Source organism: Methylorubrum extorquens (assembly GCF_024169925.1).
GTDB lineage: Bacteria > Pseudomonadota > Alphaproteobacteria > Rhizobiales > Beijerinckiaceae > Methylobacterium > Methylobacterium extorquens_A.
Genome location: NZ_JALJXF010000001.1, coordinates 3,326,370 through 3,381,280, shown reverse-complemented (window position 1 = coordinate 3,381,280; position 54,911 = coordinate 3,326,370). Strand labels below are relative to the sequence as shown.

Below are 54,911 nucleotides of genomic sequence, written 5' to 3'. Positions count from 1 at the left end.
CTGCCTGATGCATCAGAAGGGCTGCGCCGAGCGCCTCGGCGTACCGCTGAAATACATCCACATCGCCCAGGTGCTGAACGGAGCCGCCGCATGAGCGCCGACGACCTGACCCCGCGCCAGACCGAGGATGTGCTCCACCCCGAGGTGCGCGCCCCCTCCGACGAGAGCGAGCGCGGGCCCGGCGGCGAGCGGCTCCAGCACGCGGAAGCCGCTTCCAAGCCGATCCGCGCCGACGCTCCCCGCGAGCCGCAACCGCGCGGCGCCAAGGTGCGCGGCAACCGGCCGATCGATCAGGCGGAGGCTGCCGAGCGCTTCCTCGCCGCGCCGATGCATCAGAAGGCTCATGACGAGCGCCTCTGGGACGTGCGCCGCAAGCGCGATGTCGCCGCCCACGGCATTCCCGAATGGGAAGAGCTTCGCGAGATCGCCTCGCAGATCAAGACGCACACGCTCACCCATCTCGACCACTACCTCGAACAGTTCGAGGCGGCTGCAAAGGCCAACGGCGTCCATGTCCACTGGGCCGAGGACGGGGCGGAGCACAACCGCATCGTCCTCGACATCCTGCGCAAGCATGGCGCCAAGTCGCTGGTGAAGTCGAAGTCGATGCTGACCGAGGAGTGCGGCTTCCGTCACTTCATGGCGGCCCACGACATCGACGTGATCGAGACCGATCTCGGCGAGCGCATCCAGCAGCTCGATGACGAGGAGCCGAGCCACGTCGTGATGCCGGCGGTTCACAAGACCCGCCTTGATGTCGCCGAGGTGTTCGCCCGGACGCTCGGCACCGATCCCGACAACGACGACGCCCACTACCTCGCCGAGAGCCAGCGCGAGACGACGCGCCCGCTGATCCTCAAGGCCGATGCCGGCCTCACCGGCTGCAACTTCGCCATCGCCGAGACCGGCACGGTGGTCACCTGCACCAACGAGGGCAATGCCGACCTCTCCGGCAACGTGCCGCCCTTGCAGATCCACTCCATCGGCATCGAGAAGATCATCCCGCGGGTCGAACATCTCGGCGTGTTCATCCGTCTGCTGTCGCGCTCGGCCCTCGGCTCGCCGATCACCCAATACACCTCGCATTTCCGCGGGCCGCGGCCGGGCACCGAGATGCACATGGTGCTGGTCGATAACGGCCGCTCCGAGCGGCTGGCGATGGAGGAGTTCTGGACCTCGCTCAAATGCATCCGCTGCGGCGCCTGTATGAACACCTGCCCGGTCTACCGGCGCAGCGGTGGCCTCTCCTACGGCGCCACCTATTCCGGGCCGATCGGGCTCATCATCGATCCGACCTTCAACAAGCGGAAATACTCGACCCTGCCGTTCTCCTCGACCATGAACGGCTCCTGCACCAACGTCTGCCCGGTGAAGATCAACATCCACGAGCAGATCTTCGCGTGGCGCAAGGTGCTGGCCGAGGAACACCAGATCCCGCTGCTGAAGCAGGGCATGATGAAGGCAGCGGGCGCCGTGCTGAGCCGTCCGGCCGCGTACCGCGCCGCGATCCAGACCGCCGATTCGGCCCTGCGCGTCCTGCCGCGCTTTGCCGTCTACAACCCGGCCAACACCTGGGGGAAGAAGCGCGAGATGCCCCATGCGCCGCGCCAGAGCTTCCACGCGTGGTACCGCCAGAACCGGATGAAGACGGGGGGCGACGCGTGAGCGCCCGCGAGGCCATCCTCGGCCGGCTCAAGGCCAACCGCCCGGCCGGCTCGTTTCCGTTGCCCGACGTGCCGACCTTCGCACCCCTGGTGGGGGACGATCTCGTCGCCGAGTTCGCCGAGCGTCTGGGCAGGATGGGCGGGCGTGTCGAGCGTGCGGGCAGCCCGTCCGATCCCTTCGCCCCGGTGCGGTCGCGCCTGGACGGGGCGGCGGTGATCGCCTCCGCCGTGCCGGAGTTCTCAGGGAACCGCGACCTCGCCGCTGTCGCTGGGCCGACCGAGGTCAACGATGTCGACGTGGCGGTGGTACGGGCCCGCTTCGGCGTCGCCGAGACCGGCTCGGTGTTGTTTACGCAAGACGACCTGATCGTGAACGCGGTCGCCTATCTCGCCCAGCACCTGATCGTGCTGCTCGACCCCGCCGACATCCTCGTGAACATCCAGGCCGCCTACAAGCGTCCGGACTTCGGACAGGCGGCCTATGCCGTGCTCCATACCGGCCCATCCGCCACCGCCGACATCGAGGGCGTGCTGATTCACGGGGCGCAAGGCGTGCGCTCGCTGACCGTGCTTCTGCTGCAGCGCAAAAAAAACAAGCAGACTGAAAGCGGAGCCGAACGGACCTCTGCGCGTTTGCGGCAAAACGCCTCGCTCGATCGGGGCGTCTTCTTGGAAAGTTCGGAGCCGTCCCCGTGCGATTCAAGCTCGGTTGCAGTCTTGCCTACGAGGTCAAGGCGCCTACCACCTTCATCTTCAACGTCGAAGTCGCGAAGCTGAAAAGCCTCGAAATCGCCAGCGAAAGCCTGACCCTGGCGCCGGACCCGGCACGGCGCGTCTACGTCACGCCGGACCTCAAGAACCGCTATCTCGGCGTCAACGTGCAGCCCGGACCGTTCTCGCTCGAGTACAATGCCGAGGTGGAACTGACCGTCGTGCGGGCCGACCCGGCGACGATCTCCGAGACGCCCGTCTCCGAACTCCCCCTCGACATCCTCCCCTTCCTCCTGCCGAGCCGCTTCGTCTCGTCGGACCGGCTCGCCGCCTTCGCCCAGGCCGAGTTCGGCGGCCTTCCGAAGGGCCATCAACGGGTCAATGCGATCTGCAACTGGATCCACGACAACATCGCCTACCGGCGCGGCGCGAGCGATGGCGAGACCACGGCCGACGAGAGCCTGCTGATGCGCGCCGGCGTGTGCCGCGACTTCGCCCATCTCGGCACCGCCTTCTGCCGCGGCCTCGGCATCCCGGCCCGGTTCGTGAGCTGCTATGCCTACGGCCTCGTGCCGGGCGACTTCCACGCCGTGTTCGAGGCCTATCTCGAAGGGCGCTGGTGGCTGTTCGACGCAACGCGCCAAGCCCATCTCGACGGTCTCGTGCGCATCGGGATCGGACGGGATGCGGCCGAAATCGCCTTCTCCACGCCCTACGGTGACATGCAGCCGACCGGTATGGAGATCCGCATCGATCGCGCCGACGGAGGTCCGGAGCCGATGGAGCGTACGGTCGAGGCGATTTCGACGGAGGAGCCGGCTCCGCATGCCGGCGCGGCCTGAACGAAACGCCTCATCATCGACGGCTTACCCGGCGAATCCGGTCGGCCGAGCGCGGTATGAAATTTATTTCGTGTGAGGCGGATTAAACGGCATTATCGATCGTCAAACATATGTTCCAGGCAAGCCTGGACGAATCTCCAAACTCCGCCCGCCCGGCTTCGTCCGCGGCGGGCTTTTTCGTTCTCGGCCGGGCGTCGACTGGCGAGTTGCGAAAGCCGTCACGGCAAACGACATGAGGTATCTTGATACCACAGCTGCAAAAGCCTTCTAGGGATTGCGTTTTTCTCCGCAGGGCGCTCACCGTCTGCCTTGACGCGAACACCGAATCCCCCTAGTGACCCGGCTGTACGCCGCTGCGTCCTCACCCGACGCGGCGGCGCCTTATTTCCAACGTCACCGGCACGGGAATCGGCCATGAAGACCACTTCGCTGAAGCCCGCCGACGTCGACAAGAAGTGGGTCGTGATCGACGCCGAGGGCCTCGTCGTGGGCCGTCTCGCTTCGATCGTGGCGATGCGTCTGCGCGGCAAGCATAAGCCCGCCTACACGCCCCACGTCGATTGCGGCGACCACGTCATCGTCATCAATGCGGACAAGGTGAAGTTCACCGGCCGCAAGTACGACCAGAAGGTCTACTACCACCACACGGGCTATCCGGGCGGCATCAAGGAGCGCTCGGCCAAGTTCATCCTCGAGGGCCGGTTCCCCGAGCGCGTGGTCGAGAAGGCCGTCGAGCGCATGCTGCCGCGCGGCCCGCTCTTCCGCCAGATCCTCGGCCACCTGCGCGTCTACAAGGGTGCCGCGCATCCCCACGAGGCCCAGCAGCCGCAGGCGCTCGACGTCGGCTCCCTCAACCGTAAGAACGTGAGCGCTTGATCATGGCGACCCTTCAGTCTCTCGCCGACCTCAATCGGGCGAACACCCAGACGAGCAACCCCGAGAACGAGGCGCCCGTCCACGTTCAGAAGCTGGACGCTCAGGGCCGCGCCTACGCGACCGGCAAGCGTAAGGACGCGGTCGCCCGCGTCTGGATCAAGCCCGGCAACGGCACCGTGGTCGTCAACGGCCGTCCGGTCGAGACCTACTTCGCCCGTCCCGTGCTGCGCATGATTCTGCGCCAGCCGCTGGAGATCGTGTCCCGTGTCGATCAGTACGACATCACCGTCACGGTGAAGGGTGGCGGTCTCTCCGGTCAGGCTGGCGCCGTGCGCCACGGGCTTTCCAAGGCTCTGACCTACTACGAGCCGGAGCTGCGCTCCTCGCTCAAGCGCGAAGGCTTCCTGACCCGCGACCCGCGCGTCGTCGAGCGCAAGAAGTACGGTCGCAAGAAGGCTCGCCGCAGCTTCCAGTTCTCGAAGCGTTAATCGCTCGATATCCAGCGCGAAAAAGAGGGTGGGGCCGCGAGGCTCCGCCCTTTTTCGTTTTCGGGACCAATGGGGGGCCGTCGCATGAAGAGGGCAGGGAGACCGAACCGTCCGAGCGATGCAGTGCCGCCAACGGATCGCCGCGCCGTCCTGACCGAGGCCTTGACCCGTCTCGCGCCGCGTCTTCCGGATTTCGAGGCGGAGGCGGTACTGGACCGGGCGTTGCGCAGCCCCGGTCTACGCGGTGCTGTGCCGGAAACCGCAGCGTGGCTCGCCCTGACGGCGTTCACCCGGCACACTTTCACCGAATACGACGACCTCCTCGACGAGGGCTACGACCATGATAGCGCCCGCCACTTCGTTCTCGACGACATGAACGCGAGGCTGGCCGAATGGGGTTGCCGTCGCCGCGTCTCCGACGAGGCTGACCCCGGCGAGAACGGCTTACCCGAAGCGTGAGGGGAGAGCGGATGGTCTCCGCTTGCCGGCCGGCTGCCGCTGGGGCAGGGAGGGCCATCTCAACAGCGGAGACACCCGTCGATGAAGCTCAGCGCGCGCAACGTCCTCAAGGGCAAGGTCGTGTCGGTCGAGAAGGGCTCGACCACGGCCCATGTGAAGATCGAGATCGCCAACGGTCAGGTCATCACCTCGGCCATCACCAACGAGTCGGTCGATTCGCTCGGGCTCAAGGTCGGCGGCGAAGCCTATGCCGTGATCAAGAGTTCCGACGTCATCATCGCCGTCGACTGAGCCGAGTCGGGGTCGACCTTACAGGCTCACCCCTCGATCGCCAGTGCGATCCCGTGCCGGGCGGTTGCGCCCGGCGCCAGCAGGCGCTGCGAATCGCGGTCCTCCAAGGCGCCTTCGAAGCCGGCCCAGTCGGCGTGTCCGGTCCAGGCTTCAAGCGACAGGAATGGCGCCGTCGGCTTGGTCCAGACCGCGAGATGGGGAAAGTCTTCCATCCGCATGGCGATGGCTCGCCCGCTCGGCGACACGAAGCGCATCGCCCGGCTCCGCGCGTTGAGGAAGACCAGGGCCTCGGTGAACAACTCCGGATCGAGGTCGAGGCGGGCGCCGTCCAGGGTCAGTTCCCGCTCGCTACGCACCAGCAGCCCGCCCGCGCCGACCTCCGGGACGAACGGTCGCTCCGCCTCCTCGAACAGAACCGCGTAGCCGCCATCGGCGCGACGCTCGCCCCCGGCGAAAGGCCAGGGAAAGGCGGGGTGGAAGCCGAGGCCATAGGGCAGGGCGGTCTCGCCCGGATTTTCGACCCGGATATCGAAGGCCAGCGTCTTGGCTGCGATGCGAGCGTCGATCGTCAGCTGGAACGGGAAGGGGTACTGCGCCCGCGTGGCCTCGCTGTCGGTCAGCCGCAGGGAAACCGCGTCCGCGCTTTGGCTGACGACCGCGAAAGGAAGATCGCGGGCAAAGCCGTGCTGGGCCATCGGGTAGCGCCGGCCATCCACCTGAACGCTGCCGTCGGCTGACGCACCGACGACGGGAAAGAGCCAGGGCGCATGCCGGTTCCAGTGTTCCGGATCGCCATTCCACAGATATTCGCGGCCTTCGACCTGCCAGGAGACCGGCTCGGCGCCGTGCAGCGCGATCCTTGCCGTACTGCCGTCATCCGTACGGATCTCGACCGTCCCGTCCATTGCCCTTGCCCCCCCCGCACGCGTCTGATTTGATTCAGAGCGATAGCCGGGCCGGGGCGGGACCGCTACCGGGCCGGCGCCACGACGGCGCTCTCGGGAGAGGGCGAAGCGCTCGGCTCCGCGATCACCTGCGAGGGCGGCCCCGAGGCGACGATCCGTCCGTCTTCGACGACGTGGACCGTATCGGCCCGGCGCAGCGAGGTCAGACGATGGGCAATCATGATGATCGTGCGTGTGCCGCCCAGCGCGCCGAGCGCCTCCATCACCGCGGCCTCGGTTTCGCCGTCGAGCGCGCTGGTCGCTTCGTCGAACACGATGACATCGGGGTCGTGGTACAGCGCGCGGGCGATGCCGATGCGTTGCCGCTGGCCGCCGCTGAGCCGGGCACCGCGCTCGCCGACACCGGTGTCGTAGCCCGCGGACAGGGCCGCGACGAAGTCGTGCGCGCCCGCGAGCCGTGCGGCGCGCTCCACGGCCGCTCGGTCGAGGCTGTCCGGCGGGATGCCGAGAGCGATGTTCTGCGCGATGCTGCCGTCGATGAGGAACACGTCCTGCGGCACGTAACCGATCCGGTTCTGCCACGCCGGTAGGCTGTCGGCATCGAGCGGACAGCCGTCGATTAGGATGTGTCCCCGCGTCGGCGTGAGGATGCCGAGGATCAGGCCCACCAGCGTCGACTTGCCCGAGCCGGTGCGACCGACCAGGCCGACGGTGGTGTTCGCGGCGATCGTCAGGTCGATGCCGCGCAGGGTCGGACGACCGGGCTCGTAGTCGAACGCGACATTCTCCAGACGGATCGCCTGCGCGAAGGGCAGGCGCTCGGCGGTGCGAAGCCTGCGCTCCCGCTCCCCCGCCAGCGCATCGACGATCAGGCGCACACCGGGCAGGTGAAAGCGCAACTGCGAGACGGATGTGAAGATGTTCTGGAATGCCGGCAGCATGCGGTAACCGGCGAAGGCGAACAGGCCGAGCAGCGGCAGCATGCCGGCGGTGTCGATCCCTTGCGTCAGCGCGAAGAGAACCACGGCGATTACACCGCCGAAGGCGAGCGATTCGATGACGAAGCGCGGCAATTGTCCGGTGACGAGGCTCGAGGCGAGGGCGTGGGCGTAGGAGCGCGCCGGTGCATCGAAGCTGCTCGTGAACGTCTCGGCCCGACCGTAAAGCTTGAGTTCGGTCAGCGCGCCGAAGGTCTCCTGCACCACCCGGTAGCGGCCCTCGTTGCCCGCCACCGCCCGGGTGCCGAGCCGCGAGAGACGAGCTCGCATCACGATATAGATCGCGATGTAGAGCCCGCCGAAGCCGCCGCCGAGAATCAGCGCGAGCCGGGGTTGATAGGCAATCAGGAAGATCACCACCGCGAGGGCCGACGCGCCGCGCGAGGCAATCACCATGGCCGGGGTGAGCACACCGAGGACGAGGCGGTCGGTCTCGCTCAGCACGTTCTTGGCGAGTTCGGCGCTGTTGGCATGCGCGAAGAACAGGCGCTCGCGATCGACGTAGCGGGCGAGTAGACGCCGAGCGAAACCGTAGCCGACGAGGTGGGCGAACAGGAGTTGCGCATAGGCGAAGGCGGCATTCACCGCGCTGGTCAGCAGGATCGCCGCGAGCGCGGCAAACCCGGTCGCGAGCAGGAAGGTGCGATCGTCGGCGAGGCCGAAGGCATCGCGGAGTTTGGCGAGATAAGGAATTCGCGCGGCGGCGCCGGGATCGCCGACCAGCGTGAGGAACGGCAGCACCGAGGCGACGCCGACCACTTCGAGCAAGGCGGCGAGCCCGAGCCCGAGCCCGAGCAGCAGGAGCCGCCGTCGGTCGTGCCGTCGCATCACCCGCAGGAGATCGAGGAGGGTCCTCAAACAGTCACCGGGGCGAGAGGGGCTGCGATCCGAAGGACCGACGCGCAATCGCGACGACGCCCGGATCGGTACGCTCCGAGCCGGATGCTTTCGGAGCGCTGCTTAAGTGATTGATCACAAACGGACCCTGGGTCCATCTGCGTCGAGCGCGGTCTCTAGCATGGCGGGCGGAGGGGGCGTCAAGCAAATGGAGTTCGAGGTGCCCGGGGGTGATGACCGGATCGAACCCCTGACTGAACGGTCGGGTTGGCGAGAGCGATTCGCAACGTTCCGCCAGGGTGCCTCCAGGCTCCGGGGCACTCGTCCGGGGAGCTTGGGAGATAGATGATTCGAATCTCGCGATGACAGGTTCGAGCGGCCGGAACCAGAACCTTGGCGGTACGTTTCGCAAGCATGGAACACTATAGATCCGTCTTCGCCACCACCGCCATCATGGTGTTCGGTCTTCTCGCGACCTCTCCTCTCATGAGAACGCAGAATTCGGCGCCGTCGCCATCGCGTGCCGAAAGCTTGATCATCAGCGGCGCCGAGGCGGCCGATGGATCCACCTGGGCTGATCCACCTCGATACGCTGTCCGTATGGCTGCGGAGCCCGGTGCAGCGAATCCGAGCACGGACGACCGCGGCGGCGTCCCGGCGCCGAAGCCCGCGACCTTCACTCTCTTGTCACCAAAGACGGTCGCGCTCTTGGCGGCCGACGACCTCGTGGGGATCGACACGACTCAGCGCGTGCAAGCCGTGCGGCGTCACCGTGCTGCAAAGGTCGCGACGCGCGTAAGGCCTGCTCCGGCTACCCAGAATTCTAACGCGTTGCCGCCCTCAAGCGCTGAGACGGCTGCAACACAGCCGCAGCAGGCTGCTCGCATCGATCCGATCGGTGACCTCCTGCGGGGGCTGGGGATCGGCCGGGATAGCTGAGAGCGACGTTCCGGCCCGGTTCCGGCCCAAATCCTTCTTTGGCACGCCAATCTGCCGCACGGCACACCCCACCGTTTCCACTCGTTGATTAACAGGACCTGCCTGAATCTGCGCCGTGGAGTAACCGTGATGTTTCTTGCTGCCGCTATCATGCTGATCGGCGCCCTTGGTGCGATCGCCATCACCGTCGCCGGACGGCCGAGCGCCGACCGCTTCCTGAAGTGGTGATGAATCTCTGTGGCACGCCCACGTGCCAGCCAAGACGGTGAAACTTCTCACGCCCATTTCGCGTTATGGCTGCGAAGAGATGACGCGGAGTTCGGGCTGTGGCGGCGATGGTGATGATGGCAGGCGTGATCGGCGCGGCAGGAACGCTCATCTGCCTGATGCCGCGGCTTGATTCGTTTTTCGAGTGGTAATGTACTCACCCGTTTGGGCCACAGTCGTCGTGGAGTTGATTAGGGTCCCACAATAGATATATCGGACGTGATTTCATATTCAACAAATCAATTAGGTTATACAAAATATATCTGTTAAAGCTTTTCGAAGTCAGATGCCTTCGTTTCTGACTGAGGTGATTGGTAATATTTTCCCGTTCTTTGTCTCGGCTCAATTCCGTCTCATCGCGTGGGCTTGCGCGTCAAGTTCGTTATGCCAATCCCGATGCGGGAGGGGGGTGAAATCGCCATCCTGTTTCTCGTTGGTGCAAGCAGGCATGGCAGGGAGTTTGAATACCGGCCCATGCCATCCGACCATAGTGCGGCTTCCAGCCGGGCGAGGTGAGTCATGTCCGGTCGCCCGACTTGGAACTCGCGGTTCACCTTTCCCTGTTTCGCATCGCTGAACGGTGGGGTTAGTCAGGGCATCTCGGCGGAACCCTACCAGGGCGTCCCAAAAATTGAGGTCGCGGTCATCAAGGAAGTCGGAAATTTCGGCCAGCAACTGGGCTGATCTGACCGGTATTTTGGGCTGTGCTCGTTGGGCGGCGACTGCATCGCCGCTGCCATGGGTAACCGGAAAGCCAGATCCCGGAAGGTGACGGGTGTGGTCGGTCGTTAGCCCAAGGATGTGTGAGTCCGGACACGATTGTAGGTGGTCTGCCGAAGACCGATCACGATCTGCGCCTCCTTCAGCGAGCCGAAGATCTCCTGCCTCAGGCACTCGTCACGCAGTTCTCCGTTGAGACTCTCACAAGATCCGTTCTCCCACGGTGAGACCGGGGCGATGTACTGGATCTGTGGACCCGTCTCGGCGACCCATTTGCGTAGTGCCTGCGCGATCATCTCAGGGCCGTCGTCGCAACGGATATGCTCCGGGATGCCCTTCAAGCACACCGCGTCGGCCGATGCCTTGATCACGCCCAGGCTGTTGATGCGCCGGGCCACCTTCAGCGCGAGGTAGGCCCGGCTGTGCTCGTCGATCAGCGTCAGGATGCGCAGACTTCGACCGTCCTTGATGTCACGCCGAGTCAGCGGGGCCGGACGCTCAATCCCCGGCGGTGATCGTCGTCCAGTATCCTTAGCCCCCAACTCCCCTTCTGTCCCGCTCCACACCATCGTCCTGCACACACCCGCAACACGTCGACTGGTTGCAAATGGGAATGGTGGGGTAGCAGTGAGGTCTAAGAGCTCAGTTGCCGGAACATTTTGGCTCGCCTCAGAGCCATCACATGTCCTTCAATTTCATTTCTTTAAAGGAGCTTAGCATCCGAAGCAGCGATTGCGACTCTATGGCTTTTCATTTCTGGCGCTGATCAAATTTCAGTAATTTATCGAATCTAACATAGATTTATTATTATTGTCTTGTGTATTTATACAAAATGCTTATTTATCTATTACCGTGATTCCTTTCGGCATTGCTGGAAATATGATGACGCTGTCGTTAGCCCTGTACAAAGATACGCTGCGCAACCCATGTCCATTTTGCGGAACCGTACATACACAGACAGGCAAGTGGTTTGCAACAGTCGCTAAGTATCAGTGCTATCAATGTGATACTACTGTGAAGTTAAGCTATCAGAGAAAAATCGAGATTTTCGCTTTGCACCAGGCGATAAAGGATAATTTAGGGACATAGATCAAATACTTATCGCAATGTTTGTTTGGTGTGTTGCTTTGATCGATTGGATTTCAGTACCGTACCCCATCTGGCGTTCGGCGAGGCGTTTGCGACTGAACTTCAGCTTGGAAAGCTGGGCCGCCGCCTTGCACCCTTTGCGGATGCCCCGTCTGCATCATGTCGCCCGCACCTCGTCGGCCCGCCGGCGGCCATGCGCATGGGAAATGCCAGCCCGCATTGGCTTAGCCCAGCTTTGACGTCGTCGCGCACCGGTCCTCACCTTGTGCAAGGCGGGAGGCCATCCAGGCGTTCCGGGCCGGCATCCCTTCCTCCACGAACGCGCGGGTCGCCGCGATCGGTACCGCCGGCGCAGCGCAGGGCCGATCGTTCTCGAATCGGTGGATGCGCAGACAGGTGTGCAGCGCCTTCGCGGAGCGGCCTGGGTGCGTGGCATCGGTGCCGGCTGCGCTCACGGCAAGGTCGCAATCGGCGTCTGAGAGGGCGGCGAATGATCCGTTCGGCCATGCTTCGGTCGGCGTCGAGGCGCCCGCCCTCGGGTAAGGCCGCCCAGAGCCAAGCGAATTGCTCGGCCGTCGCCGCTGTGAGCCGTCCCGGTGGCGATCGCCTGGCGAGGGGGATGCGCTCGGCCGGTGCCGCTGGGGGATGACCCCGGAATTGTTTTTGAACCGCGCCTCTCCCTGGGGGGATAGGGGGATTCTTTTCTGACGGATTCTCTATGGGGGTGACAACGCTGTCACCCTCTCCGGTGACAGCGTTGTCACCCGAGCGTACGGCGAGCGCCGCGCCGACGCATGTGTCCAGACGCTCCGCCGGGCGGTGGCCTGTGGCTGTGAGCTGCGACAACTCGCTTGCCTACGAGCTCCGCCTGCTGCCCGACGTGCGCCAACAGCTGGGCACCGCCCGCAGCGTCGGGTCGATCGTTCTCGACGAGCGCTCAGGCCTGCCGTGGAAGGCGAACCATTTCTCCCGGACTCTCCAGAAGATCGCGCGCAGCTGCGGCCGGCCGGGTGTCGTCTGTAATATTGACAGCCGAGCCGGAGCGATCACGGAGGGCTTTGCCGCCGGCGCCGAGCCGACCGACATGATGCCGACTGCCACGCAAACGCCGCTGCCGACCACGCTTCTCTACAACCGGGACTGGATCGGCCCCACCTCACTAGATCCACAAGCTGCGCGCGAAGAGCCGTCAGCGTCGTGGCGAGGACTGATGGAAGTGCTGAGGAGAGAACGTCACCGGCATGGGTACCGCAACACAGACCGTAACACGGTCAGAACGGCAGAGCTGCGGGTGAGGGGATAAGCCGATGGAGCGACTTAGGATTTTGATGGTGCCCAGGGACGGAGTCGAACCGCCGACACTGCGATTTTCAGTCGCATGCTCTACCAACTGAGCTACCTGGGCATCCGCCGCGTCGCGCTGCGTCGTCGGCTGGCGGGTGTATAGTGAAGGGTTTTGGGCCTGTCCAGCCTTCCAACAACCGAAGGCGAAGCTTTTTTGCCGGGTGCCGATCTCGATCTCAGTGCGAGCGATTCTCCTCATCCGAACGGGGTGGGTAGGATAGCTCATCCTCCTCCGGCCCTGGGATGACGTAGCGCTCGCCGAGCCAGCGTCCGAGGTCGATATCGGCGCAGCGGGCCGAGCAGAATGGCTTGGTTTCGGTCTGGGCCGGCTTGCCGCAGATCGGACAGGGAGCCAGTGCCTTGCCCGCCGTCGTCCTCTTTACCGGCCGATTCATGTCGCTGCCCCCCAGGCGGCCCGCACGGGAAAGCCCTCGCCTTCGAGCAGGCTCATCGTCTCGTACAACGGGAGGCCGACCACTCCGCTGTGCGAGCCGACGAGCTTCACCGCAAAGGCTGCCGCCAAGCCCTGGATGGCGTAGCCGCCGGCCTTGCCGCGCCACTCGCCCGAGGAAAGATAGCCCTCGATCTCGCGGTTCGAGAGGCGCTTGAAGCGCACGCGGGTCTCGACCATGCGCTCGCGGCGTCGATCCTTCGGGGACAGGATGCAAACGGCGGTGAAGACGCGATGCGCCCGCCCTGAGAGCAGCCGCAGGCAGTCGGCGGCCTCATCGAGCAGCTCGGCCTTGGGCAGCACGCGGCGACCGACGGCGACTACGGTGTCGGCGGAGACGAGATAGGCGTCGCGCAAGTCGTCCCGACGGCGCGCCGCAACCTGGGCCACCTCCAGCTTTTCCCGGGCGAGGCGACGAGCCAGGTCGCGGGGCGATTCGGATTTGCGGGGGGTCTCGTCGATATCGGCGGGCAGCAGTGCATCCGGCTCGATTCCGACTTGTTGCAGCAGGGCCAGCCGGCGCGGAGAGGCCGAGGCCAGCACGAGGGGCGGTCGTGCAGGCCCCCCGGAAACCTGTGGCTTCAGGGCGTCGGAGGTGAGAAGCTCGTTCATCGGCGAGGTCTTACGCCCAAGCCCGGTGGCACCGCAACGCGGTCTCGGCCAACAGACGGCATCCAAGAGCTTGCCAAGGGCAAGGCGTCCGTCTAAGACCCGGCACATTCCATCGGGCGTCGACGCGACGAGGCCGGATGCGAAGCCGCAATAGCTCAGCTGGTAGAGCACCTCATTCGTAATGAGGGGGTCGGGGGTTCGAATCCCTCTTGCGGCACCACTTTTTAGCTTTGCTCTGCTTGCCGAAACCCTGCTCCGGTAAGCACATAGTAAGCACCATGACTGAATCCCCCACCGTCCGCGAACTGTTCAAGGCCAAGGCCGTCACCGACGACGAGGTGAACGCGGCCGTCGATGCATATCTCGCTGAGTGCAGCACCACCGCCCACCCGATCGCCGACGGCTACAGCCTCGATCTCGCTTCGGCTTTCGCCGGGGATGGCTGGGCGAGCCAGGTCGTCGCCCACCCCGAGTCGAGCCCTGGCCTGAAGCGTGGCCTCACCCGCACGGCGATCCTGCTGGCGCGGGCACAAAAGGCTTGATCATGCGGAGCATCGTCGAGATCAGCAACGACAGTGCCGCGGCCATAAGCGACGGCGGCAAGGATCTGGCGGACCTGCTGGCCCGTGCGCTTATGACGGGAAGCGATGCGGCTTGGGACAGGCTGCGGCCGTATGGGATCAGCCTATTCGTCGACTGTCACCCAACCGAGCCAGCGACGGTCGTCGTTGGTGGACGCGAGATCGTGGTCCGGTAGGCCGATGACTGAGGCCGCGGACCAATTCGACGCTGTGCTGCGCGGTCCGCTCCAAATCGCGCAGTGCCTCAGTCTGGACGAGGCGACCGTACGGAAGATCTACAACGCCGTCGGACGCGAGGCCATGGCAACAAGCGCCAGCGATGACGACCGCATGGCCCAGGTGCGGAAACGGATGCTTGGGGCCGCTACGTGAACGATGGCGCTCCGTGTTGCGACAAGCAAAAGGAGCGAAGTCGCGATATCCTGGTAGGGCGCATGGCTCGCCAATCAATCTTAGTGCACTTCCCACTTAGATCCATTGCAAAAAAGTGGCGCTGCGATCGAGCCTCCACCGGAGAAATTCGTTTGCCGATAGGTAGGAGTAGCATCTAAGTCTGTCACGACAACAAAGCTTCCCTTCGTCTCTGGGTTGCATGAAAACAATTTTGTGACGATATACTGTGCAGGCTTGAATGAGCCAGCGGCAACTGAGAGACCATTTCCAACAGTGGCATGTCCCGCGATGTGCGAATTACCACTGATAGTCTCGCCAGATGATGTGATCTTCCCGACAGGATCTACGTTCCATCCTTGACCCTGAACCTGACTGTCCGAATAGCGACCCTCTAGCTGAAGTCCCACTCTGGACGAGCCGGTATGGCGGAACCCTATGTCAGCGCCTCCGTAGCTATTGAAGCTAATTGCTGACGCGGACCCATCGGTAAATGCGGAGCCGGGATGTGCTCCTTGGTTCATGTAGCCGTTGTGCGATTCTGTGAGGTCGAGGACTGTGTTGTCACGGGCAAGTGAAGCACAGCAGATTTCGATTCCATTCACTACCGAGGTGCTTCCAGCCAACGGTTGGTCGTACTGGCCAATACCAATCGCCTTAGAGGACCGATTTGGACCTCCCATGAAGATCTGGAGAGCCGTAGCCGTCGGACCGGCCGGATCACCCGCGTAGTCGCCCCAGTAGTTGTTAAGATCCAGCTCTAGTGTAAATGCAGTTTTCTTCGGACCACCGCTTGCTATCTGATGGGCGAAGGCTCCGGTCCAGGCGGCACCTGATTTAGCCTCCTGATAAGTCATCAGGGCAAGATTTGTCTTCCCCCCGTTGCCTGGACTATAACTAGGTTCGTAACGCCAGACTACACCGCCGTCGATTATGTTTTCTGATGTACCCACTGGACCGATTCCGACAGCGGCAGTCTTTCCGTAGTAAGACCTCGAGCTGCCTCGGGATTTGACGCGGTACATCTTGCCTCCGTCATTGAGGCAAGTTCCGCCCTCTGGATAAAACGTATTTCTTCTGCAAGCCTCAGGAAAGCCAGTCGCAAAACGAGCGTTCAAAAGGGTGCCATACTCACCCTTGTTGCTATCGCCAGTTGGCGAGAAGTAGCGCACCATCTGCGCCCGAGTTAAATCCTGATCAAGTCCGTGAAACGGGCCGAGGATCGGCTCGGCCTGGAGTGGTGCGTCGTCACCGGTCATGAAGATTCCATTGCTCGGAACGGAGGAGATGAGATCGAGCGGCTGCTCACTCCCGATCACTCTGAGAGATCGTTGAACGCCCGGCCCCATAGCTTCCGACTCGCCACGCGACGGGTCCTGAACCGGCGCTTTGGCAGGAGCGGCATCATCCGGGGTTAGCGAGCGCGGGGCACTGTCGTTCGCAGACCCACGATTTGGTTGTTGCTGAAGTGCAACACGAACCTGAGCAAGGGCGCTGGCGGTCAAAAGCAGCAGGACAAGGCTGGCTAACCGAAACGCCGATGCGAAGCCGTGGGATAGGTGCGACCTCATTTGCTCGCCTCTCCTTGCATGACGCGCCGGGATCCGTCGCTAAAGGTTTTCTGGATCTGCGATGTCGCCATTAGGAGCAACAGCGAGGCAGCCCGCAAAATGCGCCTGCAGCGTAGCGACCCTGGCGGGCAGAGTTAATTTCGACCATAAGGCAGGCGGCCAACCGCCGGGGGCAGAATGATCACCGACGAGCAAATCATTAATTTTTGCAACACCTTTCTCGCGTCAGGTCCCACCGAACGTCGCGAGATGATCAATGAAGTGATTGAGAGGGCGGATGAGCCTGATTTCGAGTATTTTGCTGCGCGGGTGATCTATTTATTGCGCCTACAACAGCGCCTGGATGATGCAGAGGTTATCGTTGGCCCTCTAATTCCCTGCCGGAAATATGAAGATCAAGCGCTTTGGGAGCTAGGATACGCCTTTGGCGTAGCAGGGCAGCCGGACCGCTCGATTGGTTATTTAAATAAGTCAGTCGCCGTTGATCCGCAGCCTCATCGTCTTTTGTGGCTCGCCGTTCAACTTGCGATTTCTAAGCAAGATGCTGAAGCACACGCCGTTCTGACGCGTGTACAGCGAGAGCACCCAGCAGTTGAGCGTGAGGTCGCGATCCATCGTCAGTTTTTTTCCTTGTTGAAGACGTACGACCGCTCGGAAGCGCAACGGCTCCTCCTAGAAGTGCGCGCCCGCTTCGCAAGTCGGTCGGTCTCCGACTTGGAGGCGGACATCCGTGCAGCGCTGGACGCGGGGCGACCATACTTGCTTCTGCGACTTGGGGACGGCGAAGGTGCTTGCATCCGCCTAGGCGCTGAAGACGAGGCAAACAACAGAGATTATTACCGAGCGAACCGCGATGAGTTTGCTGAGATTTGGTTCAAAGACACATCGGTGCTCGACCGCCCAGAATTCCTGGCGGCACTCGACAAATTTAATTCAGCCATAGGCCAAGCCGACGCGATCGGCGGAAGCATGTACGAGGCTGCTATACAGACCGAGTACAACTATGCCTCGCGTCGTGGCATTGCGTGGGTAGTGAACGTGATGCGAAAGCTCCTAGCATTCGCAGACCAAAAGCCGGACTGGGCTGAAAATGTTCCAGTCTACTCACTCACCATTCATTACGACTTGCTGCTGAGCGGCGCACTAGCTCGATTGCTGGAAAAGCGGCCACTCGTAGGAGTTATTTCATGCCAAGACGCTTTGCCATCGGCACTACAGAGAACTTACGGAATCGGTCGCGTTGATCTGATTAAGACGCCAGGCGAGCAAATCCACGCCGGTACACTGGGTGCAAGCGCTGTAGCAGGCCGCCACTGGCCTGACCGATTTAACGAAATAATAGAGAAGCTTAGCATTCCGACTGATCGAAAAGGTCAGTTATGGCTTGTTGCTGCAGGCATGCTCGGCAAAATTTACGCTGCAAAGCTAAAAGAACAAGGCGCTGTCGTTATCGATATCGGCGCTGTTGCGGATTTGTGGATGGGTAAAGTCACGCGCTCGTTTCCTGATTTACCTTCTGAAGTCAAGCTTAAATTGGAGCAGAGCATGCTAACATTGGTCGACGTGGGCGGGCTTGGTGGGCTTGGTGAAGAATGGCTACCGCATCTTAGCTCGGTCCGCGCAGTTCTCTTCGAGCCCAATCCATCTGAAGCAGCAATGGCACGAGCGAAGTTGGAGCCATGTCGCGACGGTATCGTTGTAGAGCGAGCGCTCGGCAATCGCGCTGAAAAGCGCACACTGCACGTCACCCGCAGCCTGGGCTGCACATCGCTTTTAGATCCAAACAACAAGCTGCTTCAGCCATATACAATTGCGCCAGCATTTCGCGTCATGCACGAAATCGAGGTTGAGTGCGAGCGGTACGATACGCTGATGGCTAATGGCGAAGTGCCACAACCTGATGCTATCAAGATCGATGTGCAGGGGTTCGAGTATCAAGTTCTGGAGGGCTTCGGAAATGCCCTTAATGAGTGCCTGGGGGTCAAAGTCGAGGCGCATTTCAGGCCGATCTATCATGGGCAAAAGCTGCTCCACGATATGGTCGATCTCCTTTCGCGGGCTGGTCTGAATCTTCGACGTCTTCAGCCTGTCGATCACTTCGATGGAGACATCGTCGAAGTTGACGCTTGGTTCACGTGCTCGCCTGAGAGAGCGGCGGCCCTATCGGAGGAGCGTGCAGCAAAGCTCGCATTCATCGAGAAGGTTTGGGAGATACCGCCCCGTCGACTTTCCTTCGGAGCCGATCAGTTTTCCTAGGCCGCGCTGGGGTGTGCCGAGAAGTCAGGCACGAAAAAAAGCCCCGAGGCCGAAGCCCCGGGGCGGTGTGTGGACAGGCGTGAATAGCAGGGATCACTCGGCCCGGAAGCCCGTGATCGCCTGGAGCATCTCTCGGCGAGTCGCGGCCATCTCCTCGCGCATCGAAGTCACGAGGTCGTCAATGCGGCGCTCCATTCGGGTGATGACGTCGCCGGTCACGTAGGTGCGCGCGACTTCGACCTTGAAGCTGTGCAAGGCCTCGTTCTACGCCGCGACTTGGATCTTCACTATCGCCATATCGGTGGTCAGCGGTGAAACGGCCGCCGAGGTCCCGCCCTCCACCCTGCTGGTGAGCTAATCGACGCCCTTCAGGAGCGTGACGGCGAACAGGGCGAATGGCCTGCTGCCGGTTTGGTGGACACCGTCCTAAGCTCATTGGGCTCGGTTCTCGAACTCGACAGGGCTGAGGTAGCCCAGGGTCGAGTGCCGCCGCGCCGGGTTGTAGAAGCGCTCGATGTCATCGAACACGTCGGCACGGGCTTCATCTCGTGTCCGGTAGGTCCGTCGGGCCGTGCGCTCGGTCTTCAGCGAGGAGAAGAAGCTCTCCATTGCCGCGTTGTCCCAGACGTTGCCGGACCGGCTCATCGAGCAGGTCACGCCGTGCTCGGCCATCAGGCGCTGGAAGGGTTCACTCGTATATTGCGAGCCCTGATCGGAGTGATGCAGCAAAGCATCCGGCTTGCCTCTGCGCCAGATCGCCATGACGAGCGCATCCGTGACGAGTTGAGCCGTCATGCTGGCCTGCATCGACCATCCCACGACACGGCGCGAGAACAGGTCGATGACGGCGGCAACGTAGAGCCAGCCCTCGGCCGTCCAGATATACGTGAAGTCGGCGATCCATTTCCGGTTCGGGGCGTCGGCCGCGAACCGCCGATCCAGAAGATTGGGCGAGGCGGTCGCCCGCTCTCCCTCGTCCTTCGGCAGACCACGTCGGCGTGGCCGTGCCCGTAGGGCGTTCTCGCGCATGATCCGTTCGATGCGGTGCAGCCCGCATGAGACGCCCTCGGCCAGCACGTCGCGCCAGACGCGCCTCGCGCCGTAGGTGCGGTCGCTGGCCACGAAGCTCGTGTGGGCCTTGCTCAGGATGGCTTCGTCGTCCCGCGCACGTTGGCTGGGTTGCCGGGTGAGCCACGCGTGGAAGCCGGAGCGCGACACGCCCAGCGCAGCGCACATCCACGCGACCGGCCAGACAGCGCGATGCTTTGCGATGAAGGCGAACTTCATATCGCGTCCCTCGCAAAGTATGCGGCGGCCTTTTTTAGGATATCACGCTCCGCCTTCAGAGTCCGTCCGATAAGTCACGAAGCGCGTCCGAGGCGTCGGACGAGGATCATGGCAGCGGCGGCGTAGAGGAAGGCTTGGGCCGAGGCGAGGGTGGCCTCCGGATCCTTCCAGAGGCGGCGATTGCGGCTGATCCAGGCGAAGAAGCGCTCGACGACCCAGCGGCGCGGGTGAACGGCGAAGCCGACCTGCCCGGGTGGCTTGCGCACGATCGCGACGGTGATGCTCGTGGCCGTGGCGGGTCGGTCTCCGGCATAGCCAGCATCGGCGAACGCCTTGGTGATGAACGGGAAGGTGCGACGCGACAAACGCAGCACCGGCACCGCTCCGTCGCGATCCTGTACGTCGGCGGGCTGCGGATCGAGGACGAGGGCACGCCCGTCCGTGTCGACCAGAGCTTGGCGCTTACGGCCCTTCACCTTCTTGCCGGCATCGTAGCCGCGCGGCCCGCCGCTCTCGGTGGTCTTGATGCTCTGGCTATCCAGAACCGCCGCCGACGGCGAAGCCTCGCGTCCGACCCGTTCACGGTCAGCCATGACGAGGTGGTGGTTGATCCGGCCGAACAGGCCGTCGTCGCGCCAGCGGCTGAAGTAGCCGTAGGTGGTCGAGCGGGGTGGCAGATCCTTGGGGATCAGCCGCCACGCGATCCCGCCGCGCAGCACGTAGAAGATCGCGTTCAGGATCTCCCGCATCGTCCAGACCGGCGGACGCCCGCACGGTGCAGGCTTGGGCATCAGCGGCTCGACCACAGCCCACTCGGCATCCGTCAGGTCGGTTTCGTAGCGCAGGCCCGAGCGGCTATGCTGCCGCCGGGTAGTCGGGGTCCACATGGCACTTCCAGGTCAGGCTTCAGCACCCTTCTGGAAGCATCGCCATCCCGGCCACTCAACCCCAAACTCAACCCTTATCGGACGGGTTCTCAGACGAGCGACCTCCTTGCGCAGGCGATCGATCTCGATCTGCTCAGGCTTCATCTGGCCCTGACCAGGGAAGGCATGGTGCGGATCGACCGCCGCCTGCTTCACCCACCGGTGCAGCATCGTCTCGTGAACATCGAGATCGCGCGCGGCCTGCGCAACACTGACACCACGTTCCCGAACCAGTCGAACTGCCTCGACCTTGAACTCACGTCCGAACTTGCGACGCTGCATGGAGCACCTCCGGCTTCACCATCACACCTAAACCGGGTGTCCGTAAAACCGGCAGCAGGCCACTCCGAAGTGTACGGCCGGCGGGATGCCGATACCGTAGATGGGCCCCTTGAAGGCGGGCGCGATCGCCGCCTTCGCCCGGTTCGCTGCGATCTCGGCCCGGACGACCTGCACCGCCACGTCGCGCTGCGTGTTTTGGCCGTTCTCCACCCCCTTGAGGACCGGCTGAAGCACCGAGTTGCCGAACACCTTGATCAGGCCGGAGCCGATGGCGCCGAGCGCCGACCTGATCGGATTGGACAGCCAGCCGAGGAAGTTCATCGCGGCGGCTCCCGAGCGGGAAGGGCCGCTAGCTTCGTGGCATAGGCGCGGGCCGCGAGCCGGGCGACGGCGAGGACGGTCGCCACCTTCGCACCCGGCAGCCACTCCGGCAGCAGCGGCGCGAGACCGATGCCGGGCATGGTATCTAGTGGTGCGAGTCTAACACTTGGTGCCCGCGCCTTGCGGCCTGGATGATGCGATCCGGGTCGGCGGTCCAGGTGAAGGGCTTGGGGTCGCCGTTGCTCTCGGCGATGAAGCGTTTGATGGCCGCCTGTACCTCGATCAGCGATCCGAACACGCCGCGTCGCAGGCGGCGTTTTGCGAGCTTGGCGAAGAAGCCCTCAACGGCGTTGAGCCACGAGGCTGAGGTCGGGGTGAAATGGAAGGTCCAGCGTGGGTGGCGATCGAGCCAGGCGCGGACCTTCGGGTGCTTGTGAACGGCATAGTTGTCCAGGATCGCGTGGACGATCTTGCCCGCCGGAACCGCCGCCTCGACCGCGTTGAGGAAACGGATGAACTCCTGATGCCGGTGGCGCTGCATGCAGCGGCCAATCACCTTGCCCTCCAGGATGTCCAGAGCGGCAAACAGGGTCGTCGTGCCGTGGCGCTTGTAGTCGTGGGTGCGCGTCGTCGGCTGGCCCGGCTTCATCGGCAACGGGGCCTGCGTGCGGGCGAGCGCTTGGATCTGGCTCTTCTCGTCGACCGAAAGCACGACGGCATGGGCGGGCGGATCGACGTAGAGCCCGACGACGTCACGCAATTTGGCAGCGAAGGCCGGGTCGGTAGAGAGCTTGAACTGCCGGACCCGGTGTGGCTGTAGGCCGTGCCTCCGCCAGATCCGCTGCACCGACGAAATGCTTATGGCTGTGACCTTGCTCATGGCGGCGGCCGTCCAATGCGTGGTCTCGCCGGGCGGATCTTCCTGCGTCAGAGCCACAACACGCGCCGCCACCTCCGGCCCCAGCGGCGGGATGCGCGCCGGCCGCGTCTTGTCTCGCAGGAGCCCTTCGACGCCCTCCTGCGCGAAGCGGTCCTGCCAGCGCCAGACCGCCGTCTTGGACACGGCCGCCTCACGCATGATCGCGTGCGTCCCGATCCCATCGGCGCTCAGCAGCACGATGCGAGCGCGCCAAACGTGCTTCTGCGGAGTGTTTCGATCCGCGACCAGGGCCTCTAGCCGAAGGCGATCCGAGGCGGAGAGCGTGAAAGAGATGTCACTGCGCATCCCACGAGACTCGCAGGACGGACTTCAAACCGGAACCCCGGACGGACTCAACCGTCAGGGCTGAACCACTAGGACGTCCGGCAGCGCCATGACGCTCGCGAGCAGGTAGACGCGCCAGCCCGAGGCCGCACGCCAGCAGCAGCGCAGTCCCAGATGGACCCGCGCGAGGAGAGGAAGGCGTGCCATGGTCAGACCTTCCGGAACGCGGTGTGGATGAGGGCGTAGAGCTCGGCGAGGCCGGAGCGGACCGCGCCGCCGGTTCGCCTGGACCCCAGAATGAAGGAGCCCGCCGTTGGCGGCGGGCTGCGGGGCGGGCGAGGGAGGTGCGGACGTCATCGGCGCCAACGGGTCGGGCATCGTCTCACCCATGCCGGGCGATTACGGCGTGTCCTTGATCTTCGACCACTTGGCGAGGGCCGCCGCGAGCTTGTTGTGGTAGCCGTGCTTGGCGTAGCTCGCCCCGTTGTAGCTGCGAGCGAACCCGGCCCAATCGTGCCGGCGCAACTCGTCGTCGAGCCCGTTTGTGACGATGAAGCGGACCATCGCTGGCCGAGTACTCGGCCTCGCCGCCGTTGCAGAAGGCCAGCACCATGGCCTGCGGGTCGCTAGCCGGCAGCCCTGTGGTTCTCGCCCAGGATCGGCCCGAGGCCTCAGGAGGAGGCCTTCAGCGCCGCCGTCTCGTTGATGGCCATTGCCTGCATCAGGCGCGGATAGCTGTCGGTCGTATAAGCGTGCCTAACAGAACCGCCTGATCTGGTTCAGGGTGATGAGGCTTGCAGCGAGGGTCGTGAAGGCCTCGTAGATGTCGTGTCGGCGTTCGTAGCGCACGGGCCGGCGGCGGAAGCGGTTGAACCAAGCGTGGGTCCGCTCGACGACCCAGCGGTGACGGCCGAGTTTCTCGCTGCTCTCGACACCCTTGCGGGCGATGCGCGGGACGATGCCGCGTGCACGACACTCCTGCCGCCGGATCCTTGCGTCGTAAGCTTTGTCGGCGTGCAGCTTGTCCGGCCGGTGCCGCGGCCGGCCGCGCCGACCCGTGCTCAGCGGCGGAATGGCATCGAGGGTGGGCGCCATCTGCAGGCTGTCGTGCCGATTGGCGCCCGTCAGGAGGAGGCCGAGCGGCGTGCCGCGGGCATCGGTGACGAGGTGGCGCTTCGTGCCCGGCTTGCCCCGGTCCGTCGGGTTCAGGCCAGTGGCAGAGCCCCTTTTTTCGCCGGGACGGAGGCGCTGTCCAGGCTCGCTCGGCTCGAGTCGATCTCGCCGGCTGCGTGAAGGCGCTTTAGGAGAACCTGATGCAGCCGAGCCCACACGCCGGCCTCTTGCCAGTTCCGCAGCCGCCGCCAGCAGCTCATGCCCGAGCCGCACTTCATCTCGACCGGCAGCCACTCCCACGGGATGCCCGTGCGCAGAACGAACAGGATGCCAGTCAGAGCAGCTCGGTTCTCCAGGGGAGGACGACCGCCTTGTGGACGAGGCTTCGCGGCAGGAAGAAGCGGGGCGATCTCCTGCCAGAGATCGTCGGGGAGGATCGGTTTGGTCATCCTCTCCAACGCGACATAACCCGTTTTGTTAGGCGCTCTAAGAACCGGGCTTCGATGCCGCATAGGTCAGTACGGGGGAGGCGGCCCGCGTCCATTCTGCACTCGCAAAGTTGTGCCAGAAGACGTGCGGCTCGAACAGCATCTTCGGCCGCTTGAAGTGCACCTCAATGAAGAGTGGTTGACGCAACCGCTTCAGTGGATCCGAGCTCGAGGGGCGCTGAGTCTAGAGTGCACATCGACCTCGCACGTCTGCGTCGTGGCGAGTGGTGGACGACATCAAACTTGCCCGGCTTCGTCCGCGTGGACGGATACGGCGAGCACTATTGGCCCGCTTCGGCGAGATAGGCCGGGCGCAGATGCGGTGCTACCGCTTCAAGGTAGGGCTCGACGACGGCGCCGAAGGTGACCGCAGCCCTAGCCTTGGCCTTCACTTTCGCCGCATGCGGCACCAATTTCCTGCTTGCCGCTTTGTATGTGCGCTCGATCAACGGCGGATCGGGCCTTTTCGTCGTTCTTGGACGAGCGCTTCCTCATTCTGCGGCGCCGGACCGGCTGCTCTGCAGCGAGACGCAGGTTCGCACCATGTCACTCAGCGTGAGATCCTTGGTGTCGCCGATGTTGGCCACCTCCTCCAGACAGCGCATGAAATAGCCGCTGTCGAGATCCGGCGAGAGCGTGCTCATCGATTTGCCGACACGGTTGGTGAAGTCGATCTTCTCACTCGCTCCGGCGCGCGGCCACAGCGATGCTTTGTCGTCCATCTTCAGCCGGGCTGCCGCCAGCGACGGGCTGAAAAGAGTCAGCGCCGCCACAACACCCATTGCTGCCGCCCGGCCCATCGTCGCGCTCCATCTCATGGCGTCGGACACGGTACCGACCGACCGGGGGCCCAACGCGACGGCGTTGGCCGACGTTGCATCGGGCCTCGCGTGCGCGACGAAATTAAGCGATTTCTCAGAGACTTATCTGCGGTGATAGCTGGCCCGGCGCGTCCGGGGGCATCGTCGGCGCCGAGCAGGTCCTTAGCGCGAGCTACCGCCCCCGCTTCCGCCACCCGCGCTGCCCTGCGGGATGGCACGCTCCGGCTGGCCGGCATTGCCGCCGGCCGCCGAATTGGTGGTGATGGTGTCGGCCCCCGTGGCGCCCGGCGCGATGACGTAATCAACGGTGTTGCCCGTCGTGTTGGTCTGGCGCTGGATGATCGTGCCCGGCGGGAACGGGCCGCCAGGGATGCCCGGGGGGCGCGCCTGAGCGATGGCTGCCCCAGAGCCGAGGCAGCTCAGAACGGTGACGGTGAGAGCGATGCGGTGCATCGAGGAACTCCTGAACGAAACGAACCCTTCGCATCCCGAAGGCGTGCGAAGGATCAACCATCCGCAAGGCAAGTCCCCCATCGGCCGTCTGGTTTCCCGGTGGAGCCTGCGGCGTGGTGACGACACGCGCAGGCGTCCTTGCTCGAGCGTCCCGGCGCGTCGTTCACCACGCGATCGTGTAGGCGACCTCCAGCGAGCGCGGGCGCCCCAGCACCCAGGCGGTGCCGACGCCGTTCACGGCGCTGCCATCGACCGCGTAGATCGTATCGAGCAGGTTGAAGACCCGCAGAGACAGGCGGGAGCCGGCGGTGACCTGATGGTCGAGGCCGAGATTGACCAGCGTGTAGGCCGGCCGCCGCGCGGTGTTGCCGAAATCGGAAAAGACTTCGCCGACATGCTGGAGGCCGACGCGCCCCTCCCAATCGCGGGCGAAGGCCCAGTTGACCCAGAGGTTAGCCACCTGCTCCGGCACGTTGATCGGCTGATTGCCGGCATAGGAGACGGCAACCCCACCGACATTCTGGGTGAAGTCGTCGTACTGGGCGTGAAGCAAGGCGAGGTTGGCATCGATGCGCCAGCCGGGGGCGGGGAGCCACGACAGCGCGGCCTCCGCGCCGAGGGAGGATTGCTGGCCGACCTGCGTCGAGACCGTCGGCTGGCCCGGAACCGCCGAGATCAGGTTGTCCTTGACGATGCGGTAGCCGGCCAGCGTCCACTCGACGGCGCCGCCGAAAACGAGGCCCTTGGCGCCGACCTCGACCTGACGGCCAGTCGAGAGTTCGAAGCCGGCCAGCGATTGCGAGAGAGTGATCAGGCTGTTCACCGGATCCGTCGCGGTGGCGTATTGCGCATAGAGCGATGTGTCCGGCGTCGGCTCGTAGAGCAGCGCGAAGCGGTAGCCGAGGGCGCGGAACGAGCGCTCGAAGGTCGCGCCGCTGCGCAGATCCTCCCGGTACAGACGCGGCGCATCGAAGCGCACGCCGGTGAGGAACGACAACCGGTCGGTCAGGAAAAGCCGATCCTCGGCGAAGACCGAAGCTTGGTTCGTGCGCGTGGCGTAGGCCGGGCTCGCCCGCCCTTCCGGCGGGAAGAAGCCGGGATCGTAGTTGTTCAGGGGCACGCTCGTCGGCGTTTCGGAGAAGGTGAAGTTGTTGGTGTGCCGGAAGCTCACGTGGTTCACGTCGAAGCCGGCCGAGAACGTGTTGGCTAACCCGAAAAGGGAACCGCGGAAGGTCGCGTCGAACCGATTCCCGACCTGTTCCTGGCTGTGGTAGATTTCAAGATAGTCGGAGCGGTCGACGAGGCCGGTTGTCGGGTTGAAGCGGTACTGCTCGACGTCGCGCCAATGCCGGCGGCTTTGAAGGCGGTAGGCGGTGTTGCGCACCGTCACGTCGGCCGAGGGGGTCCACTCCGTCCGGAACTGCGTCCAGTTGTCGGTCCAGGCGATCTTCGAATCGCGGACGTTGTAGTTGTTGAAGCGGATGGCGTCGGGGACACGCCCGTTCACCAGCGGCGAGCCCCAGTAGCGGGTGGGCTCCTGGTAGCCGAGATCGTGGCTGAGCGTGAAGGCCAGATCCGGATTCGCCTGGAGCGTCAGTGCGCCCGAGACCGCGAGGTTGCGGAAGTCGCCCTCCGGCGTGATCCAGCCGTCGGCACGGTTGCCGCTGACATTGAGGCGGTAGGCGAGCGACTCGCCGATCGGCCCGGTCGAGTCGACCGCCGCGCGGGCGATGCCGTCCTCACCGAGACCGAAGCGCGCGACGTTGAGCGGCGTGAACAGCGGCTTCTTCGAGACGACGTTGACGATGCCGCCGATGGCCCCGTCCCCGTAGAGAACCGAGGCCGGCCCGCGCAGCACCTCGATCCGTTCCACGTTCCACGTGTCGAACGGGAAGGTAACGGTGTTGGCGCCGACGTAGAGCCGGGTGCCGTCGAACAGCGTCTGGATCGAATTCTGACCGGCAAAGCCGCGGGCGGTGAAGAAGCCGAGTCCATTGCCCGGCGAGCCGAAGGCCGTGATGCCGGTGCCGTTCTGCGACACGGCTTCCAGCACGCTGGTCTGACCGCGCAGACGGATCGTCTCGCCCGAGATGATGTCGAGGCTTGCCGGTGTTTCCAGCGGCGTGAGACCGAGACGGCTCGCCGAGCGCGATGGCGTGCGCAGGTTGAGGCCGACGGGCGAGGACTGCGTCAGACTCGGCGTCCGCAGGGCCGCGGCGGCCTCCGCTCCGACGGCGTCGGCCGGCGCGTTGGCGGGCAAGCCGATCCCGGTACCGCCTTGCACCGCGATCTCATCGAGATGCGTCAGCAGTGCCTGAGCCCGAACCGGGCCGGACAGTGTGAGCGGGAGGGCGGCGACGGCGGACAGAAGAGACCAGCCGCAGGAGCGGCGGTGAAGGGGGGACATGATGGAAACGAGGCCTCGGCAGCAACGGTGGCACGTCACCGCGACCGAGGCCGATCCGCTGCGGGCCACGAGCCTTCAGCGTCTCGACACCTGCTGGGACACCCCGCCCGGCATGGCTCGCGTGTGACCACGGCTGACGGCAGGTCTCCTGGCTCACGGGTCGTTGTCCCCCATCGTCTTCCCAGGCGAGGCATGCCCAGTGACGTGGTGATGGAGGGCTCTCCGCTCACAGTTGCGGGGGCAGCCGCGGGATCTGGCTCGAAAGCCCTCCACCGCGTTCCCTTTTGATCCCTTGCGGGAACCGTCAACGGTCAAGCTATCGCCAAGGCTGCGCATCGGTCAATGCGCCCGTCGCCCGGGGTGCCCCGTTGCGAGGGGCGATCCACAATCGCGGATCGGGCCTGTGCGCAGGGGCGCATGGCAGCCAAAAAGAAAAAAGGCCGCCCCGAAGGACGGCCCGAAGTCTAGGGAGGAAACGCCCAAGAAGGGCTGCAGGACCGCGACGCCATCGCGATCCGGCATGGCCATGATTTCTCAGGTTGCAGTGCACAAAGCAATCGCCGACGCGTCGGATCGGGCATGCATTTGTCGCATATGTTCGGCTCCGATCTCATCAGCTCAGGCGGAGCCATTCGGCTGCCCAAGGGTTTCGGTGCTCCGAATGCCCGCTCATGGATGCCAGATATGCCCCGTTGGATGTTCGTGTTCCCCGTCGCGCTGATGATCCTTGCGGGGCTAGTCGTCTTCGCCTTCACGCTGACCGGCCCGACCGACAGCCAGAACACCCACGCTCCCGAGACCGGACAGACCCGCTGACATCGCCGATTCCCGGAATGCGCCGTCCCCTGATCGATTTCGGCCTGCAAATTGCGAAGTTTGCGCGGTCACAATCGTGCGGTGGGGTTCTCCATGCGAGTCGAATGCGTTTTCATCCTGAGCGGCCTTCTGCTCCCGAGCGGCGCTCACGCATTCGAAGCGCATGCGGACGCAGCGGCCTTCGCCGCCGCGGCCCGTCACCATGTCGGTGAACGCGTCACGCTCGATCATTGCCACCTCGTCCACGCGACCGACGACGAGATCACCTGCATCGGCCTGTTGCCGGAGGATGCAGCGGGCAATATCCGCTTGGCCGGCAAGCTTCTGATCCGGATCGCGGCCGCGGAGACGCAAGGCCGCACACGTGCCCTCGAACTGTGCGCCGGTGGCGCTCTCGGCGAAGCCTGCGAGGTGAGCGTGGCGGGCGAGGTGTTCGATGCCTCTCCTTCGTTCGGGCTCGGCGAAGCCCATCTGATGGGACTGCGCGAAGCGACGATCTGCTGGCCTGACTGAATCCGGAGAAGCGCTGCCGAGCTTGATCTTGATAGAACGGTGCTCGCGAGAACCGATAGTGAGCCAGCTTCCGGCGGTGGATCGGCATGAACCCTCAGGGGTCTAGTGCGTTCCAGCTCCAAGGGAGTTTGCCGATGATCACACGTCTCTCGTTTGCCGCGGTTCTGGTCGCGGCCCTCGCCACATCCGCTGCCGCCCAAGGGCCGGCGCAGACCGGTACCGGTGGTGGTCCGACCTCGACCATCTACGCACCGAACACCTCGGCCGTCGGTCAGACCATGCCGCCTCCCGGGGCGGGCGGTGCGACTCGTGGCTCGGGAAATCCCGATCGCGAGAACGCCATGGAGAAGAAGAACGACAAGATCGACACCGGGATCTGCATCGGCTGCGATAAGTAGATCCGGCGAACCGAGACGCAGCCTCCCGAGCGCCGCGCCAGGGTCACTCCGACCAGCGTAGCGCGGCGGCGGCGGCCAGGGTGCCGACCACCGCCGCGATCAGGCTCAAGGCGGCCAGCACCGTCAACGGGGTCGTGAACGGCACCGTGCCGCCCACGGCAGCCTCGGCCGCTGAGACCCCGAAGATCAGAGTCGGCACCATCAGCGGCAGTACGATAATGGCCAGGATCAGGCCGCCCCGACGGATGGTGGCGGTCAACGCCGCGCCGACGGCGCCGATGAAGGCCAGGGCCGGCGTGCCCAGGGCAAGCGTCAGGGCCGTGGCACCCATGGCCTTCGGGGAGAGTGCCACCAGCAGGCCGAACAGCGGAGAAGCGAGCGCCAGAGGCAGACCAGTGGTGAGCCAGGAGGCCAGAACCTTGGCCAGCACCACCAGCTCCAGCGGCACCGCGGCGGCGGTCATCAGGTCGAGGGAGCCATCCTCCTCGTCCGACTGAAACAACCGGTCGAGACCGATCAGGGTTGCAAGCACTGCCGACAGCCAGAGAATCGCGGGGCCGATCCGCGACAGCAGGTTCATGTCGGGGCCCAGCGCGAAGGGCACCAGCACCACGATCATCAGGAAGAAAACGAGCGACAGCGCGCCCGAGCCCCCGACCCGGGCGGCCAGTTTCAGATCGCGGGCGAGGAGGGCGGAGAAGGCACGGATCACAGCCAATCCTCTGCCTGGTACGCCGCCTCGGAGACAGCGTCGGATGTCGCTAAGGCGATGCGCAGCTCGCGGGCATCTTCCAAGCCGAGGGCTTGGTGCGTTGCAGCAACCACGAGCCCGCCTTCGGCCCGGTGGCGTCCCATCAGTCCGGCGAGAACACCCTGCGATGCGAGGTCCAGGGCGGCAGTCGGCTCGTCGAGCAGCCAGAGCGGGCGGCGGCAGACGAGGAGGCGCGCCAGCGCCACCCGGCGCCGCTGCCCTGCTGAGAGATAGCCGACCGGCAAGCGCGCCACGTGCGGCAGGCCCATCGCCTCCAGGGCCGCCTTCGGGGAGGCCGCGGGACTGCCGAGCAGGTCGCGGGCGAATTCGAGATTCTCGGCGGCCGTCAGCGCCGATTTCAATCCGTCCCTGTGCCCGACCACGTGGAGGCATTCCGGCAGGTTCGCCTCGCCGATGCCCTCGGCGCGGATCGTGCCGGTATCGGGCTTGAGGCGGCCGGACAGCATCGTGAGCAGGCTCGATTTGCCTGCGCCGTTGCGCCCGGTGACCATCAAGCCTTCGCCGGGTCCAAGCGCGAAGGAAAGGCCGGAAAAAATGCGGCGTCCGGAGCGGCGACAGGCCAGATTCTCGACGATCAACCGCACGGATCGGCCTTCGATGAGGTTGAGGTCCGCACGCTTCGTCTCGATCCTGCCTGTCTGATCTCCTCGCCTTGCGCGAGGTGACACCGGGACATCTCGCGAGCGGAGAGGTCGGTCTCGTGCGGCCTATAGCGGATCGTTCGACGGCGCGCGAACCGCTCCGGTCGCCGACGGATTGATTCGGTGATACCGGATGGCAGTTTCGCAGGATGGCCGACCATGGGTGCCGAGACATGCTCGGGCTCCACCTGACACGTCCGGAGAGGCTTTTGCCTGCGATCCCGTCGCCGGACGCACACAATCGGAGGCCCGACTCGCACGCCTGACTCTGGATCAACGCGAGACGTTCTGGGACGCGGTACACCGCTGCCACGGCTTAGCCGCGGATGGGAGTCGGGCGCATCGGCAGGGCGGGACCGCGATATCAGTCGCGAGCCTGTGTCATCGGACCAGTAGCGGCCAATTTCGAAACGTTCTATAGACCGGCCCAGGCTGCGCCGCGCGATCATTCCAGGGCGTCCAAATCGCCCCTCGCGCACCATCCTGAGTGTCATTCGCGGGCCTCCCGGCCGCCGGGAGTTTCCCGAGGGCACTCGCTACCCGGGCACCCCCGGGGCGGCGCGCGCTCCTTGGAGCGCCTTTCGGCCGAACACCTCTCGTGGCGCAGGTTATGCCTGCTCCGTGTTCGCTAACGCCAGCTCAGGACCCGACTCGCCGTGGCATCCCTCGACAGCTTCAAGGCTCGCCAAACGCTTCAAGCAGGCGGCAAGACCTACACCTACTACTCGATTCCCGAGGCGGAGAAGAATGGCTTAGCCGATTCGACCGCCCTTCCGTTCTCGATGAAGGTCATCGTCGAGAACCTCCTGCGCTTCGAGGACGACCGCTCGGTCAAGCGGGCGGATATCGAGGCCGCCGTCGCGTGGCTCGGCAACCAGGGCAAGGCTGAGACCGAGATCGCCTTCCGCCCCTCCCGCGTGCTGATGCAGGACTTCACCGGCGTGCCGGCGGTGGTCGATCTCGCCGCGATGCGTGACGCCATGGTGGCGCTTGGCGGCGACCCGCAAAAGATCAACCCGCTGGTGCCGGTCGATCTCGTCATCGACCACTCGGTGATCGTGGACGAGTTCGGCACCCCGAAGGCGCTCGGCGACAACGTCGCCCTCGAATACGCCCGCAACGGCGAGCGCTACACCTTCCTGAAATGGGGCCAGTCGGCGTTCGACAACTTCTCCGTCGTGCCGCCGGGCACGGGCATCTGCCACCAGGTCAACCTCGAATACCTGTCCCAGACGGTCTGGACGAGGAACGAGGACGGCGCCGAGATCGCCTACCCCGATAGCCTCGTTGGCACCGATTCGCACACCACCATGGTCAACGGTCTGGCCGTGCTCGGTTGGGGCGTCGGCGGCATCGAGGCGGAAGCCGCGATGCTCGGCCAGCCGCTGTCGATGCTGATCCCCGAAGTCGTCGGCTTCCGGCTGTCGGGCAAGCTGCCCGAGGGCACCACCGCGACCGACCTTGTGCTCACCGTCACGCAGATGCTGCGCAAGAAGGGCGTAGTCGGCAAGTTCGTGGAATTCTACGGGCCCGGCCTCGATGACATGCCGGTGGCCGACCGCGCCACGATCTCCAATATGGCGCCCGAATACGGCGCGACCTGCGGCTTCTTCCCCATCGACCAGAAGACCATCGACTTCCTGAAGGTCACCGGCCGCCAGGACGATCGCATCGCGCTGGTCGAGGCCTATGCCAAGGCGCAGGGGATGTGGCGCGACGCCAAGACCCCCGATCCTGTCTTCACCGACACGCTCGAACTCGACATGGGCACGGTGCGCCCGTCGCTCGCCGGCCCGAAGCGTCCGCAGGACCGGGTGCTGCTCGATAGCGCCAAGGACGGCTTCGCCGACTCGATGGAGAAGGAGTTCAGACGAGCCGCCGACATTGCCCGGCGCTACCCGGTCGAGGGCACGAACTTCGACATCGGCCACGGTGACGTGGTGATCGCCGCGATCACGAGCTGCACCAACACCTCGAACCCGAGCGTGATGATCGGCGCCGGCCTGCTCGCCCGCAACGCGGTCGCCAAGGGTCTGACCTCGAAGCCGTGGGTGAAGACCTCGCTCGCCCCCGGCAGCCAGGTGGTCGGCGAGTATCTCGACAAGTCCGGCCTCCAGGCGAGCCTCGACGCGCTGGGCTTCAACCTCGTCGGCTTCGGCTGCACCACCTGCATCGGCAATTCCGGGCCGCTCCCGGCGCCGATCTCGAAGGCGATCAACGACAACGACGTCGTCGCCGCCGCGGTGCTCTCGGGCAACCGCAACTTCGAGGGCCGTGTGAACCCGGACGTGCGGGCGAACTACCTCGCCTCGCCGCCGCTGGTGGTGGCCTACGCGCTCGCCGGTTCGCTCCAGATCGACATCACCACGGAGCCGCTCGGCCAGGGTTCGGACGGTCAGCCGGTCTACCTGAAGGACATTTGGCCTTCCTCGGAGGAGGTGAACCGCTTCATCGAGGAGAACATCACCTCGACCCTGTTCAAGAGCCGCTACGCCGACGTGTTCGGCGGCGACGAGAACTGGAAGGGCGTCGAGGTCACCGAGGCCGAAACCTTCGCCTGGGACGGCGGCTCCACCTACGTGCAGAACCCGCCGTACTTCGAGGGCATGACCAAGACGCCCGACCCGATCACCGACATCGAGGGCGCGCGCATTCTCGGCCTGTTCCTCGACTCGATCACAACCGACCACATCTCGCCCGCCGGCAACATCCGCGCGGCCTCGCCCGCCGGTGAGTACCTGCAGGAGCATCAGGTGCGGGTGCAGGACTTCAACCAGTACGGCACGCGCCGCGGCAACCACGAGGTGATGATGCGGGGCACGTTTGCCAACATCCGCATCAAGAATCAGATGGTGCGGGACGAGGCCGGCAACGTCGTCGAGGGCGGCTGGACGCTGCACCAGCCCGACGGGGAGCGGATGTACATCTACGACGCCGCGCAAAAATACGCGGAGGAGGGTACGCCGCTCGTCGTCTTCGCCGGCAAGGAATACGGCACTGGCTCGTCCCGCGACTGGGCGGCCAAGGGCACCAAGCTGCTCGGCGTGCGCGCCGTGATCGCCGAGAGCTTCGAGCGCATCCACCGCTCGAACCTCGTCGGCATGGGCGTGGTCCCGCTGGTCTTCCAGGGCGAGACCTCCTGGGAATCGCTCGGTCTCAAGGGCGACGAGACCGTGACGATCAAGGGACTGGCCGGCGAGCTGAAGCCGCGCCAGACGCTGACCGCCGAGATCACCTCCGCCGACGGCTCGAAGCGGGAGGTCCCGCTGACCTGCCGGATCGATACGCTCGACGAGCTGGAATACTTCCGTAACGGCGGTATCCTGCCCTACGTGCTGCGGTCCCTGGCAGCGTAAGCGCCGCCTCGGCTTGCACGACCTGAAAGCCTCTCCCGCAAGGGAGGGGCTTTTTTGTTGATCGATGGGGGCGCTCACAGCACAGATGGCCTTGCACTGTCCGCCCTGGCTCGACGCTTCATCGGCGTATCCGCTATCTCCGCTCCTTCGAACGCGCCGCCTGCTCGATGCAGCGAGCGGGTTGAGGAGAGGACGCTCCATGATTCTTGAAATCGCGCAGATCGATCTGAAACCCGACTCGGAGGCCGAGTTCGAAGCCGGCATCGCTCGGGCCGCCGAGATCTTCCGTGCCGCCGCCGGGTGCCGGAGCTTCGCAGTGCGCCGCTCGATCGAGAAGCCGCAGCGCTACCGTCTGCTGATCGAGTGGGATACGCTGGAGGCACACACCCAGGACTTCACCGGCTCCCAGGCCTGGAAGGACTATCGGGCGATGGTCTCTCCCTACTTCGAGGCCCCGCCCCAGGTTGAGCACACCGAACTGACGCTTCAGGCGTTCTAAGCGGCCGCAAAAGGCCGGACGATAAGGGGAGAGACGGCCTCGTGAAGATGTACGGCAACTGGCGCTCGGCAGCGGCTTTCCGCGTGCGCATCGCCCTCAACCTCAAGGGCATCACGTACGAGGAGGTCTTCCTCGACCTCGATGCCGGCGACCAGCACAAGCCCGACTTCCTCGCGATCAACCCTCAAGGGGCGGTGCCGGCCCTGTTCGACGGGGACGGCCCGCCGCTGACGCAGTCGCTCGCGATCCTCGACTATCTGGAGGAGACCCGGCCCGGCATGCCGCTGCTTCCCGAAGAGCCGCGGGCGCGGGCCCGTGCTCGCTCCCTGGCCCAGGTCGTCGCCTGCGACACCCATCCCCTCTACGTGCCGCGGGTGCGCACCTTCCTGATGGAGAATTACGGCCTGCCGCGGGAGCGGATGCTGGAGTTCCTGCGCAACGCCTTCACCACCGGCTTGAAGACCCTGGAAACGCGGCTCTCGACCGAGGCGGGCACCGGCCGGTTCTGCCAGGGCGACGCGGTGAGCCATGCCGACCTGTGCCTCATCAGTCTGTGGGTCGGCACCGGCATCTTCGGGATCGATACCGCCGCCTATCCGACGGTCAAACGCATCGCCGACGAACTCCTTGCGCTCGACGCCGTCGCCCGCGCTCATCCGCTTCGGCAGCCCGGCGCCCCCGCAGCTTAAGGCAAATTTTTTTTACGAAGCTGCCCATGCAGTAATGCTGGATTTGCGTTCCAGACACGCTGCGAACGTGTGGGTGCTTTCACAGTTACCGATGTAAGATCATTCCAAACTGAAAGGCCGCCGAACGAGGCAGCCGGCGACGGGAGTGGGGCGAGGATGGTTCCGAGCGAATCGGTCACGGATCAGCACAAGATCGTCGTGGTGGGGGGAGGGGCCGCCGGGCTGGAACTGGTAACCAAGCTCGGCAACAAGTATGGCAGGCGCGGCAAGGCCCACATCACCCTGGTGGACCGGGCGCGCACCCACATCTGGAAGCCGCTGCTGCACGAGGTCGCCGCCGGCTCGCTCGATGTCGGCCACCACGCGGTCGATTACCTGCACCACGCCCACGCCAACCACTTCCGCTACCGCATCGGCGAGATGACCGGGCTCGACCGCGAGAAGCGCGTGATCCATCTCGCCGCCAGCCGCGACAGCGAGGGGCGTGAGGTCACGCCCGTGCGCGACATCGCCTACGACACGCTGATCATGGCGGTGGGCTCTACCACCAACGATTTCGGCACGCCGGGCGTCGCCGAGCACGCCATCGCCCTCGACACCAAGGAGCAGGCGCTGCGCTTCCACCAGCGCCTCGTCAACGGGATGCTGCGCGCCCACACCCAGGAGGGTCCGGTGCGTCCCGGCCAGTTGCACGTCGCCGTGATCGGCGCGGGCGCGACCGGCACCGAGCTGGCGGCGGAGCTGCACCGCACCACCCGCGAGGTCGCCCGCACCGGTCTCGATCGCATCGATCCGGCCAAGGATCTGAAAATCACCCTGATCGAGGCCGCCGACCGCATCCTGCCGGCGGTGCCGCAGCGGCTGGCAGGGGAGGTGATGGGCCAGCTCGCCAAGATCGGCGTCGAGGTGCGGGTCCAGGCTCGCGTCACCGAGGTGCGGTCCGACGGCGTCCAGCTTGCCGATGGCGGCTTTATCCCCTCCGAACTCGTGGTCTGGGCCGCGGGCGTGAAGGGGCCGGCCTTCCTCCACGATCTCGGCGGGCTGGAGAGCACCCGCAACAACCAGCTCGTCGTTACGGCGACGCTGCAGACCTCCCGCGACCGGGACATCTTCGCCATGGGCGACTGCGCCTACCTCGTCGAGGAAGGCTCGCAGACGCCGATTCCGCCGCGCGCCCAGGCGGCTCACCAGCAGGCCTCGCACCTCTACGGGCAGATGGCCAACCGTCTTGCGGGTCGGCCGCTGAAGCCGTTCAAGTACCGCGACTTCGGCTCGTTGGTCTCGCTCGGCGAGTACACCGCCGTCGGCAACCTGATGGGCTTCATCCAGGGAAAGAACATGTTCATCGCCGGGCTGTTCGCCCGGCTGATGTACCGTTCGCTCTACAAGATGCACGAGACGGCCGTGAACGGCTGGTGGAAGACGAGCCTCGATGCCCTGGCCCGGGCTCTCACCCGGCGCACCGAGCCGCGGGTGAAGCTGCACTGACCAGGTCCGAGGCTTGATCCGGCGGGCGGGCGCGACATGTTCCCGATCCGCCGGCTCGATCAAGAAGCCGGCGGAAGGAGACGCCATGATCCTCGTCAGCGTGATGTATCCGAGCGGGGCGGGCACCCGCTTCGACATGGACTATTATCTCAAGAAGCACATGCCGCTGGTCAGCGAGCGTTGGACCGCGAAGGGTCTGCACGACTACTCAGTCGTGACGGGCACCGGTACGCCCGATGGCGGTGCGGCGCCCTATCAGGTTGTGGCGCTGCTGCGCTTCGAGTCCGCCGACGCGTTCAAGGCCGCCGCGTCGGAGGATGGGCCGGAGATCTTCGGGGACATCCCGAACTTCACCGACACGCAACCGACGGTTCAGCTCAGCGAGTTTGCGGCGTCTGAAGTGAGAGGCTGATGATCGACATCATCAAGCAGATCCAGGCCTCCAATCCGGGGCTTGGCACCACGATCATCGTGCTGCGTGCGGATTCGCGGGCACTGGCCGATCCGGCAACGCTGACGCCTGAGGCGAAGGTGTGGGTCGATGCGAACGCACCCGACGCGCGCCTTTCGCAGGAGACGGTGCTTCTCGCACCCTATCCCGGTGGCATGCCGACCGAGCGTACGGTCACGGTGCTGGCCTTCTCCGATGCGCGCCACCTCGCCGCCTTCGCCACGGCCTGGACCGGCGATCCGACGCTCGATGACGACGAGGAAGCGGCCTGATCGCGGCCGGGGCCGCGCCCGCGGAGGGCAGGGGCGGCCCGCTTCAGCCTGAAAGCGCCCCGGCGGCGGGGCTGCGCGGTGCTTAGGCCGCTTCGATGATCCGGGCGGCGGCGGTGATCATCTCCTTCATCGCCGCGTTTGCGGCCTGATAGGCCGGCGTGCCCACATCCCAGTTGCTCTGGGCGAGGGCTTTCACCATCCGCTCGGCCTCGGCGTGGGCGGTTGCCTCGGCCGTCAGGAACGCCTCCGCCGCATTCCGGCGAGACGGGTCGGAGGTCAGGCTTTCCACCGCCTGCCGGGCGGCCCGGCCCCGCAGGATCGCTGCCGCCGGATCGGCGGGTGCCGCGCCGAGCAGGATCGTCGCGAGGCCCCGCTTCCATAGGCCGAGATCGGCCGGCAGACGCACCAACTCGTAGAGGTCGAGCCCGCTCGAATCCGCCAGCGCCGTCTGCGCCAGCGTCTCGGCCTTCACGAGGCGCTTGGTGATGGCCTCGATCTCGGTACGGGTCTTGGCCGCCTTGGCGGCGATGCTCTGCACGCTGCTCGAAATCTCCGCAGTCGCGCTGCTCTGCTGCGTGATGGCCGCAGCAAGAGCCGCGTTCATCTCGCTCGTGCGGGCGATCCGTTCGGCCGCGCTCTCGACACGGCTGCCGAGGCTGTCGACCACGCCGCTGCCGGTCGAGACGGCGCCGCGGCTCTCCTCGACGGCACGGGCGATCTGGCTCATCTCGCCCTGAAGGGTGTTGAGCCAGGTGCGGATCTGCTCGGTCGAGCGCGCGGTCTGGCCCGAGAGCGATTTCACTTCGGCAGCCACCACCGAGAAGCCGCGGCCTGCCTCGCCCGCGCGGGCGGCCTCGATGGTCGCGTTCAGCGCGAGCAGGTTGGTCTGGCTCGAGATCGTCGCGATGGTGCCCGCCATCGTGCCGATCTGGGCGATGGCGTTCTGGAGAAGCTGCAGGCGCTCGTCGATCTGTTGGGTGCGGTCGCGGATCGCATCCATGGCCGAGCGGGCGTCGCCGACGTCGGACATGCAGGCCGTCATCGCTTGGCGGGCCTCGGCGGCGCTGGAGCCGGCGGCCTCGGAGGTCTCGGCCACCTCGGCGATGGACGCGCCCATTTCTTCGATCGCGCTCGCGATGGTCTGCGTCGATTGCGCAACCTCGCCGACGTCGTAGGTCGTCCAGCCGATGTTGATCGCCCCTTCCGAGGCTTCTCTTGCAATGGCGGCGACGTTGGCCCGCTCGGTACGCAGATCGCTGCGCTGCGCCCGGTCGAGGTCGCTCAAGGCGGCACCCACGGCGTTACCGGGCATATCGGTTTGGTCGAGGCCGGCACGGTTTGCCAAGCGCTGGATCGCCGCGATCAGGCGTGCGTCGTCGGAAGGACCGGCTGCCGGGAGTTCGGACGAGACAGGTGCGGACGGTCCGGTACTACGACCGAGCTTGAGAGACAGCATGGTGTCAGAGACCCCCGATTCTTATGCCACTTATTATGGAAAGACCTGCCCAGGATGGTTTCGCTCGGCTTCAGCCATGCATCTTCCGATTGATTCAAGTTGGGCAGAGCACTTTCTGTGACGGCGGGGGTGTTTATCACTCCCCGCCAGTTAACATTGGCTTTAAATCGGCTCGGAAAGGTACCTAAGGTGTTGCTAAAACCTATCAAATGACGACGCCCGCTCGTTTACGACTCGGCGAGCATGATATTTTTTGCATTCCGCGGTGAGCATGCTGTGTGCATCCGCAGCAAAATTTTGCATCGCAAAATCGTTATGCTCAGTCTCAGCATATCTGGACAATGCCATAGGCGGCGCCTAACTTAGACGGCACAATGCTCAGTTTGAGCATAAAGGAGACCGCGATGTTCGAGGCAGGATCCGCCCCTCGCGAGCCGGCTGAACGGGCCTTCCCGCTGCCCGATCTCTACGCGCGCGTTAGCCGTCACGTGCCCGCGATCGAGTGGCCGGCGCTGGCTCCCGATGTCGAGGCCATCCTGCGCCTGAAACGCGAGCGCAACGCGGTGGTTCTGGCGCACAACTACCAAGCGCCGGAGATCTTCCACACCGTGGCGGATATCGTCGGTGACAGCCTCGCTCTGGCCCGTGAAGCGGCGCGGGTGGATGCGGACGTGATCGTGCTGGCCGGTGTCCACTTCATGGCCGAGACCGCCAAGCTCCTGAACCCCGGCAAGACCGTGCTGATGCCCGATATGGCCGCCGGCTGCTCGCTCGCCGATTCGATCACCGCGGCCGACGTGCGGGCCCTGCGCGCCAAGTATCCCGGCGTGCCGGTCGTGACCTACGTCAACACCTCCGCCGCGGTAAAGGCGGAGTCGGATGTGTGCTGCACCTCCGGCAACGCCGCCGACGTGGTGCGCGCGCTCGGCGTGAAGCGGGTTCTGATGATCCCGGACGAGTTCCTGGCCCAAAACGTCCAGAAGCAGGTGCCCGAAGTCGAGATGCTGACCTGGGCCGGACATTGCGAGGTGCACGAGCGCTTCACCCCGGCCGACATCGCCGACGTGCGCGAGAGCTATCCCGGCATCACCGTGATCGCCCATCCGGAATGCCCGCCGGAGGTGGTCGAAGCCTCGGACTTCTCCGGCTCGACGGCGATGATGATGAACTACGTCACCGAGAAACGGCCGTCCCAGGTCGTGCTTGTGACCGAATGCTCGATGGCCGACAACATCGCGGTGGCCAACCCCGACATCGAGTTCATCAAGCCCTGCAATCTCTGTCCGCACATGAAGCGGATCACCTTGCGCAACATCCGTGAGGCATTGGAGACGATGACGCACGAGATCACGGTCGAGGAAGGATTGGCCGAGCGGGCGCGCCTCGCCGTCGAGCGGATGCTCGCGGTGAAGCCGACCCAGACCGTCTCACCGCGGCAGGCCGCCTGATGAGCGTCTTCGCCCGGAGTCCTGCCGACCGGGTGGTCGTGGTCGGCGCCGGGGTAGCCGGACTCGCCACGGCTCTGCGGCTCGCGCCGCGCCCCGTCACCCTCATCACCGCCGCGCCCCTCGGGGCCGGCACCGCCACGGGTTGGGCCCAGGGCGGCATCGCCGCCGCGATGGGCACGGACGATGCGCCTTCGCTCCACGCGGACGACACGCTCGTCGCGGGCGCCGGCCTGACCGACCCGGCAGTCGCCTTGCGCGTCGCCGAAGCCGGTCCGGGTCTGATCGATTGGCTCGTCGCCCTCGGAACCGGTTTCGACCGGGAGGCGGACGGCGCCCTGGCGCTCGGGCTGGAGGCGGCCCATAGCCGGCGCCGGATCGTGCGGGCGCGGGGTGATTCCACCGGCCGTACCGTGCTGGATGCGCTGGTCCGCGCCGTCCAGGTGACACCCTCGATCGAGGTTCTCGTGGCCGGCTTGCACGGCCTGATGCAGGATGCCGACGGCCGTGTCTGCGGTGTCGTGTGTGAACGCGACGGCGCGGCCTTCCGTCTGCCCGCCCGCGCGGTGGTGCTGGCGACCGGAGGTACCGGCGCGCTCTACGCCTCGACCACGAACCCGCGGGGCGCCCTCGGGCGAGGTCTTCTCGTTGCTGCACGGGCGGGTTCCGCGCTGCGCGACCTCGAATTCGTGCAGTTCCACCCGACTGCCATCGCCGCCGGCCGCGATCCGATGCCGCTCGCGACCGAGGCGCTCCGCGGCGAGGGGGCGGTGCTGATCGACGAGGACGGCGCGCCCGTGATGGCGGGGATCGAAGGCGGGGACCTTGCCCCCCGCGACGTCGTGGCCCGTGGCATCTTCCAGGCGCTCGGCCGTGGCCGCACGGTCTATCTCGACACCCGTGGCCCACTCGGCGCCCGCATGCCGCAGCGCTTCCCGACGGTTTTCGCGCTCTGCGCCGAGGCCGGCATCGATCCGGCGGTCCAACCGATCCCGGTCCGGCCGGCGGCGCACTACCACATGGGCGGCATTCTCGTGGACGCCGCCGGCCGCAGCACCGTGCCGGGCCTGTGGGCGTGCGGCGAGGTGTCCTCGACCGGTCTGCACGGCGCCAATCGGCTTGCCAGCAACTCGCTTCTCGAAGCGTTGGCCTTCGCGCCGCGCATCGCCGAGTCGATCGATGCCGCCTCGGCCCTAGCGAGCACGGATCGCCCGGCGCCGCTGCCCGAGATACAGCCGCAGGATGACGCGCCACTCGCCGAGGTTCGCGGCATCATGGAAGCTTGCGTCGGCGTGGTGCGCGATGAGGCCGGCCTGTCCCAGGCCATCGCTCGGCTGGCCGATCTGTCCGAGCGCGGCAGCGACGCGGCCGCCACGGGCCTGATGATCGCTCGCTCCGCCCTCGACCGGTGCGAAAGCCGCGGCGCCCATTGGCGCAGCGATCATCCGGGTCAGCTCCCGGCCCGGCACTCCGTGTTCACGCCCGCCGCCGCTAACGCCCCGTGCGCGCTTCAGGAACTCACCGATGCCTGACGATGTCCTGCTGCCGCTGCCGCGCCTTCTCGTGGAGCCCGTAGTGCGGGCGGCCCTCCTCGAAGATCTCGGTCGGGCCGGCGACATCACAACGGATGCGATCGTGCCTGCGGGTGAGCGGATGGAGGCGGTCATCGCCTCCCGTCAGGACGGGGTGATCGCCGGGACCGATGCCGCCGCCATCGCGTTCGAGCTGATCGATCCGAGCCTGTCGGTGACGGTCGAGCGCGGCGACGGCTCCCGCGTCGCGCCGGGCGATACGGTGATCCGCCTCTCCGGTCCGGCGCGCGCGGTCCTGACCGCCGAGCGCGTCGCCCTCAACCTGCTCTGCCGGCTCAGCGGCGTCGCCACGGCCACGGCCTCACTGGTCGAGGCGGCGCGGCCGCATGGCAAGGCGCGGATCGTCTGCACCCGCAAGACCACGCCGGGCCTGCGGGCGCTGGAGAAACACGCGGTGCGCGCCGGTGGTGGCTCGAACCACCGCTTCGGCCTCGACGACGCGGTGCTGATCAAGGACAATCACGTCGCAGTCGCGGGCGGCATCATCCCCGCCATCGAGCGGGCTCGCGCGCGGACCGGTCACCTCGTCAAGATCGAAGTCGAAGTCGACACCTTGGCCCAGCTCGAAGAGGCGCTCTCAATCGGCGCCGACGCGGTGCTGCTCGACAACATGAACCCCGACACCTTGCGGCAGGCCGTGGCGATGGTCGATGGACGCGCGGTGACCGAGGCCTCAGGCCGGATCAACCGGGAGACGGTCGGCGCGGTGGCGGCGTCGGGTGTCGATCTGATCTCGGTCGGCTGGATCACCCACAGCTCGGCGATCATCGATCTGGGGCTCGACGCGGCGTAGCGCCCGGCGCACCCCCCAGGGACTCCGAGACCATCCTCACGCGTCCAGCGCAGCTCCGGAATAGGGGCGAACGGTGAGGCATTCTGCCGAAGGCGATGCTCGGGAAGGTTCCGTCCGGCAACGATAATCCTGGCTCGCACGGCCGCGCTGCCACAGTGTGGCCACACGGTCACGAGGATGGCCGAAGCAGTACCGCACTGCAAATCAAGCTTGGCTTTAATCGGGGAGCGTTTACGCCTTGGCGAGGGTCCGCACGGCATCGTGCGGCGGTTCTTCCACCGCGTCCCCTGATTCTTCGCCTGCCCCGAGAGGCCCTGATGCGCCGTTTCGTCGTTGCCCTGGGCGGGCTTGCCTGCGCGACGTTCGCGCTGGCAAGCCCCGCCGCAGCCTATGAGATTGACCCGCTCACGCGCCAGCCGCTGACCGAGGTTCTGACGGTGCGCGTGCGCCCGCAGAACACGCTGCCGACCGCCAACGCGGCTCTGCCGGCGGATGTCCCGGGTGCGCCCGCCTCGGCCGCCGACCCGCTGGCCTCGACCGTGCCGCAGATGACGGCGATTCCGCGCGATACGGTTCCCTATTCCGGACCCCACGCCCCCGGCACCATCGTCGTCTCGACCGCCGAGCGCCGGCTCTATCTCATCCAGCCCGGCGGCGAAGCCCTGCGCTACGGTGTCGGCGTCGGCCGTCCCGGCTTCACCTGGGGTGGCACGCAGACTGTCACGATGAAGCGCGAATGGCCCGATTGGCGCCCGCCGTCGGAGATGCTGCGCCGCCGTCCCGATCTGCCGCGCTACATGAAGGGCGGTATCGAGAATCCGCTCGGCGCGCGCGCCATGTATCTCGGCAACACGATCTATCGCATCCATGGCTCCAACGAGCCCGAGACGATCGGCACGGCAGTGTCGTCCGGCTGCATCCGCATGACCAACGAGGATGTGACGGATCTCTACAGCCGCGTGAAGGTCGGCGCCCGGGTCGTCGTCCAGCGCTGATCGTTCACCCGAGATAGAAATGAGAAAGGGCCGGCAGCGATGCCGGCCCTTTTCGTTTGGGTTTGGTCCGAGAGAGCTGCGGGTCAGCCGATCAGCAGCAGATCGAGCACGACCGCGGCGATGCCGCCCGCCACGGCGAGGCCAAGAATGACGACGCTGCTGAGCTGATCGACGGTGTCGACGTCCTGACCGACGCGATGTTGGAAATCGTTGGCTGACACGCGCTGCCTCCGTTGAAAGTTCGCACGCCAACGGGTGGGGCGGGGGATGGTTCAATGCCGGACCGTCGCAGGCTGCCCCCGAAGCCGCGTGGATCGCCGACGCGGAACCTCCCCCCGCAACACCGGTTGGCCCCCCTCAACAGGGAGGATAGCCATGGTCGATGCCAGCCAGATACGCGAGCACGCCACCGTCGTCGGTTCTGATGGCGGACATGTCGGCACGGTGGATCACGTCGGGAAAGGCGAGATCAAGCTGACCAAGAGCGACGCCGATTCGGGCGGGCTCCATCACTACATCCCCCTCGATTTCGTGATCGCCGTCGAGGGCGATCAGGTCCGCCTCAATCGGAGTGCGGACGAGGTGAAGCAGGAATGGAGCACGTCGGGCGCCGCCTGAGCGAACATCATTCGCCCCGGCCGTTCGTCGAGCGGCCGGATGGATTCTCTTGCCCCCCAGCCGGACGGACTCGTCCCTCGCCACGCGGAGAGGGCCGACACCGCATCCATGGAGAAACGCGTGACCACACAGAATGATCGGCCGCAATCCGAGACCGAGCCGAAGCCGATCGGCGATCCGCCCCCCGCTCCGCAGCCCCCTGCCGGAGATCCCCCGCCGCGACCGGACGCGATTCCCAACGAGGATCTCGATCAGGTCGAGGAACAGCCGAGCTGACGTGTTGTGCGGGCCACTTCAGGCGTGGCCCGCATCATGTCCGATGATTTGCCGCGGACTTAGTGGCAGCCGCAACTGCCGCTTCCGCAGCCTCCGCCGGCTTGGCTCGCTTTCGCCGGTGCGCTGGCCACGCGGTCCCTTGTGAGGCCGCGCTCGTCCAACTCACGCAGATAGGTCGACCAGCGGTTCCGGTACTCGCGACCGAGGTCGAACAGGTAGTCCCACCCATAGATACCGGTATCGTGCATATCGTCGAAGAACAGCTTCACGGCGTAGTTGCCGATGGGCTCGACCGAGAGGATTGCGACATCGCGCTTGCCGCCCAGCACCTTGCGCTCGGCCGGAGAATGGCCTTGAACCTCCGCTGAGGGACTCGACACGCGCAAGTATTCGGCGGGCAGCTCGAAGCGGCCGCCGCCGTCGAACGCGACAGTCAGAATGCGCTTGTCCCCGGACAGGCGGATTTCGGTGGGCCAGCGCTCACTCATGACGGTCGATTCCACGCTCTCATGCCGGCATTGCGCTCGCGCGCTTGCCGGAGGATGCCACCGCCCTCATATGGATGGCGATGTTGGATCTGTCAGCCGACAAAACCACCCATGCCGGCACCGAGTCGAGTTCAGAGGCGCGTATGTGGGGCCCCGCCGACGATACCCTCGCGCCCGTGCGGCCGGCGCCGCTCATCGACCCTTTCCAGCGGGCGATCACCTATCTCAGGATCTCGGTAACGGATCGCTGCGATTTCCGTTGTGCGTACTGCATGTCGGAGGACATGCAGTTCCTGCCCAAGCGCGATCTGCTGACGCTCGAAGAACTCGATCGGCTCTGCGGCGTGTTCATCGATCGCGGTGTGCGCAAGCTGCGGATCACCGGCGGCGAGCCGCTGGTGCGCCGAGACATCATGCATCTGTTCCGCCGGCTTTCTCGGCACCTGAAGAGCGGCACCCTGGACGAACTGACGCTGACGACCAACGGCTCCCAGCTTGCCCGCTTCGCGCCCGAATTGGCCGATCTCGGCGTGCGCCGGATCAACGTCTCGCTCGATACGCTCGACCCCGACAAGTTCCGGGCGATCACCCGGCGTGGCGACCTGTCGGTGGTGCTGGCGGGGATCGAGGCGGCGCGTGCCGCGGGCATCAAGGTCAAGATCAACGCCGTGGCGCTCAAAGGCGTGAACGAGGACGAGATCGCCGACATGATCGCCTGGGCCCACGGGCTCGGCATGGACATGACGCTGATCGAGGTGATGCCGCTCGGCGAGATCGAGGGCGACCGCACCGACCAGTTCCTGCCGCTCTCGGTTGCCCGCGAACGCCTTGAGCAACGCTTCACCCTGACGCCTTTGCCCGACCGGACCGGCGGCCCGGCCCGCTACGTGCGGATCGACGAGACCGGCGGACGGCTCGGCTTCATCACGCCTCTGACCCACAATTTCTGCGAGAGCTGCAACCGGGTGCGCCTGACCTGCACCGGCAAGCTCTACATGTGTCTGGGCCAGGAGGACGCGGCCGACCTGCGCGCGGCGCTGCGCGCTTCACCCGACGATGCGCTGGTGACGCAGGCCGTGGTCGAGGCGATCTCCCGCAAGCCGAAGGGCCACGACTTCGTCATCGAGCGCGCTCGCCCGGCGGCCGTGCCGCGGCACATGAGCGTCACCGGGGGCTGATCGGCCTCAACCCGCGATCGGAACCAGATTGTCGCGAATCTCCCGGCTCGCGAGCCAGTCCTGGACACGATCGCAATGCGCGGCGACCTTCGGCGTGTGCGCGTAGATCGCCAGCGATCCCTCGACCATCGCCCGTAGCTCGATGCAGCGGCTGGCATCGACGAGGAAGTTCAGGCCGCCGAGCGGCGGCTTGAAGGTCGTGCTGCCGGTGACGCCGAGCCGCGCTGCGATGTCCGGATAAACCGGCCAGATGCTCCCGCTGAGCGGATCGGGCAAGTAATCCTCGCAGGCCGCCGTTCGCGCCGGGATTTCGGCACGGCGAAGCGCGTCGCGAGCGAGGTCCGCGAGCACGAACAGTTTCGGATGATTGATCGTGTGCATGAAGCAGCCGCGGCGCATCCACCCAGCGAACAGGCGGTCGAGGTCGCAGCCATGCGCATGGCTTAGCGCCAGCAAGGCATCGCGATTCGGAAACCAGCCGTCGAGATAGCCGACGCGCGAAAACACCTCGGCCCGAAACAGCGAGACGATTTCATCGGCCGCGAAGCCGCGGGCGAAGCCGTAGACGATCAGCGCCGAGTGGTAGTCGCCCATCGGCGAGCCGAACAGTCCGCCCTTGTGGGCGATGTAGACGATGTCCGGGTGGAAGGCCGGGAAGACGATCGTCGGCACGGGCACGACGAACCGGGCGGTCTCGAAGATCCGCGCGGCTGTCACCTCGCCGAACGGGCCCGCCTCGAACGGGAAGCACACGGTCAGGTCGGCAGCCCGAACCGCTTCGAGCAGCCGCGCGGGACTTGAGTCGAACTGCGAGAACGTCGCCGGCTCTACCGACGCGATCTCAGCATTCGGCGCAAGGAACCCCAGGCACCCCGCAAGGACGGCGACTTGGCAGTTGTTGCCGACGACGACGATTCGCCTAGCCACGGCCGCGTGCCTCCGCCTGCCAGCAATTCCTCGTCGCAGACCACGGCGGCCTGCCGGGCGAACTCGCGGCGGGCCTCGTGAAGGCTGCGGCTGGAGGCGGGGAGGGCGTCCTGGTCCCCGGCCTCGGTGAGATGGCGGAAGAAGACCCGCATGACATGATCGACACCGTCCTTGCTGACGGACCTGAGATCGCTCTCGAGATAGCGGAAGGCGCCCTCGGGCGATGTGATGATCTCGTAAGAGGGGAAGTACAGCGTATCGTCGCGGGTGTCGGCGACACGCTGGGCGGCAACCCGGAGCACCGCCTTGCTGTATATGGTCGATTGCAGCACGTGGCGCCCTTCATAGGTCGCGACAAGCGGCACCGGCGAGACTGTCAGGATCAGGCGCGCCCGCGGATTAACCGCTTTCAGGGCGTCGGCGAAGGCCGAGAGGTCCGCGATCACCTCCTCGACCGGCTGGTTCCTGAAGGCGTAGGCGTCCGGATCGAAGGTGCCGGCGGCCACGCCCGGACAGAGCGGGAAGGCCGCGCCGTCGGCCGTTGCCTGCCAGCCCTCGGTGAGGCCGAGGGTGAAGACGAAGACGTCGAGGCTCTCGAAGAGCCGGCGCACTCGGGCGAAGTGTTCTTGCCGCTCCGACTCGATCGCTTCGGGGCTGGCAAAGCCGGCGGGCTCGATGCGCGGCCGGAACGGGTCGGCGAAGCGCCCATCGGCTCTTTTCCAGGCTACATCGGCGGGGGTGAAGCGACCGTAGGCCCGTTCGATGAGCTGAAGGAGTTGGCGTGCGGTGTAGACGTTGCCGTAGCGCGCCGAGAACAGGCGGTAGCCGCGCGCACGCGCCTCGTCCGGTGTGACGCTGTCGGGTGCATCTTCCGTGACGAGGTAATCGTAGCCGCTCGCCTGGAGTCTATCGGCGATGTGCTGGGCAAAGCAGCTTCCCGCCGTGGCAATCCGGGTCTGACGCGTCAGGCGGAAGCCGTCCGGTACCGGCGGTCCGGCCATCGGGTCCAGGGCGAATAGCGGCAGCGAGCCGACGGAGCGATCCCAGAAGGCGTGGTCGGCAAGACCGGAATAAGGGTTCTGAGCGCGGTCTTGCATCGGCGGGCGGGACCCTAGCCGACTGGCTCCGCAGCGGCAACGGCCCTTGCTCGAGCCGGATTTAACCGGATGCCCTGGGCAGGCGTCCACTTCGTCGAACGTGCTCTGGCGCGGATCCGGTTTGCATTTTGAATGTCTCGCGCATGGGGCTAGAGCACGCTTTGAGACAATCGGATACTGGAGACACCAATCCCATGGCCAAAGCCGCGTTCCTGGGCCTCGGTGTGATGGGCTCGCCGATGGCGGGGCACCTCGCAAAGAAGGGCCACGACGTCACTGTGTTCAACCGCACCGGCGCCAAGGCCGAGGCGTGGGTCGCGGCCAACGGAGGCCAAGCCGCCGCAACGCCCCGCGAGGCGGCGGCGGGATGCGCCATCGTTTTCGCCTGCGTCGGCAACGACGACGATTTGCGCTCGGTGGTGCTTGGCGGGGACGGCGCCTTCGCCGGCATGGCGAAGGGTGCGATCTTCGTCGATCACACCACCGCCTCGGCCGAGGTCGCCCGCGAACTGTCCGCAGCGGCGGACGCGGCCGGGCTTCGCTTCATCGATGCCCCGGTCTCCGGCGGTCAGGCGGGCGCGGAGAACGGGGTGCTTACCGTGATGTGCGGTGGCGAGGAGGCGGCCTACGCCGAGGCCGAACCGGTCATCATGGCTTATGCCAAGTCCTGCCGCCTCCTAGGGCCGTCCGGCTCGGGCCAGCTGACCAAAATGGTCAACCAGATCGCGATCGCCGGGCTGGTGCAGGGGCTCTCGGAGGCGATCCACTTCGGCAAGCGCGCCGGTCTCGATATGGAAGCGGTACTCGACGTGATCTCCAAGGGCGCGGCCGGCTCCTGGCAGATGGAGAATCGCGGGCGCACGATGAACGCGGACAAGTTCGACTTCGGCTTCGCGGTCGAGTGGATGCGCAAGGATCTCGGCATCCTGCTCGCCGAGTCCCGCCGCAACGGAGCCCGGCTGCCGGTGACGGCTTTGGTCGATCAGTTCTACGCCGAGATCGAGGCCATGGGCGGCAAGCGCTGGGACACCTCGTCTCTCATCGCCCGGCTGGAGCGCTGAGCCGAGCTTGCACCAGGGACCACGCCCCCTCCGGCGTGGTCCAATGCCAATCCTCGCCCATCTGGTGGCGAAACCACGTGAACTGGCGCTTGGCGTAGCGGCGGGTGTCGCCTTGACCACGCCGGATCGCTTCTTCGCGGGAGATCGTCCCGTCGAGGTGGGCGATCAGGCCGGGCACGCCGTGGGCGCGCATCACCGGTAATAGCGGGTCGAGGCGCCGTTCGCGGAGCGCGGCGACCTCGTCCATCGCGCCTTGCTCCATCATCGCCACGAAGCGCGCGTCGATGCGCTGGCGCAGCGCCTCACGCTCGGTGGCGAGGAAGAGCTTCAGCAACGGCTTTCCGGCAAGCGGACCCGGCACACGCGATTCTTGAAACGAGCCGATGGAGCGGCCGGTCGCCGCGTGGATTTCAAGAGCCCGCATCACGCGCATCCGGTCCGACGGCCGCAGGCGCTGGGCGCTCTCGGGATCACGCCGTGCCAGCGCGGCATGAAGCGCCTCGGTCGGCTGTCCGTCCGCCTCGGTGCGAATCCGCTGACGGATGGCGTCAGGCACTTCCGGCAGATCCGAAATGCCCTCGTCGAGGCTACGGAAGTAGAGGCCGGTGCCGCCAACGAAGACGGGCAGGGTTCCTGCATCCATCTTCGAAAGGAGCGCCGCCGCCTGCCGCTGGAAGTGTCCGACGGAGAAGTTCACGGCCCCGTCGATACCGCCGTAGAGGCGATGGGGGGCCAGCCTTTCCTCCTCGGCGGAGGGCCGCGCCGAAAGCACGCGCAGATCGGCATAGACCTGCATCGAATCGGTATTGATCACCGTGGCACCGAAAGCGCGGGCGATCCGCAAGCCCAGCGCCGACTTGCCCGAGGCGGTGGGCCCTGCAATGAGGATGGCGGCCGGGTGCCCCGCGTCCTGCCCGTCCGAACCCTGCACGGCCTCGATCTCCATGACCCTCGTCGCGACGCTGATAGCAAACCCCGACCGGCCCGCCATCACCGATGCAGTGCTCGCCGAGGCGCGCCGCGTGACGCGGACGGAGCATCAACCGCGCATTCTCCACGGCGAGGTGGCGGCCGAGCTTCTGCTGCCGGGCGCACCCGACGACGCGCCGGCTCTGACGGAAGCCCTGCGCGCGGCATTTGCGTCTGAGCCGATCGACGTTGCCGTGGTTCCCCACGATCAGCACCGCCGCAAGCGGTTGTTCCTCGCCGACATGGACTCCACCATGATCGAGCAGGAATGCATCGACGAACTCGCCGACGTCGTCGGCATCAAGGAGCAGGTGGCGGCGATTACCGAGCGGGCCATGCGTGGTGAGGTCGCCTTCGAACCGGCGCTGCGGGAGCGGGTGGGCCTGCTGAAGGGCCTGTCTGTCGGCGCCATCGACGGTCTGATCCGCGATGCGATCCGCCTGACGCCGGGCGGCGGCACCCTCGTTGCGACGATGCGGGCGCACGGCGCCTTCACCTGCCTCGTCTCAGGCGGCTTCACCCTATTCACCGGCCCCATCGGCGCCCGTCTCGGTTTCCACGAAACCCGCGCCAACCGCCTCGACGTCGCGGACGGGCACCTGACGGGACAGGTTGTCGAGCCCATCGTCGGCGCGGAAGCCAAGCGCGCAAGCCTCATCGAACTGCGCGAGCGGTTGGGCCTGAGCCCAGCGGAGACGATCGCCGTGGGTGACGGGGCGAACGATCTGCCGATGCTCGAAGAGGCCGGTCTCGGTGTTGCCTTCCGCGCCAAGCCGAAAGTGGCGCAGGCCGCGCAGGTGCGAATCGAGCACGGCGATCTGACCGCGCTGCTCTACCTGCAAGGTTTCTCGGCGGCTGAGTTCGTAGCTTAATTTCCTCGGCGACGTCGCAACGCTCCGAGATGCAATTCGGCTGCGTGCCCCTCCCTTCCACCCGGTGCGGGAAGAGGGGAGGGCAACACCGTCGATCGGATCGCTGCTTACTCCAACCCGATCGCCACGAACCGCACGTCGCCGCTGATGCTGGCCACCAGCAGCAGCACAGACTTGCGGCCCTCCTTCTTGAGTGCCTCGACGCGCTTCGTCACGTCGGCAGGGTTCGAAACCGCCTCCTGGCCGACCTCGACGATGACCTCGCCCGGCTGGATGCGCTTGTCGGCGGCGGTCGAGTCGGGATCGACCTTGGTGACCACGACGCCGTTCTTGACGCTCTCCTTGATGCCGTAGCGGCGCCGCGCCTCGTCGTTGAGGCCGGAGAGGTTGAGGCCGAGGATCTGGCGATTGACCGATTCCGGTTCCGGCTGCTTGACGTTGGCGACCTGGGTCTTCTCGCCGTCCTCCAGGCGACCGAGCAGAACCGCCTTCGTCTGCTCCTCGCCCTTGCGCACGATCTGAATGTCCACGGTCTTGCCGACCGGGGTCGCGGCGACGATGCGCGGCAGCTCGCTCGACGACTTCACCGGCACGCCGTTGAACTTGACGATGACGTCACCGACTTCGAGCCCCGCGGTCTTGGCCGGGCCCTTCTCATCGACACCGGCCACGAGCGCGCCCTTGGCGCCGCCCTTCAGGCCGAGCGCTTCGGCGGTCGCCTCATCGACGTTCTGGATGCGCACGCCGAGCCAGCCGCGACGGACCTCGCCGAACTGCCGGAGTTGATCGACAACCTGGCTTGCCGTCCCCGAGGGAACCGCGAAGCCGATGCCGACCGAGCCGCCGGAAGGTGACAGGATCGCGGTGTTGATGCCGATCACCTCGCCGTCCATGTTGAACAGCGGGCCGCCGGAATTGCCCTTGTTGATGGCCGCATCGGTCTGGATGTAGTTGTCGTAGGGGCCGGACTCGATGTTGCGGCCCCGGGCCGAGACGATGCCGGCGGAGACCGAGCCGCCGAGGCCGAACGGGTTGCCGATCGCCATCACCCAATCACCTGGGCGCATCTTGTCGGAATCGCCGAAGGGCACGGCCCTGAGCGGGCGCTCGGCCGTCGGCTTCACCCGCAGAAGGGCGAGGTCGATCTTCGGATCCTTGCCGATGATCTCCGCCTTCAGCTTGGTGCCGTCGCTCAGGATGACCTGGATGTCGTTGGCGTCGCCGATGACGTGGTTGTTCGTCACCACGATGCCCGAGGCGTCGATGATGAAGCCGGAGCCGAGCGAATTCGACTTGCGCGTCGGTCCGCGCGGGCTGTCCTCGTCACCCTTCGGCGTCCCTTGGCCACGCCGCTTGAAGAACTCCTCGAAGAGATCCTCGAACGGGGTGCCCTGCGGAAGTTGCGGCATGGTCCGGCCGCCGCGGTTGCTGGCTTCGACCGTCGTCGAGGCCGAGATGTTCACCACCGCATCGGTCACCTTGTCGGCGAGGTCGGCGAGCGATTCCGGGCCGCGGGCGAAGGCGGGGATCGGCAGGGCGGTGACCGTGACGGTGACGCCCAGCACCGCGGCGGCCAGGGCCGATGAGGCGCGCCGGGCAAACGACGGCGTTCGACCCCGGACGGCGTTCGCGGCGAGTCTCATGGACGTTTCCTCAAGCTCTGAGAGTGCCTGTTTCAGGCCGGTTGTGTGCCTCACGAAACGCCCGATCCCCGATCGTTTCCCCTTCGGTCAGAGCTGAGCGGCGGGCGTTTGGTGAGAGACACCTATAAATTCAGCGGCCGGCACCCCGATCAAGGGTGCCGGCCGCGATGGTCGTATCGGTCGCAGATCGTTCAGCGCACCGTGCCTGTGGTGGCGCCGGCGCCAGACGCCGTCGGCTCGGCGCCGCCGTTGCGGGCACCCTGCGGCCGGCGCCCCTGCGGATCGTTGAAGAAGCGGAAGAAGTCCGAGTTCGGACTCACCACGAGCCGGGTGTCCTGCCCCTTCAGCGCCTGCTCGTAAGCCTGCATCGAGCGGTAGAAGGCGAAGAAGTTGGCATCCTGGCTGAACGCCTCGGCGAGGATGCGGTTTCTCTCCGCGTCGCCCTCACCGCGCAGTTCTTCCTGCTTCTGATTGGCCTCTGCCAGGATCACGACGACGTCGCGGTCGGCCTTGGCGCGGATCAGCGTCGCCGCCTGATCGCCGTTGGCGCGAATGTCGGTCGCCTCCTTCTTCCGCTCCGACGTCATGCGATCGTAGACCGCTTGGCTGTTTTTGGCGGGAAGGTCGACACGGGTCATGCGCAGATCGACGATTTCGATGCCGAGACTCTTGGCCTGCTTGTTCACGTCCTCCTGGATCGTGTTCATCAGCTCGGCGCGCTCGGTCCGCACGATGGCGTCACGGCTGGTCCGGGCCAGGACGTTGCGGAGCGCAGAGTTGGTGAAGCTCGCCAGACGCTGGTTGGCCAGGGCGATCGTCCCCGCCGCCTGGTAGAACTTGAGCGGATCGATGATCCGGTAGCGGACGAAGGCGTCCACTTCGAGGTTCTGCCGGTCGGCGGTGAGCAGGGTCTGAACCGGAAGGTCGAGATCCAGCACCCGCTTGTCGAACAGGACGACACTGTCGGTGAACGGCACCTTGAAGTACAGGCCGGGCTTGTTCTGGCCGACGGGGTTCAGCACGTCGCGCACGCGGCCGAGCTGAAGTACGAGCGCCTGCTGCATCTGCCCGACGGTGAAGACGGAGGCGTAGAGGCCGATCGCGGCTGCCGCCGCGAGGATGACCAGGCCGGTCCGAATGGCTGGATTGTTCATCGGCCCGTCGCTCCGTTCGTCTGCGTCCGCCCATTCTCCATCAGAGGCAGCACCGGCAGCACGCCCGCAGCGTTGGCACCGGCCACGCCCCCGTTCTGATCGATGATGACCTTGTTCACGGAGCCGAGCACGCGCTCCATCGTCTCGAGGAAGATCCGCTCGCGGATGACCTCGGGCGCGACCTTGTAGGAGTCGTAGACCTGACGGAAGCGCGACGCCTGACCGGTCGCCTCCGAGGTCGCCTGGGACTTGTAGGCCTCGGCCGCCTGCATAACCTTGCTGGCATTGCCTCGGGCTTCCGGCGTCACGCGGCTGGCATAGGTCTCGGCCTCGTTACGTACCTGCTGTGCGTATTGCTGCGCTGCGTTCACATCGATGAAGGCGGGCCGCACCTCCGGGGGAGGGGTGACGCTGGTGAGCTGCACGACCTCGATCCGCACGCCCGCGCCGTACTCGTCGAGGGCACTCTGGACGATCTCCTTGACCTCCTGAGCGATGCTGGACTGCTCGTTGGTCAGGATCGCCTGGATGTTGCGGCGGCCGATCACCTCGCGCATTGCGCTTTCGGCGATGGCCTTGATCGTCCCATCCGGGTTGGCGAGGTTGAAGACGTAGTCCTCCGCCTTGAGCGGGTTGACGCGCCACTGCACCTCGAAATCGATATCGACGATGTTTTCGTCACCGGTGAGCATCAGGCTCTCTTCCGGCACGTCGCGCTGACGCGTCGTGTTGCCGGCGGCCATGTAGCCGATCGGAATCGAGTTCACGATGCCGACGTTGGGCTTCTGCACGGAGCCGATCGGATAGGGGAAGTTGTAGCGCAGGCCCTCGCCGGACTGGCTGGTGTAGCGTCCGAAGA

At 65.7% G+C, this 54,911-nt stretch carries 57 protein-coding genes, 2 tRNA genes, 4 pseudogenes and 1 riboswitch (2 of these 64 cut by a window edge); of the genes and pseudogenes, 31 read left to right on the top strand and 32 right to left on the bottom strand.

Annotation, left to right across the window (positions count from 1 at the left end; genetic code table 11):
• The 8 genes and pseudogenes from J2W78_RS16005 to J2W78_RS15970 all read left to right on the top strand — a co-directional run.
• Positions 1-94, top strand: partial view of a (Fe-S)-binding protein gene (locus J2W78_RS16005; protein WP_253372072.1) — the 3' end only. It extends 650 nt beyond the left edge of the window; only the last 94 of its 744 coding nucleotides appear in the window; the start codon falls outside the window, past its left edge; it ends in the stop codon at positions 92-94.
• Positions 91-1,665, top strand: a complete 1,575-nt coding sequence (locus J2W78_RS16000; RefSeq protein WP_253372070.1) for a lactate utilization protein B — start codon at positions 91-93, stop codon at positions 1,663-1,665. The genes J2W78_RS16005 and J2W78_RS16000 overlap by 4 nt, the downstream gene beginning before the upstream one ends.
• Positions 1,662-2,255: pseudogene (locus J2W78_RS15995) on the top strand (LutC/YkgG family protein); the annotation flags it as partial. The gene J2W78_RS16000 and the pseudogene J2W78_RS15995, both read left to right, overlap by 4 nt.
• A gap of 101 nt (positions 2,256-2,356) precedes the next feature.
• Positions 2,357-3,217, top strand: coding sequence for a transglutaminase-like domain-containing protein (locus tag J2W78_RS15990; RefSeq protein WP_253372068.1), 861 nt, complete (start codon positions 2,357-2,359; stop codon positions 3,215-3,217).
• Positions 3,218-3,631: 414 nt separating this feature from the next.
• Positions 3,632-4,093: a 50S ribosomal protein L13 gene (rplM, locus tag J2W78_RS15985; protein ID WP_004446860.1), complete on the top strand. Its 462-nt coding sequence runs from the start codon at positions 3,632-3,634 to the stop codon at positions 4,091-4,093.
• Between the two features lie 2 nt (positions 4,094-4,095).
• Entirely contained in the window at positions 4,096-4,581 is a 486-nt protein-coding gene (gene rpsI, locus J2W78_RS15980) for a 30S ribosomal protein S9 (protein ID WP_004446858.1), read from the top strand.
• Between the two features lie 84 nt (positions 4,582-4,665).
• Positions 4,666-5,040 carry a DUF2293 domain-containing protein gene (locus J2W78_RS15975; protein ID WP_253372066.1) on the top strand — a complete coding sequence of 125 codons (375 nt, stop codon included), beginning with the start codon at positions 4,666-4,668 and terminating at the stop codon, positions 5,038-5,040.
• An 81-nt stretch (positions 5,041-5,121) separates the two neighbouring features.
• The gene (locus J2W78_RS15970) at positions 5,122-5,331 is read left to right on the top strand and encodes a TOBE domain-containing protein (protein WP_253372064.1); all 210 of its coding nucleotides are present in this window, start codon (positions 5,122-5,124) and stop codon (positions 5,329-5,331) included.
• Between the two features lie 26 nt (positions 5,332-5,357).
• Here J2W78_RS15970 and J2W78_RS15965 read toward each other — a convergent pair whose 3' ends face one another.
• The 3 genes and pseudogenes from J2W78_RS15965 to J2W78_RS15955 all read right to left on the bottom strand — a co-directional run.
• Complete coding sequence (locus tag J2W78_RS15965; protein ID WP_253372062.1) at positions 5,358-6,236, bottom strand: aldose 1-epimerase family protein; 879 nt, start codon at positions 6,234-6,236, stop codon at positions 5,358-5,360.
• A gap of 65 nt (positions 6,237-6,301) precedes the next feature.
• Positions 6,302-8,092, bottom strand: coding sequence for an ABC transporter ATP-binding protein (locus J2W78_RS15960; protein WP_253372060.1), 1,791 nt, complete (start codon positions 8,090-8,092; stop codon positions 6,302-6,304).
• A 1,907-nt stretch (positions 8,093-9,999) separates the two neighbouring features.
• A pseudogene (locus J2W78_RS15955) lies at positions 10,000-10,461 on the bottom strand (integrase core domain-containing protein); the annotation flags it as partial.
• A gap of 1,457 nt (positions 10,462-11,918) precedes the next feature.
• Here J2W78_RS15955 and J2W78_RS15950 point away from each other — a divergent pair.
• Positions 11,919-12,389 carry a hypothetical protein gene (locus tag J2W78_RS15950; RefSeq protein ID WP_253372058.1) on the top strand — a complete coding sequence of 157 codons (471 nt, stop codon included), beginning with the start codon at positions 11,919-11,921 and terminating at the stop codon, positions 12,387-12,389.
• Between the two features lie 26 nt (positions 12,390-12,415).
• Here the strand turns inward: J2W78_RS15950 and J2W78_RS15945 are convergent.
• From J2W78_RS15945 to J2W78_RS15935, 3 genes are all read right to left on the bottom strand, one after another.
• Positions 12,416-12,491: transfer RNA gene (locus J2W78_RS15945), tRNA-Phe, on the bottom strand.
• 115 nt (positions 12,492-12,606) lie between these two features.
• Positions 12,607-12,825 (bottom strand): DNA gyrase inhibitor YacG, encoded by a 219-nt coding sequence (yacG, locus tag J2W78_RS15940; protein ID WP_253372056.1) that lies wholly within the window; start codon positions 12,823-12,825, stop codon positions 12,607-12,609.
• On the bottom strand, positions 12,822-13,493 hold the full coding sequence (locus J2W78_RS15935) for a Maf-like protein (protein ID WP_253372054.1): 672 nt from the start codon (positions 13,491-13,493) through the stop codon (positions 12,822-12,824). Before J2W78_RS15935 ends, yacG begins: the two co-directional genes overlap by 4 nt.
• A gap of 144 nt (positions 13,494-13,637) precedes the next feature.
• Between J2W78_RS15935 and J2W78_RS15930 the strand changes: the two genes are divergently transcribed.
• The 3 genes from J2W78_RS15930 to J2W78_RS15920 all read left to right on the top strand — a co-directional run bounded on the left by J2W78_RS15930 (position 13,638) and on the right by J2W78_RS15920 (position 14,250).
• A tRNA-Thr gene (locus J2W78_RS15930) sits at positions 13,638-13,713 on the top strand.
• A 58-nt stretch (positions 13,714-13,771) separates the two neighbouring features.
• On the top strand, positions 13,772-14,035 hold the full coding sequence (locus J2W78_RS15925) for a hypothetical protein (protein WP_253372053.1): 264 nt from the start codon (positions 13,772-13,774) through the stop codon (positions 14,033-14,035).
• Positions 14,036-14,037: 2 nt separating this feature from the next.
• On the top strand, positions 14,038-14,250 hold the full coding sequence (locus J2W78_RS15920; protein WP_253372051.1) for a hypothetical protein: 213 nt from the start codon (positions 14,038-14,040) through the stop codon (positions 14,248-14,250).
• Between the two features lie 276 nt (positions 14,251-14,526).
• Here J2W78_RS15920 and J2W78_RS15915 read toward each other — a convergent pair whose 3' ends face one another.
• Positions 14,527-16,035 carry a hypothetical protein gene (locus J2W78_RS15915; RefSeq protein WP_253372049.1) on the bottom strand — a complete coding sequence of 503 codons (1,509 nt, stop codon included), beginning with the start codon at positions 16,033-16,035 and terminating at the stop codon, positions 14,527-14,529.
• A gap of 177 nt (positions 16,036-16,212) precedes the next feature.
• Between J2W78_RS15915 and J2W78_RS15910 the strand changes: the two genes are divergently transcribed.
• Positions 16,213-18,291 carry an FkbM family methyltransferase gene (locus J2W78_RS15910; RefSeq protein ID WP_253372047.1) on the top strand — a complete coding sequence of 693 codons (2,079 nt, stop codon included), beginning with the start codon at positions 16,213-16,215 and terminating at the stop codon, positions 18,289-18,291.
• Between the two features lie 93 nt (positions 18,292-18,384).
• Here J2W78_RS15910 and J2W78_RS15905 read toward each other — a convergent pair whose 3' ends face one another.
• From J2W78_RS15905 to J2W78_RS15845, 14 genes and pseudogenes are all read right to left on the bottom strand, one after another.
• Positions 18,385-18,546, bottom strand: coding sequence for a hypothetical protein (locus tag J2W78_RS15905; protein ID WP_253372045.1), 162 nt, complete (start codon positions 18,544-18,546; stop codon positions 18,385-18,387).
• 177 nt (positions 18,547-18,723) lie between these two features.
• Positions 18,724-19,637 (bottom strand): annotated as a pseudogene (locus J2W78_RS15900) (IS3 family transposase); the annotation flags it as partial.
• Positions 19,638-19,652: 15 nt separating this feature from the next.
• The gene (locus tag J2W78_RS15895) at positions 19,653-20,465 is read right to left on the bottom strand and encodes an IS5-like element ISMex40 family transposase (protein ID WP_253368204.1); all 813 of its coding nucleotides are present in this window, start codon (positions 20,463-20,465) and stop codon (positions 19,653-19,655) included.
• 87 nt (positions 20,466-20,552) lie between these two features.
• A pseudogene (locus tag J2W78_RS15890) lies at positions 20,553-20,786 on the bottom strand (transposase); the annotation flags it as partial.
• Between the two features lie 27 nt (positions 20,787-20,813).
• The gene (locus tag J2W78_RS15885) at positions 20,814-21,107 is read right to left on the bottom strand and encodes a hypothetical protein (protein ID WP_253372043.1); all 294 of its coding nucleotides are present in this window, start codon (positions 21,105-21,107) and stop codon (positions 20,814-20,816) included.
• The gene (locus tag J2W78_RS15880) at positions 21,104-21,247 is read right to left on the bottom strand and encodes a hypothetical protein (RefSeq protein ID WP_253372041.1); all 144 of its coding nucleotides are present in this window, start codon (positions 21,245-21,247) and stop codon (positions 21,104-21,106) included. Before J2W78_RS15880 ends, J2W78_RS15885 begins: the two co-directional genes overlap by 4 nt.
• 5 nt (positions 21,248-21,252) lie before the next feature.
• Complete coding sequence (locus tag J2W78_RS15875) at positions 21,253-22,332, bottom strand: IS630 family transposase (RefSeq protein WP_253368020.1); 1,080 nt, start codon at positions 22,330-22,332, stop codon at positions 21,253-21,255.
• Between the two features lie 54 nt (positions 22,333-22,386).
• Positions 22,387-22,518, bottom strand: coding sequence for a hypothetical protein (locus J2W78_RS24760; protein WP_301288594.1), 132 nt, complete (start codon positions 22,516-22,518; stop codon positions 22,387-22,389).
• Between the two features lie 192 nt (positions 22,519-22,710).
• Positions 22,711-22,875 carry an N-acetylmuramidase domain-containing protein gene (locus tag J2W78_RS15870; protein WP_253372039.1) on the bottom strand — a complete coding sequence of 55 codons (165 nt, stop codon included), beginning with the start codon at positions 22,873-22,875 and terminating at the stop codon, positions 22,711-22,713.
• A 192-nt stretch (positions 22,876-23,067) separates the two neighbouring features.
• Positions 23,068-23,873, bottom strand: a protein-coding gene (locus J2W78_RS15865; RefSeq protein WP_253372037.1) for an IS5 family transposase whose coding sequence is annotated in 2 segments (ribosomal slippage) — positions 23,068-23,531 and positions 23,531-23,873 — 807 coding nt in all. Because the reading frame shifts where the segments join, the coding sequence is not laid out codon by codon here.
• Positions 23,874-24,193: 320 nt separating this feature from the next.
• Positions 24,194-24,361, bottom strand: a complete 168-nt coding sequence (locus J2W78_RS15860) for a hypothetical protein (RefSeq protein ID WP_253372035.1) — start codon at positions 24,359-24,361, stop codon at positions 24,194-24,196.
• Positions 24,362-24,403: 42 nt separating this feature from the next.
• Positions 24,404-24,742 (bottom strand): hypothetical protein, encoded by a 339-nt coding sequence (locus J2W78_RS15855; protein WP_253372033.1) that lies wholly within the window; start codon positions 24,740-24,742, stop codon positions 24,404-24,406.
• Between the two features lie 153 nt (positions 24,743-24,895).
• Positions 24,896-25,186, bottom strand: coding sequence for a hypothetical protein (locus J2W78_RS15850; protein ID WP_253372031.1), 291 nt, complete (start codon positions 25,184-25,186; stop codon positions 24,896-24,898).
• Positions 25,187-25,349: 163 nt separating this feature from the next.
• A complete protein-coding gene (locus J2W78_RS15845; protein ID WP_253372030.1) occupies positions 25,350-27,593 on the bottom strand; it encodes a TonB-dependent receptor in 2,244 nt (747 codons plus the stop codon).
• A gap of 121 nt (positions 27,594-27,714) precedes the next feature.
• Positions 27,715-27,914, bottom strand: a riboswitch (cobalamin riboswitch).
• A 363-nt stretch (positions 27,915-28,277) separates the two neighbouring features.
• On the opposite strand from J2W78_RS15845, the gene J2W78_RS24755 reads away from it, so the two are divergent.
• From J2W78_RS24755 to J2W78_RS15835, 3 genes are all read left to right on the top strand, one after another.
• A complete protein-coding gene (locus J2W78_RS24755) occupies positions 28,278-28,409 on the top strand; it encodes a hypothetical protein (protein WP_301288593.1) in 132 nt (43 codons plus the stop codon).
• A gap of 93 nt (positions 28,410-28,502) precedes the next feature.
• Entirely contained in the window at positions 28,503-28,922 is a 420-nt protein-coding gene (locus tag J2W78_RS15840) for a hypothetical protein (RefSeq protein ID WP_301288863.1), read from the top strand.
• A gap of 134 nt (positions 28,923-29,056) precedes the next feature.
• Positions 29,057-29,320 (top strand): hypothetical protein, encoded by a 264-nt coding sequence (locus J2W78_RS15835; protein ID WP_253372025.1) that lies wholly within the window; start codon positions 29,057-29,059, stop codon positions 29,318-29,320.
• A 43-nt stretch (positions 29,321-29,363) separates the two neighbouring features.
• Here J2W78_RS15835 and ccmB read toward each other — a convergent pair whose 3' ends face one another.
• Together ccmB and ccmA are read right to left on the bottom strand one after the other, a co-directional pair.
• Positions 29,364-30,032: a heme exporter protein CcmB gene (ccmB, locus tag J2W78_RS15830; RefSeq protein ID WP_253372023.1), complete on the bottom strand. Its 669-nt coding sequence runs from the start codon at positions 30,030-30,032 to the stop codon at positions 29,364-29,366.
• Positions 30,029-30,676: a heme ABC exporter ATP-binding protein CcmA gene (gene ccmA, locus J2W78_RS15825; RefSeq protein ID WP_253372021.1), complete on the bottom strand. Its 648-nt coding sequence runs from the start codon at positions 30,674-30,676 to the stop codon at positions 30,029-30,031. Before ccmA ends, ccmB begins: the two co-directional genes overlap by 4 nt.
• 713 nt (positions 30,677-31,389) lie before the next feature.
• On the opposite strand from ccmA, the gene acnA reads away from it, so the two are divergent.
• The 6 genes from acnA to J2W78_RS15795 all read left to right on the top strand — a co-directional run bounded on the left by acnA (position 31,390) and on the right by J2W78_RS15795 (position 37,488).
• Positions 31,390-34,089: an aconitate hydratase AcnA gene (acnA, locus tag J2W78_RS15820; RefSeq protein ID WP_253372019.1), complete on the top strand. Its 2,700-nt coding sequence runs from the start codon at positions 31,390-31,392 to the stop codon at positions 34,087-34,089.
• Between the two features lie 199 nt (positions 34,090-34,288).
• Positions 34,289-34,588, top strand: a complete 300-nt coding sequence (locus J2W78_RS15815; protein WP_253372018.1) for an antibiotic biosynthesis monooxygenase family protein — start codon at positions 34,289-34,291, stop codon at positions 34,586-34,588.
• 41 nt (positions 34,589-34,629) lie between these two features.
• Positions 34,630-35,277 carry a maleylacetoacetate isomerase gene (maiA, locus tag J2W78_RS15810; RefSeq protein ID WP_253372016.1) on the top strand — a complete coding sequence of 216 codons (648 nt, stop codon included), beginning with the start codon at positions 34,630-34,632 and terminating at the stop codon, positions 35,275-35,277.
• A 156-nt stretch (positions 35,278-35,433) separates the two neighbouring features.
• Positions 35,434-36,765, top strand: a complete 1,332-nt coding sequence (locus J2W78_RS15805) for an NAD(P)/FAD-dependent oxidoreductase (RefSeq protein WP_253372014.1) — start codon at positions 35,434-35,436, stop codon at positions 36,763-36,765.
• 85 nt (positions 36,766-36,850) lie between these two features.
• A complete protein-coding gene (locus J2W78_RS15800) occupies positions 36,851-37,177 on the top strand; it encodes an EthD family reductase (RefSeq protein WP_253372012.1) in 327 nt (108 codons plus the stop codon).
• Complete coding sequence (locus J2W78_RS15795) at positions 37,177-37,488, top strand: hypothetical protein (protein ID WP_253372010.1); 312 nt, start codon at positions 37,177-37,179, stop codon at positions 37,486-37,488. Before J2W78_RS15800 ends, J2W78_RS15795 begins: the two co-directional genes overlap by 1 nt.
• An 82-nt stretch (positions 37,489-37,570) precedes the next feature.
• Here the strand turns inward: J2W78_RS15795 and J2W78_RS15790 are convergent, their stop codons facing one another.
• Entirely contained in the window at positions 37,571-38,944 is a 1,374-nt protein-coding gene (locus J2W78_RS15790; RefSeq protein ID WP_367399392.1) for a methyl-accepting chemotaxis protein, read from the bottom strand.
• A gap of 404 nt (positions 38,945-39,348) precedes the next feature.
• On the opposite strand from J2W78_RS15790, the gene nadA reads away from it, so the two are divergent.
• From nadA to J2W78_RS15770, 4 genes are all read left to right on the top strand, one after another.
• Positions 39,349-40,392 (top strand): quinolinate synthase NadA, encoded by a 1,044-nt coding sequence (gene nadA / locus J2W78_RS15785; protein WP_253372006.1) that lies wholly within the window; start codon positions 39,349-39,351, stop codon positions 40,390-40,392.
• A complete protein-coding gene (locus J2W78_RS15780; protein WP_253372004.1) occupies positions 40,392-41,921 on the top strand; it encodes an L-aspartate oxidase in 1,530 nt (509 codons plus the stop codon). The genes nadA and J2W78_RS15780 overlap by 1 nt, the downstream gene beginning before the upstream one ends.
• Positions 41,914-42,774, top strand: a complete 861-nt coding sequence (gene nadC / locus J2W78_RS15775; protein WP_253372002.1) for a carboxylating nicotinate-nucleotide diphosphorylase — start codon at positions 41,914-41,916, stop codon at positions 42,772-42,774. The genes J2W78_RS15780 and nadC overlap by 8 nt, the downstream gene beginning before the upstream one ends.
• 317 nt (positions 42,775-43,091) lie before the next feature.
• Positions 43,092-43,769 (top strand): L,D-transpeptidase, encoded by a 678-nt coding sequence (locus tag J2W78_RS15770; protein WP_253372000.1) that lies wholly within the window; start codon positions 43,092-43,094, stop codon positions 43,767-43,769.
• 83 nt (positions 43,770-43,852) lie between these two features.
• On the opposite strand, the gene J2W78_RS15765 is transcribed toward J2W78_RS15770, so the two are convergent.
• Positions 43,853-43,990: a hypothetical protein gene (locus tag J2W78_RS15765; RefSeq protein ID WP_253371999.1), complete on the bottom strand. Its 138-nt coding sequence runs from the start codon at positions 43,988-43,990 to the stop codon at positions 43,853-43,855.
• A 154-nt stretch (positions 43,991-44,144) separates the two neighbouring features.
• Between J2W78_RS15765 and J2W78_RS15760 the strand changes: the two genes are divergently transcribed.
• Positions 44,145-44,387: a DUF2171 domain-containing protein gene (locus J2W78_RS15760; protein WP_253371997.1), complete on the top strand. Its 243-nt coding sequence runs from the start codon at positions 44,145-44,147 to the stop codon at positions 44,385-44,387.
• A gap of 120 nt (positions 44,388-44,507) precedes the next feature.
• Positions 44,508-44,663, top strand: coding sequence for a hypothetical protein (locus tag J2W78_RS15755; protein ID WP_253371995.1), 156 nt, complete (start codon positions 44,508-44,510; stop codon positions 44,661-44,663).
• 59 nt (positions 44,664-44,722) lie between these two features.
• Here J2W78_RS15755 and J2W78_RS15750 read toward each other — a convergent pair whose 3' ends face one another.
• Positions 44,723-45,151 carry a DUF971 domain-containing protein gene (locus tag J2W78_RS15750; RefSeq protein ID WP_301288860.1) on the bottom strand — a complete coding sequence of 143 codons (429 nt, stop codon included), beginning with the start codon at positions 45,149-45,151 and terminating at the stop codon, positions 44,723-44,725.
• A 143-nt stretch (positions 45,152-45,294) separates the two neighbouring features.
• Between J2W78_RS15750 and moaA the strand changes: the two genes are divergently transcribed.
• The gene (gene moaA / locus J2W78_RS15745; protein ID WP_253374058.1) at positions 45,295-46,329 is read left to right on the top strand and encodes a GTP 3',8-cyclase MoaA; all 1,035 of its coding nucleotides are present in this window, start codon (positions 45,295-45,297) and stop codon (positions 46,327-46,329) included.
• Positions 46,330-46,335: 6 nt separating this feature from the next.
• Here moaA and J2W78_RS15740 read toward each other — a convergent pair whose 3' ends face one another.
• Together J2W78_RS15740 and J2W78_RS15735 are read right to left on the bottom strand one after the other, a co-directional pair.
• Positions 46,336-47,256 carry a WcbI family polysaccharide biosynthesis putative acetyltransferase gene (locus J2W78_RS15740; RefSeq protein ID WP_253371991.1) on the bottom strand — a complete coding sequence of 307 codons (921 nt, stop codon included), beginning with the start codon at positions 47,254-47,256 and terminating at the stop codon, positions 46,336-46,338.
• Complete coding sequence (locus tag J2W78_RS15735; protein ID WP_253371989.1) at positions 47,157-48,353, bottom strand: GSCFA domain-containing protein; 1,197 nt, start codon at positions 48,351-48,353, stop codon at positions 47,157-47,159. Before J2W78_RS15735 ends, J2W78_RS15740 begins: the two co-directional genes overlap by 100 nt.
• Positions 48,354-48,547: 194 nt before the next feature.
• Here J2W78_RS15735 and J2W78_RS15730 point away from each other — a divergent pair, with 194 nt between their 5' ends.
• The gene (locus J2W78_RS15730) at positions 48,548-49,414 is read left to right on the top strand and encodes an NAD(P)-dependent oxidoreductase (protein ID WP_253371987.1); all 867 of its coding nucleotides are present in this window, start codon (positions 48,548-48,550) and stop codon (positions 49,412-49,414) included.
• Here the strand turns inward: J2W78_RS15730 and miaA are convergent.
• Positions 49,392-50,345, bottom strand: a complete 954-nt coding sequence (gene miaA, locus J2W78_RS15725; protein WP_253374057.1) for a tRNA (adenosine(37)-N6)-dimethylallyltransferase MiaA — start codon at positions 50,343-50,345, stop codon at positions 49,392-49,394. The genes J2W78_RS15730 and miaA overlap by 23 nt on opposite strands.
• 13 nt (positions 50,346-50,358) lie before the next feature.
• Between miaA and serB the strand changes: the two genes are divergently transcribed.
• A complete protein-coding gene (serB, locus tag J2W78_RS15720; protein WP_253371986.1) occupies positions 50,359-51,255 on the top strand; it encodes a phosphoserine phosphatase SerB in 897 nt (298 codons plus the stop codon).
• Positions 51,256-51,362: 107 nt separating this feature from the next.
• Here the strand turns inward: serB and J2W78_RS15715 are convergent, their stop codons facing one another.
• From J2W78_RS15715 to hflK, 3 genes are all read right to left on the bottom strand, one after another.
• Complete coding sequence (locus J2W78_RS15715; RefSeq protein WP_253371984.1) at positions 51,363-52,898, bottom strand: DegQ family serine endoprotease; 1,536 nt, start codon at positions 52,896-52,898, stop codon at positions 51,363-51,365.
• A 191-nt stretch (positions 52,899-53,089) separates the two neighbouring features.
• Positions 53,090-54,052, bottom strand: a complete 963-nt coding sequence (gene hflC, locus J2W78_RS15710; RefSeq protein WP_253371982.1) for a protease modulator HflC — start codon at positions 54,050-54,052, stop codon at positions 53,090-53,092.
• Positions 54,049-54,911, bottom strand: partial view of an FtsH protease activity modulator HflK gene (hflK, locus tag J2W78_RS15705; RefSeq protein WP_253371980.1) — the 3' portion only. Its footprint extends 286 nt past the window's final position; the window shows 863 of its 1,149 coding nt (coding positions 287-1,149); its start codon lies beyond the right edge, outside the window; it ends in the stop codon at positions 54,049-54,051. Before hflK ends, hflC begins: the two co-directional genes overlap by 4 nt.

What these genes read in the sequence shown, in the direction of transcription:
- serB (WP_253371986.1), top strand. Translation starts at nt 50,359, where the DNA reads ATGACCCTCGTCGCGACGCTGATAGCAAACCCCGACCGGCCCGCCATC.
- J2W78_RS15885 (WP_253372043.1), bottom strand. Translation starts at nt 21,107, where the DNA reads ATGAACTTCCTCGGCTGGCTGTCCAATCCGATCAGGTCGGCGCTCGGC.
- J2W78_RS15770 (WP_253372000.1), top strand. Translation starts at nt 43,092, where the DNA reads ATGCGCCGTTTCGTCGTTGCCCTGGGCGGGCTTGCCTGCGCGACGTTC.
- J2W78_RS15840 (WP_301288863.1), top strand. Translation starts at nt 28,503, where the DNA reads ATGCGAGTCGAATGCGTTTTCATCCTGAGCGGCCTTCTGCTCCCGAGC.
- J2W78_RS15795 (WP_253372010.1), top strand. Translation starts at nt 37,177, where the DNA reads ATGATCGACATCATCAAGCAGATCCAGGCCTCCAATCCGGGGCTTGGC.
- J2W78_RS15845 (WP_253372030.1), bottom strand. Translation starts at nt 27,593, where the DNA reads ATGTCCCCCCTTCACCGCCGCTCCTGCGGCTGGTCTCTTCTGTCCGCC.
- J2W78_RS15815 (WP_253372018.1), top strand. Translation starts at nt 34,289, where the DNA reads ATGATTCTTGAAATCGCGCAGATCGATCTGAAACCCGACTCGGAGGCC.
- J2W78_RS15870 (WP_253372039.1), bottom strand. Translation starts at nt 22,875, where the DNA reads ATGGTCCGCTTCATCGTCACAAACGGGCTCGACGACGAGTTGCGCCGG.
- J2W78_RS15750 (WP_301288860.1), bottom strand. Translation starts at nt 45,151, where the DNA reads ATGAGTGAGCGCTGGCCCACCGAAATCCGCCTGTCCGGGGACAAGCGC.
- J2W78_RS24755 (WP_301288593.1), top strand. Translation starts at nt 28,278, where the DNA reads ATGCCCCGTTGGATGTTCGTGTTCCCCGTCGCGCTGATGATCCTTGCG.
- J2W78_RS15965 (WP_253372062.1), bottom strand. Translation starts at nt 6,236, where the DNA reads ATGGACGGGACGGTCGAGATCCGTACGGATGACGGCAGTACGGCAAGG.
- J2W78_RS15880 (WP_253372041.1), bottom strand. Translation starts at nt 21,247, where the DNA reads ATGCCCGGCATCGGTCTCGCGCCGCTGCTGCCGGAGTGGCTGCCGGGT.
- J2W78_RS15800 (WP_253372012.1), top strand. Translation starts at nt 36,851, where the DNA reads ATGATCCTCGTCAGCGTGATGTATCCGAGCGGGGCGGGCACCCGCTTC.
- hflC (WP_253371982.1), bottom strand. Translation starts at nt 54,052, where the DNA reads ATGAACAATCCAGCCATTCGGACCGGCCTGGTCATCCTCGCGGCGGCA.
- yacG (WP_253372056.1), bottom strand. Translation starts at nt 12,825, where the DNA reads ATGAATCGGCCGGTAAAGAGGACGACGGCGGGCAAGGCACTGGCTCCC.
- J2W78_RS15780 (WP_253372004.1), top strand. Translation starts at nt 40,392, where the DNA reads ATGAGCGTCTTCGCCCGGAGTCCTGCCGACCGGGTGGTCGTGGTCGGC.
- J2W78_RS15910 (WP_253372047.1), top strand. Translation starts at nt 16,213, where the DNA reads ATGATCACCGACGAGCAAATCATTAATTTTTGCAACACCTTTCTCGCG.
- J2W78_RS15920 (WP_253372051.1), top strand. Translation starts at nt 14,038, where the DNA reads ATGCGGAGCATCGTCGAGATCAGCAACGACAGTGCCGCGGCCATAAGC.
- J2W78_RS15760 (WP_253371997.1), top strand. Translation starts at nt 44,145, where the DNA reads ATGGTCGATGCCAGCCAGATACGCGAGCACGCCACCGTCGTCGGTTCT.
- J2W78_RS15935 (WP_253372054.1), bottom strand. Translation starts at nt 13,493, where the DNA reads ATGAACGAGCTTCTCACCTCCGACGCCCTGAAGCCACAGGTTTCCGGG.
- J2W78_RS15735 (WP_253371989.1), bottom strand. Translation starts at nt 48,353, where the DNA reads ATGCAAGACCGCGCTCAGAACCCTTATTCCGGTCTTGCCGACCACGCC.
- J2W78_RS15975 (WP_253372066.1), top strand. Translation starts at nt 4,666, where the DNA reads ATGAAGAGGGCAGGGAGACCGAACCGTCCGAGCGATGCAGTGCCGCCA.
- J2W78_RS15970 (WP_253372064.1), top strand. Translation starts at nt 5,122, where the DNA reads ATGAAGCTCAGCGCGCGCAACGTCCTCAAGGGCAAGGTCGTGTCGGTC.
- J2W78_RS15730 (WP_253371987.1), top strand. Translation starts at nt 48,548, where the DNA reads ATGGCCAAAGCCGCGTTCCTGGGCCTCGGTGTGATGGGCTCGCCGATG.
- nadC (WP_253372002.1), top strand. Translation starts at nt 41,914, where the DNA reads ATGCCTGACGATGTCCTGCTGCCGCTGCCGCGCCTTCTCGTGGAGCCC.
- J2W78_RS15915 (WP_253372049.1), bottom strand. Translation starts at nt 16,035, where the DNA reads ATGAGGTCGCACCTATCCCACGGCTTCGCATCGGCGTTTCGGTTAGCC.
- J2W78_RS15895 (WP_253368204.1), bottom strand. Translation starts at nt 20,465, where the DNA reads ATGTGGACCCCGACTACCCGGCGGCAGCATAGCCGCTCGGGCCTGCGC.
- J2W78_RS15850 (WP_253372031.1), bottom strand. Translation starts at nt 25,186, where the DNA reads ATGCACCGCATCGCTCTCACCGTCACCGTTCTGAGCTGCCTCGGCTCT.
- rplM (WP_004446860.1), top strand. Translation starts at nt 3,632, where the DNA reads ATGAAGACCACTTCGCTGAAGCCCGCCGACGTCGACAAGAAGTGGGTC.
- J2W78_RS16000 (WP_253372070.1), top strand. Translation starts at nt 91, where the DNA reads ATGAGCGCCGACGACCTGACCCCGCGCCAGACCGAGGATGTGCTCCAC.
- J2W78_RS15925 (WP_253372053.1), top strand. Translation starts at nt 13,772, where the DNA reads ATGACTGAATCCCCCACCGTCCGCGAACTGTTCAAGGCCAAGGCCGTC.
- J2W78_RS15835 (WP_253372025.1), top strand. Translation starts at nt 29,057, where the DNA reads ATGATCACACGTCTCTCGTTTGCCGCGGTTCTGGTCGCGGCCCTCGCC.
- J2W78_RS15790 (WP_367399392.1), bottom strand. Translation starts at nt 38,944, where the DNA reads ATGCTGTCTCTCAAGCTCGGTCGTAGTACCGGACCGTCCGCACCTGTC.
- J2W78_RS24760 (WP_301288594.1), bottom strand. Translation starts at nt 22,518, where the DNA reads ATGGCACGCCTTCCTCTCCTCGCGCGGGTCCATCTGGGACTGCGCTGC.
- J2W78_RS15875 (WP_253368020.1), bottom strand. Translation starts at nt 22,332, where the DNA reads ATGCGCAGTGACATCTCTTTCACGCTCTCCGCCTCGGATCGCCTTCGG.
- J2W78_RS15805 (WP_253372014.1), top strand. Translation starts at nt 35,434, where the DNA reads ATGGTTCCGAGCGAATCGGTCACGGATCAGCACAAGATCGTCGTGGTG.
- rpsI (WP_004446858.1), top strand. Translation starts at nt 4,096, where the DNA reads ATGGCGACCCTTCAGTCTCTCGCCGACCTCAATCGGGCGAACACCCAG.
- nadA (WP_253372006.1), top strand. Translation starts at nt 39,349, where the DNA reads ATGTTCGAGGCAGGATCCGCCCCTCGCGAGCCGGCTGAACGGGCCTTC.
- J2W78_RS15715 (WP_253371984.1), bottom strand. Translation starts at nt 52,898, where the DNA reads ATGAGACTCGCCGCGAACGCCGTCCGGGGTCGAACGCCGTCGTTTGCC.
- moaA (WP_253374058.1), top strand. Translation starts at nt 45,295, where the DNA reads ATGTGGGGCCCCGCCGACGATACCCTCGCGCCCGTGCGGCCGGCGCCG.